The organism is Streptomyces rhizosphaerihabitans (assembly GCF_025399795.1).
In the GTDB taxonomy this organism is placed as follows: Bacteria; Actinomycetota; Actinomycetes; order Streptomycetales; family Streptomycetaceae; genus Streptomyces; species Streptomyces rhizosphaerihabitans.
Genome location: NZ_JAODTZ010000006.1, coordinates 113755 through 170015 on the forward strand (window position 1 = coordinate 113755; position 56261 = coordinate 170015).

Here is a 56261-nt window from a genome sequence, read left to right on the forward strand (position 1 = left end):
GCGATCTTGTACGCCCCGTCCTCGGCACCGGAGGTGATACGGCCGCCGACGGCCAGGAAGCCGTAAGGGTTCGCCCGGGCCGTGGACGGCGCGAAGACCATCCCCTCGGGCTTGAAGGAGACGTCCCGGTCGAGGGTGTGGAAGTGGCAGCGTTCGAAGACGGCGGTGGCCCGGCCGAAGACGAAGTCGACATCGCCCTCGATGTAGCAGTCGCGATAGCGGTGACGGTCGAAGGCGGCCAGGTCCGTCGTGTCCGCGAACAGCGTGTCCTGGTGCGCGAGCAGCCGCACCCGCGCGAAGGACGAGCGGTCGCCGGTGACGTAGGCCGCGACCGCCTGCGTGCCGGTGATCTCCGGATGGTCCGCCCGCAGCCAGTCGTTGGCGATCGTGAGTCCGCGGACGGTCAGTCCGGGAGCCACCGAGGTGAACGTGGCGGAACCAGCGGTCCCGTAGGTGCCGGAGCCGTCCGGTTTCGGCGTGCCGTTCGCCCGGTCGAAGACGATGACCGTGTCGCGCGGGTCGCGGGTGGCGCCGCCCAGCGTCAACTCCCGCTTGTCGGCGGGGATGCAGACCACTTCGCGGTATGTCCCCGGGTGGACGACGATCGTCTGCCCGGGGCCGTCCACCGCGTCCACGGCGGCCTGGACCGAGTCACCGGGACGCACGTGCAGAACACGGCGGCCATGGGCGGCGGCCGTGTCGGCGCCGAGGGCCACGGCCACTCCGGCCACTCCGGCCACTCCGGCGAGGAGGGTGCGCCTGCGCATCTCAGCACCCCCTCCCCGGCGTCCAGTCGCCGAGGTACGCCTCACGGGTCGCCGACCGGGCTTCCTCGTCGGTGAGCTGGGGCCGGTTCTCCGGGACGGTGATCACCGCGCCGGGGCCCGTGTTGCGGTACTCGGCGAAGCGCTGGCTCTGCCACGGATAGGCGGCGGACATGTTCGTATAGGGCGCGACCGCGTCGATTCCGCTGTCCAGGCGGGTGTCGCGCACGGTCAGCATGGGCCGGGCGGTGAGGTCCGAGCCGGGCACCCAGGGGCGGGCCAGCTTGTAGTACGCGTCCGGCGCCGCGCTGCTGATCCGGCTGCGGGTGACCAGGTATCCGCGCGGGTCGGCGACGGCCGTGGACGGCGCGAAGACGAAGCCGTACGGGGCGGCGGCCAGGTCCGTGCGGTTCAGGGTGCGGAAGTGGCAGTACTCGAAGACCGCCGTGGCCCGCCCGAAGACGAAGTCCACGTCTCCCTCGACGTAGCAGTCCCGGTAGTACTGCCGGGCGAAGGTGCCGAGGGCGAACGAGTCGGCGTACAGCGTGTCCTGGTGGCCGAGGAACCGGCACCGGTGGAACGCCGAGCGGTCGCCCTGGACCTTGATGGCCACGGCCTGGGTGCTGGTGATCCCGGGATGGTCGGCGCGCAGCCAGTCGTTGGCGAAGGTGACCGAGCGGGCCGTGAAACCGTCGGTACGCACGGTGGTCGTCGCGGACCCGGTGGTGCCGTAGGTGCCCGAACCATCGGGCTTGGGCGTGCCGTTGGCGTTGTCGTACACGACGACGACCTCGCGCGGGTCGTCGGAGGCGCCGATCCAGGTCATCTCGGACCCCGCAGCGCCGGGCAGGCCGGTCGCGGGGTCGACCGCTCCGACCGAGACCGTCTCGCGGTACACGCCGGGCGCGATGACCAGGGTGTATCCGGCGCCGGTCGCGGCGGTCGCGGCGGCCTGCACCGTGGTGTGGTCGCCGAGGCCGCCGGGGTGGACGTACAGCGTCTTCGCGTCGAGCCGCGCGGACGGCGAACCATGGCGTCCGAAGGGCGGATGCCCGGTGGGCGGGCGCCCGGTGGCACGGGCGGGGGCCGCGAGCCCGAGCGCCAGTGCGGCTCCGGTGCTCGCGGCGACGAACGCCCTTCTGCTGACGGGGTGTCCGGCCATGGTCAGCAGATCTTTCCGGCGCCCGCGCGGTGGTCGACGATGCCGGGAACGGCCCTCGGCGGGTCGATCTCCGTCCGCAAGGCCGGTGTCCATCCGGCGCCGGACTGGAGCGTCTCGGCGGGGATCTCCGCGTTGTGCACGGCGATCAGATCGGTCAGCCGGCCGTTGACGTAGTTGTCGGCGGCGGTCAGCGGCGCCTCCTTCCACTTCTTGAGGACCAGGGCGGCGCTGACCGAGTCCGGCAGAGTGAACGCGTTGTGTTCGGCGACGAGTTGGGACTCCATCCCGATGCCGTAGCTGTAGCTGTAGCTGTACGTGGAGTCGGCCACGAAGTGGTTGTTGTAGGAGTCCACTTGTCCGAAGCGCACGCGCGGGGCGCGCTCGACGAGACCGGTGAACAGGTTGTGGTGGAGGGTGACCTTCAGGTGGCCGCGGTCCACGGCGGCGGTGGACGCGCTGTCGCTGTTGCCGATCAGGATGGTCTTGTCGTGGTCGGCGAAGACGTTCCAGGAGGCGGTCACGTAGTCGGCGCCCTTGACGATGTCCAGTTCGCCGTCGTGCTGTTCGTAGATCCGGCCGTAGTACGTGGGCAGCGAACTGTCCGGGTGGTCGCCGTCGGTGAACGTGTTGTGGTCGAGCCAGACGTGCGTGGCTCCGTAGATGACCGCGCTGTCGTACTCGGAGTTCCAGTTGCCGGTGTCGCCGTCGGTGGGGTCCCACTGCGGGAAGCAGTCGAGGGGGCTCTCGAAGGAGAGGTTCCGGACGATGACGTTGTCGACGTCCTTGATCTGGAGGCTGGCGCCCTTGAAGCCCGCGTTCCGGCCGATGCCGACGATGGTGGTGTCGGCGGGGACGTACGCCTTGATGGCGGTGTCCTGGTTGGCGGCGGAGGCGGCGCGCAGATCCTCCTGCTCGCCGCTGACCACCTGGTCGTAGCCCCACACGGCGGGGTCGTAGTCGGCCAGGTACCGGGCGAAGTCGTAGCCGGGCGCCGCGAAGGAGTCGCAGCCCTCGGCGTTGGCGTCGATCGTGCCCCTGACCTTGATGATCTTCGGTGCGGTGCCACCTGCGGCGAGCGCGGCCTTGAACTCCGCCCAGGTCGTGACAGTGCTGACCTGCGCGGCTCCGGCGGCCGAACCGCCGGTGGTGCCGGTCCCCGCGGACGCCCAGCCGTCGTTCGCGGCGAGCGTCTGCCGGCCGAGCTCGCGGGGCCCGGCCTCGGCGGTGGTGCCGGTGACGGCGAGCACGAGGGCGGTGCAGCCGATCAGCACGCCCGCTCTCCGCGCGGCGGTCGCGCTCCATGCGGTGGTCACGCCCCAGGCTGTGGCATGCGCATGCCATTTCTGTGTGTTCATTGTGCGGCTCTCGCTTTCCTTCGACTCAAGGACTCAGGGGTTCAAGGACTCAGGGGGCCAGGTACTCAAGGCTTCAGGTACTCAGGGCTTCAGGCGGTGGGCCAGGTGATCCAGGACTCGGGTATCTCCGCGTCGAGGCGGCGTACGTCCCGGGGCATGAGCACCCGGCGGTGCAGCAGCCCGGCCGCGACGAGACGGGCCACGGCGATGGCACCGGGCGGGTTGAAGTGCGTGTTGTCCTGTTCGGTCGCGGTCCAGTTGAAGTACTTCTTCGTCTCCTCGACGCCGAGCCGCTGCCACAGGGCGATCGAGCGGGCCTGGATGTCGAGGAGCGCCACGTGCTCGTCCGCGGCGAGCGCGCGCATCGACGCCGGGTAGTCGCCGTGCGTCGGCACGGCGTTGCCGTCCGCGTCGAACTTTCTGCGCTCCACCGGGGTGGCGAGCACCGGCCGGGCGCCCCGGTCCCGCGCGCCCGCGATGTACTGCCGCAGACAGTCCTGGAACGTCGTCCACGGCTCGGTGTAGCGCGTCGGGTCGGCGGTCTTCTCGTCGTTGTGCCCGAACTGGACGAGCAGGAGGTCGCCGGGCCGGATCACGTCGAGGATCGCGCCGAGGCGCCCCTCGTCGATGAAGCTCTTCGAACTACGGCCGTTCACCGCATGGTTGGCGACCGCGACGTTCTCGTGGAGGAAGAACGGGAGGGCCATGCCCCACCCGGTCTCGGGTGCGGCGTCGGCGTACTTCTGGGCCGCGGTGGAGTCGCCGGCGATATAGAGGGTGCGCGGCCGGCGGTGCGGGCCGGCGGACGCGGGGCCCGCCGCGGCGACGGCGAGGGGTAAGGCGGCCACGGCCGCCGAGGTGACCTGTCTGCGCGTGAGGGACACGAGCGTGTGCCTTTCGACAGAGGTTTCAACGGAGGTTCAACGGAGGTTTCGACGCGGGCTTCGACAGGGGTGCGTGGCCGCGCCGTGGCCGGCCACGGCGCGGCCACGGCGCGCACCGGACTAGTGGTGGGCCTTCCAGTCCGCCTGCGCCTTGTTCAGCTGGTCGGCGAGCGTGTCCAGGAAGTCCTTCGCGCTCATCTTGCCGAGCAGCACCTTCTGGAAGTTCGGCTCGTTGTCGGCCTTGGAGATGGTGTTCCAGTCGGGCAGGTAGTACGGCATCTGCACGATCTTGGTGCCGGTTCCGTTCAGCGCCTCGGCGGCGAGCTCGGTCGGCTCGGCCTGCTGGATCCACGCGTCCTTGGCGGCGTCGGTGTTCGCCGGTACCTGGCCCGCGGACTCGTTGAACTTGGAGTTCTCCGCGGCCGAGACGGCGAACTCGATGAACTTCCAGGCGGCCGCTTTGTTCTTGCCGGACTTGAACAGGCTCAGCCCGTCCACCGGGTTGGAGATCTGTACGCGCGTGCCGTCGTCCTGCGTGGGGTTCGGGATGCCACGGAACTTGCCGGTGCCGAGCGCCTTCAGGTGGTCCTGGTAGGAGCCGAGGTTGTGGCTCAGCATGCCGATGCTGCCGCTGTCCCACTGCGCGACCATCTTGGTGAAGTCGTTGTTGACGTCGGCGGACGGGGTGGCCTTCTTGTACAGGGCGACGTACTTCGCCAGGGCCGCCACGTTCTTCGGGTCGTTGACGGTGGTCCTGTCGCCGTTCCAGAACGAGGTGATGCCGCTCTGGCCGTACGTCGCGTCCAGCGCCGGGGCGATGGAGCCCTCGCCGCCGCGGATGGTGAAGCCGAACTTGTTCTTGCCCTTGTCGGTGAGCTTCGCGGCGGCGTCGTAGAACTTCGACCAGGAGGTCGGCGCGTCCAGGCCCGCCGCCTTGAACAGGTCGGTGCGGTACCAGAGCGTGCCGTTGTTGGCGGAGGTCGGCACCTGGTACAGCGTGTCCCCGCCGCCCGCGGCCCGGCTGACGTCGAGCAGGTTCTGGCTCAGCCTGCCCTGCAGCGAGCTCTTCTCGATCCGGCTGTCCAGCGACTCCAGGGCTCCCTGGACGGCGACCTCGGCGAGCATCGCGGTGCCCACGCCGCCGACGTCGGGCAGGCCGCCGCCCTGGATGGCGGTGTCGTACTTGGACTGGGCACTGGCCGCCGGAATACCGACGTACTTGACCTTGATGTCCGGGTACTTCTTCTCGAAGTCGGCGATGATCTGCTTCCAGATGTCGGTGCGGACACCGCCGTTGTTGTCCCAGAAGGTGATCTCGCCCTTGCCGGAACCCTCGGTGCCCTTGTCCCCCGCGCTGCCGCTGCCGTTGTCACCACAGGCGGTGACGGTCAGCGCGAGCACGGAACCGAGGGCGACGGCCACGGCCGCGCGCCTGCCGCCACGCATGCCGGTCTTCGGTGAACCGGAGTTCAGCGGGCCGGACTTCGGCGCACCGGTCCCGAGTGGGCTGTACTTGAGTGGGCTTCTCTTCATCGCTCGGCTCTCTTCTTCTGGATCCAACGGGGTGGTGGGGTCGGTGAGGTGCCCTCGGAGATCGGCAACCGGCTGCTTCCGGAAGGGACGCGCCCTTCCTCCCTCGTCCGGTAAGCGCTTGCTAAGGGGGTGCGTCATTGCGGCTCCCAACGGGCGGACGTACGACGGGCAGTGACCCTCAGGGGGTCGCGGCGACACGAAAACGGGTGAACGAGGCGGCGCCGGCGTGACCCCCGCCGGGCGGCGCGAGCGCGAACAGGCCGAGCAGGGCGCCGACCCAGCGCCAGGGCGTGGCGGCGAAGACCTGCCCCGAGGGCTGCCGGCCGCCACCGACGTCGTAGGAGAAGCGGCAGCGGGCCCCCGCGCCGATCTCGATCCACACCCGGGCCCGTCCGTCGGGCGCGAGCCGCGCGGGTGCGGCGTCGCGCTCGCCCTCGCACTGCCCCGAACGTGCGGCGGGTGCCTCCCCGGCGACCCGCTCGGCGAACCGGTGTACGAGCCGCACCGACCCGTCCGGCTCACGCTGGAGCCCGATCCAGCCGAACGCGTCCCCGAGCACCACGAGCCCGGCCCGCGCCCCGGGCTCCTCGCTGTCGAGGCACAGGTCGACCTGGACGGTGGCGGCCGCACCCGGCATCCGCTGGGTGAGGACATGGGGCAGTCTGCGCAGGTCGTGCGCGTTCGCCGTACGGACACAGCTCAGCCGGAGTCCGTCGCCGGAGTGCTGGGTGGCCCAGCCGTCCTGGGGGTTGGCGGTCCACTGCCACTGGCGCCCGAAGCGGCCGCCGGGGAAGTCGTCGTCGGTGGCGGGCGCGGACGGCGGCTGGGCCGGCAGCCGAGGCTTCCGGTGTACGGCGACGGGGGCACCCCGGTCTCCGAGCACCGGCCAGCCGTCCGCGGCCCAGCGCATCGGCTGGAGGTGGACCACCCGCCCGTAGGGACCGCGCTGCTGGAAGTGCGCGAACCAGTCCTCGCCCGCCGCCGTGCGCACCCAGCCGCCCTGGTGCGGGCCGTTGACCCGGGTGTTCCCCTGTTCCAGCACCACCCGCTCCTCGTAGGGCCCGAAGAAGCCGCGTGAGCGGAAGGCGCCCTGCCAACCGGTCTCGACTCCCCCGGCGGGCGCGAAGATCCAGAACCAGCCGTCGTGCCGGTAGGCCTTGGGGCCTTCGAGGGTGAACCAACCGGGAATCAGGTCGGCGTCGACGATCACCTTCCCCTCGTCGAGCAGCCCGGTGCCGTCGGGGCGCATCCGGTGTCCGGTGAGCCGGTTCTTCACTCCCGAACGGGACTTGGCCCAGGCGTGCACGAGATACGCCTCGCCGCTCTCCTCGTCCCACAAGGGGCAGGGATCGATGAGCCCCTTGCCCTCCTTCACCAGTTGCGGCCGGGTCCAAGGGCCCCTGATCTGAGGGGCGTTGACCTGGAAGATGCCGTGGTCGGGGTCGCCCCAGAAGATCCAGAAACGGTCGTCGTGGTGGCGCAGCGAGGGCGCCCACACACCGCCGTCGGGCCGGGGAGTCCTGAACTCGCGGGCGGGTTCCAGGCGTTGGAGAGCGTGTCCGACGAGCGTCCAGTTGACCAGGTCCCGGGAGTGCAGCAGGGGCAGACCGGGGGCGCGGCCGAAGCTGGAGGCGGTGAGGTAGAAGTCGTCGCCGACGCGCAGCAGATCGGGGTCGGACCAGTCGGCGTCGAGGACGGGGTTGCGGTAGGTGCCGTCACCCAGGTCGGCGGAGGGCAGGGCCATCAGGGGCTCACCGCCTTGCGGACCAGCGCGGCGGCCCCGCTCCGGTCGAGGGTGCCGTCGGCGACGACGGTGACGACCCGGCGTACGAGCGTGCCGCCCGCCTCGACGGTGAGCCGCTTCTCGTGGGCGAGGGAGGAACCGACGCCCGGGTACTGGGCGGTGCGGACGAACCACGGGTCGCGGCGCGTCGCATCGGTCGCCCCGGCGAGGACGAGCGTCCAGCCGTCGCCGGCGAGGGCGAGCCAGTCGGCGGTGCGTGCGTGGACCGCCTCCTCGCCCTCGGCGTCGGCGGTGAACACGCGCGGGGCGTCCGGTTCCTTGCGGGCGCGCCAGAAGAAGCCGCCGTACGCCGCGCCCGGCCGTCCGTTGGTGGCCGGGCTGCCGAGGGAGAGCCCGTGCGCGGTGACGTTCGTGAGCGAGAAGGTGAAGTCCAGCGCCCAGGCGGAGTCGGTGAGTCCGGCAGCCGCGACCGTACGGCGTTCGCGCAGGAGTTCGATGCCTGCGGCCATCCAGCGCAGCTCCTCCACGAAGCCGTCCGGGTCGCGCAGCTGGAAGGCGGTGTGCCGCTGGGCGCCGTGGTTGTCGAGCTCGGTCGGCCCCTGGTCGCGGACGTAGGTGCGACCGCCCCAGAAGTTGTACCCCTCGACGTCGGGTACGGCTACACCGACGCCGAGGTGGTGTGCGTGGTCGGCCGGACTGAGCTCGGTGACGGCCGTGCCGGCCAGGGTGGTGACGGGGTGCAGATACGGGCGCGGGGAGAGCCGGGCCGGCAGTGCGGGACGGGTGACGTAGCGGCCGACGGGACGGCCGCCGATCCGCAGGACCAGCGAGTCGTTGTTCACGCGGTGCTCACCTCTTTCGGGAGCGCCCAGGAGGCGCCCAGCTCGGAGTAGAGGGCGAGGGTGTCGGCGGCCGCCGCGACGAATCCGTCGATGCCGCGCACCACGCGGCGCCGTTCGCCGGGAAGCTGTTCCCAGGCGTCCGGGGGCAGCGCGATCGGGTCGGGTGCCTGCCGGATCGCTTCGACGACTTTCATGAAGGCGCCCGTCGACTCGGGCGGGACCAGCAGTTCGTCGCCGCCGCTCAGATGCTCGACGAGGTTCTCCAGCAGGTCCGTACGGCCGTACTCGATCTCCTCGGGGCCGCGCCCGGACCGCTGCACGAGGACGCGGTCCTGCTTGTACCAGAAGGTGATCCGGCCGCCGGTGCCGTGCACCAGGACATACGGTTCGCCGGGGTGTTCGGCGCAGAGTGTCGCGGCGACCGTGATCCGGCCCCCGGTGGTCGTGACCCGCACGCACGAGGTGTCGTCGGACTCGATGTCGTTGGCGCGCAGCAGCTCGGTCCGGATGCCGGTGACGTCCTCGCCGCGGGTCGAACCGGCCAGCGCGAGTGCCGTGGCGACGATGTGGGCCAGCGGGTTCGTCAGGACGCCGTCGACCACGTCCACGCCGTTCAGCCGGCGCTTTCCCGCCCAGGGCGCGCGCCGGTAGTACGCCTCGTCGCGCGCCCAGGCGCCTGCCCCGCCGATGCCGGTCACCCGGCCGAGCGCGCCCTCGGTGATGAGTTTCCTGACGGCGGGCACGGCGTGCGAGCCGAGCGACTGGAAGCCGATCTGGCAGACCACTCCGGCCGCCGCGACCCCGTCGGCCATCCTCCGGAACTCGGCGTAGGAGGGCGCGGGCGGCTTCTCCAGGAGCAGGTGGACGCCCTTGCGCGCGGCGGTCAGCGCGAGGTCGGTGTGGGTGGGGATGGGGGTGCAGATCACCGCGACGGCGGCGCCGGTCGAGTCGAGGAGGGCCCCGAAGTCGGCGGACTGCTCGACATGCCGCCCGCCCAGCTCCTCCTCGGTGAGCGGGGTCAGCTCGCAGACCCCGACGAGGCGCACGAGGCCCTTGTCCTGGAGACGGCGGATGTTGTCCAGGTGCCAGCGGCCGTGGCCCCGGGCGCCCGCGAGGACGACGGGCAGCGGGAGTGCGGGGGCCGTCGTGTTCGCCGGGGCGGCGGGCGCGGTCCGCGGACCGGTGTGCGCCGAATCTCCGGCCGGCGCGGTCCGCGGGCCGTCCGCGCGGCGGGCGCCGCCCTGCTGCGAGATGGTGGTCATCCCTTCACCGCCCCGGCGCTGAATCCGGTGATCAGCCATTTCTGGATGAAGGCGAAGACGACGACCACGGGAACGGCGGCGATGATGCCGCCCGCGGCGAGCGCGCCCAGGTCGACGCTGTCCGAGCTCATCAGGGTGTTGAGGCCGACCGGGATGGTCTGCTTGCTCTGGTCGCTGAGGAACATCAGGGCGAACAGGAAATGGTTCCAGGCGTGTACGAAGGCGAAGGAGCCGACGGCGATCAACCCGGGCCGCAGCAGCGGAAGGACGACGATCCGGAAGGCGTCGAAGCGGTTGCAGCCGTCGACCCAGGCGGCCTCTTCGAGGGAGTACGGCACGTTCCTGATGAACCCGCTGATCAGGATCATCGACAGCGGCAGCTGGAAGACCGTCTCGGCGATGATGACGCTGGCCAGCGAGTTGATCATCCGGAGCTCGGCGAAGATCTGGAAGAGCGGGACCAGGAGCAGCGCGCCCGGCACGAACTGCGAGCAGAGCAGCGCCAGCATGAAGCCGCGCTTGATCCTGAAGTCGAAGCGGGCGAGCGCGTAGCCGCCGGCGAGCGCGACGAGCGTGGTCATCACCAGGGTGGCGACGGCGATGAGGACGCTGTTCTGGAAGTAGATCCCGAAACTGCGTTCGGTCCAGACCTTGTCGAAGTGTTCGAGGGTCATGGGCCAGGGCACGAGCGAGGTCGACCCGGCCGGGCGCAGCGCGAAGAGCAGGATCCAGTAGAAGGGGATCAGGGTGAAGAGCAGGTAGATGCCGAGGGGGAGGTAGATGTGCCATCGCGGGACCTCGTCCCAGGCACGGTGCTTCTTCCGTTCGCGGGGGCGGGGTACCTCGACGGGCGGGGCGGGTGCGGCCGGGGCGATCGTCCCGGCGTCCTTGGTGATCACTTGTCCCCGCCTCCGAACTTGCTCAGCCGCAGATAGACGATCGAGCAGAACAGCAGAATCACGAACGCGACCGTGGTGAGGGCCGACGCGTAGCCGAAGTTGTGGGCGTCGACACTGGTGTTGGCGATGTAGAGCGGGAGGGTCGTCGTCTCGCCCGCGGGTCCGCCGCCGGTCAGGGTGTAGAGCAGGTCGACGTTGTTGAACTCCCACACCGCGCGCAGCAGCGTGGAGAGGATGATCGCGTCCTTGAGGTGCGGCAGCGTGATGTGCAGGAACTGCCGGACACGGCTCGCTCCGTCGACCTCGGCGGCCTCGTACAGGTCCTTGGAGACGGACTGGAGGTCGGCGAGGATCAGGATCGCGAAGAAGGGGACCCCGCGCCACAGGTCGGCGACCACGGCAGCCGAGAAGACGGTGGAGGTGTCCGACAGCCAGCTCGTCCCGTACGAGCCGATGCCGGCGTCGGCGAGGTAACGGGTGATGCCCGTCTGGGAGTTGTAGAGCAGCACCCAGATGGCCGAGGTCAGCACCCCGGAGACGGCCCACGGCGAGAAGACCAGTGCGCGCCCGAACGCCCGCCCGGCGAAGGTCTGGTTGACGATCAGCGCGAGCGCCAGGCCGAACAGGAGCTGGAGGCCCACCTCGACGACGACCCACTTCGCGCTGAAGGTCAGCGTGTCCCAGAACTGGGGGTCCTGGGTGAAAGCGTGCGTGAAGTTGCCGACGCCCGCGTAGCCGTTGCGCCACGGTTTGGTGGGGTTGTAGTTCTGCAGGCTGTAGTAGAAGACGCTGATGACGGGGTAGGCGATGAAGCCCAGCATCAGCAGCGCCGCGGGGGCGATCAGCAGATACGGAAGCCTGCGCGGGGTCGCGGAAGCACGGCGCCGCCGGGGTGGCGCGGGCGGTTTCGCCACGGCTGCGGCTTGGGCCATGACTGTTCTCCGTTCGCAGTGGGGCAAGTACAACGGGTACAGGAAGCGCTTGCTACGACCACATGGGTCGAGCACTTCCACATGCGGGTGCGGGGGCCTCAGCCCGCGTACGGGTCCGGCACCTGGCCCGGCCGGGCCAGGAACGCGAAGTCGCACCCGGTGTCGGCCTGGGTGATCTGCTCGTTGTAGAGCGCGCCGTAGCCGCGCTCGTACCGGACGGGCGGCGGAGTCCAGTCGGCCCGCCTGCGCTCCAGCTCCGTGTCGTCCACGTTGAGCTGGAGTGACCGTGCCTCGACGTCGAGGGTGATCGTGTCCCCGCTCCGCACGAGGGCGAGCGGGCCGCCGACGTACGACTCGGGCGCCACGTGCAGCACGCAGGCGCCGTAACTGGTGCCGCTCATCCGGGCGTCGGAGATCCGCACCATGTCCCGGACGCCCCGCTTCAGCAGGTGGTCGGGGATGGGCAGCATCCCGTACTCGGGCATTCCCGGGCCGCCCTTGGGACCGGAGCCCCGCAGCACGAGAACGCTGTCCGCGGTGATACCGAGCGAGGGGTCGTTGATGGTCCGCTGCATGGTGCGGTAGTCGTCGAAGACGACTGCGGGACCGGTGTGCTTGAGCAGGTGCGGCTCGGCGGCGATGTGCTTGATGACGGCGCCGTCGGGGCAGAGGTTGCCGCGCAGGACGGCCACTCCGCCCTCGGCCGCGACCGGGTTCTGCCGGGTGCGGATGACGTCGTCGTTGTGCACCCGGGCGTTCGCCAACTGCTCGCGCAGGGTGTCGTGGGACACGGTGGGCCGGTCCAGGTGCAGCAGATCGGTGATCCGCGACAGGAACCCGGGCAGACCGCCGGCGAAGTGGAAGTCCTCCATGAGGTACGTCCGTCCACCGGGCCGGACGTTGGCGAGAACCGGCACGGTCCGGGCGATCCGGTCGAAGTCGTCGAGCGTGAGGGTGACACCGGCGCGTCCGGCCATGGCGATCAGATGGATCACGGCGTTCGTCGAACCGCCGAGACCGAGCACGGTCGTCACCGCGTCCGTGAAGGCCTCCGCGGTGAGGATGTCGGACAACGTCCGGTCCTTGTGGACGAGTTCGACGATCCTGAGCCCCGCCGCGGCGGCCATCCGGTCGTGTCCGGAGTCGACGGCGGGGATGCTCGACGCGCCGGGCACGGTGACGCCGAGCGCCTCGGCGGCGGCCGTGAGCGTGGACGCCGTGCCCATCGTCATGCAGTGCCCCGGCGACCGGGCCAGCCCGCTCTCCAGCTCGGTCAGCTCGCAGTCCCCGATGAGACCTGCGCGCTTGTCGTCCCAGTACTTCCACATGTCGGTACCGGAGCCGAGGACCTCGTTGCGCCAGTGGCCAGGGAGCATCGGCCCGGCGGGCACGAAGACGGTCGGCAGATCGACCGAGGCGGCCCCCATCAGCAGCGCGGGCGTGGTCTTGTCGCAGCCGCCCATCAGCACGGCCCCGTCCACCGGATACGACCGCAGCAGTTCCTCGGTCTCCATCGCGAGCAGATTGCGGTAGAGCATCGGGGTCGGCTTCTGGAAGGTCTCGCTCAGCGTGGACACCGGGAATTCGAGCGGGAAACCGCCGGCCTGCCACACGCCCCGCTTCACGGCCTGGGCGCGGTCGCGCAGGTGCACATGGCACGGGTTGATGTCGGACCAGGTGTTCAGGATCGCGATGACCGGTTTGCCCAGGTGCTCCTCGGGGAGGTAGCCGAGCTGCCGGGTTCTGGCCCGGTGGCTGAACGAACGCAGCCCGTCGGTGCCGTACCACTGATGGCTTCTGAGGTCCTCGGGCCGTTTCACAGGGACCATCCGGCGGCTATGGCGGCGACCTCGGAACGCTCGCCCGCGGGCAGCGGCCTGCTCGGCGGGCGGACGTCACGGCGGCACAGGCCGAGCGAGGACAGGGCCTCCTTGACCACGGTGACGTTGTTCGCGGAGGCGTTGGCGGCGCGCAGTTCCTCGAAACGGCGGATCTGCTCCCAGACCTTCATCGCGGCCGGGTAGTCGCCGGACCGGAGCGCTTCGATCATGTTCAGCGAGACGGCCGGGGCGACGTTCACCAGGCCCGAGGTGAAGCCGGTGGCGCCGGCCGAGAAGTACGAGGGAGCGTACGGCTCGGCGAGTCCGGCCACCCACACGAACCGTTCGAGCCCGGCGTCGCGTGCGAAGGACGCGAAGCGCGCCGCGTCGGGCACGGCGTACTTCACACCGATGACGTTCGGACAGGCGTCCGCGAGTTCCGCGAGCCGCGCACCCGCGAGCACCGGATTGCGGATGTACGGCACGACGCCCAGCTCCGGCACGGCCTCCGCGATGGCCCGGTGGTAGTCGACCCAGCCGCTCTCCGAGACATAGGGATGTACGGGCTGATGGACCATCACCATCGGTGCGCCGAGGGCACGGGCGTGCCGGGCGGAGGCGACGGCGGTCGGCACGTCGTGTCCGACGCCGACGAGGACGACCGCGCGGTCGCCGGCCTCCTCGACGGTCAACTCGGTGACGGTCCGGCGCTCTTCGGGAGTGAGGGCGTAGAACTCGCCGGTGTTGCCGTTGGGGGTGAGGGTGCGGACGCCGCCGTCGATCAGCCGGCGCAGCAGGGCCCGGTGGGCGTCCCGGTCGATCGTGCCGTCCTCGGCGAACGGGGTCACCGGGATCGCCACGACCTCGGCGAGTGCCGCCCGCTGGGTCTCGAACGTCGCTGTCATTCCTGTCCGTCCTCTTCCTGGCCCTGGGGGAAGGCCCGTTGCACGAACGACGCGATATGCGCGTGCAGCGCTCCGGCCGCGCCGTCGGCGTCACCGTCGAGGGCGAGCCGCAGGATCTCCCGATGCTCGCTCGCCTCCCGTTCCCAGGAGGGATCGGACGCCCAGGCGACCGCCGAGACGAGGGCCGCCTGGTCGCGCACCTCGTCGAGCATCCGGCCGAGCAGCGGATTGCCGCAGGGGACGTACAGGGCGCGGTGGAACTCCCGGTTGGCCAGGGACCGTTCGGCGGTGTCGGCGGCGTCGTCGGCTCGGGTGAGCGCTTCACGGGCGGCGTCGAGGGAGGCTCCGCGGCGCACCACCCGTCGCAGCGCCTCGGGTTCGAGGAGCAGCCGTACGTCGTACACCTCGCGCGCCATGTCCGCGTCCACCATGCGTACCGTGACGCCCTTGTACTGGTTCATCACGACGAGCCCGGTACCGGCCAGGGTCTTGAGCGCCTCGCGCACGGGGGTCTTGGACACCCCGAACTGTGCGGCGAGGTCGGTCTCGACCAGGGCCTGTCCCGGGGTCAACTGCCCGGTGAGGATGCGGTGTTTGATCCCTTCCAGCACGAACTGCGTGCGGGACGGGATCGGGGTGGGCACAGAGGTCATGCGCGCCTCTCCGGTCTCACGGCTCGGATCACGGGATCCGGGCATCGACCGTGGACATCGATCCCGGATCTCGCATATCGCGTCTCATATATGACGTACGAAGTACGACGCGTTGAAGGTAGGAGCGCGACCGTGTTTCGTCAACGCTTCCGGCAAAGGAAGTTGATGTGACGCGCGGGGTGCGAAGCACCGGACGACCTGGGTCCCGCCCTCGGGGGGAGACACGTCGAGCGTTCGCTTTCGCGATGCCGGTCGAGGTCGGTCCGGCAAGGGCACGGGCAGGTGCCGACGGCGCGTTCGGCAAGGACCTGGCAGGGCAGAACGGGGGCGTACGGGCCCCGGAGCGCAAGATCGGGCTGCCCGCACACACGCTCGGGCTGCCCTCGTACGCGACGGGCAGCCCGTAGAGCCTCGGTTTCCGGGTCGCACACCTGGCGCCGGATCCGTGTGCTTCCGTGATTCAGCAAAGGCGGATCACGGCTCTTTGCTTTCTGCTCCCCCCTACGGCTTCCAGCCTGGGTCGCGGCCGCTGAGGCCGATCACGCGGTCGAAGAGCGGTGCGTCGTCGGGTACCGGGACGGCGGGCCCGAAGATGCCCCCGCCCCGGGTCGGGTCCTCGGCCACGGCACCGAGGAACCCGTACGACGCCTGCAGGGCGGCGGCATCGGGCGCGTACTCCTGGCCGGTGGCCCGCGCGAGGTCCCAGCCGTGCACCACCAGTTCGTCGGCGGCGACGGCCGCCGCGACCGCACCCGGCAGCGGCACTCCGCCCGCCCGGGTCATGCCGGTCCAGGCGGCCGGGTCCCGCCAGGCGTCGGCGAGTTCGTCGAGCGCCTTCGGCAGGGTCTCGCGCCAGCCGAGCCCGATGTCGGGCAGGGCGGAGTCCGGGCTCGTGTCGGTCGTCGCGCCCAGGTCCTTGCGCGCGGCGTCGCGGAAGGCGACGGACAGTCCGGCCAGGTGCCCCAGGATGTTGCGCACCGCGTAGTCCGGACACGGGGTCGCCCCGTCGAGCCGATCGTCCGTGACCGCGTCCGCGAGACGCGCCACGATCAGGGCCTGCGGCCCCAGGTCGAAAGTCTGGCCGGTCATCCGATTCTCCTCAGAACTCATGTCCACTTCAGGGGGAAGCCTGTGGGGGCACGCCCGTCGGGGCACGCCCATGGGATAGACCCCGTCCGCACACGAAATTCATCGGTTCCCCGCCCCCGGGCCCCCGCACCAGGACAGCCGGACGGCCCGACGCCGGACGACCCGATGCCGGACGGCCCGCTCCTCCGTATGCAGCAGCGGCGGAGGCGAGTCGATCACCCGGGGCCGAAGCTGGGCGTGCCCCGGCCCCCGCCCGACTCGGGAGAACTCCATGCCACTGCCTCGCCGCCCCCGACTGCGTCCGTCCCTCGGCGCCCTGCTGGCCGCCGCCTGTCTGACCGGTGTCGTGTCCGCACCGGCCGACGCCGGCTCCGGCTCCACGGACCGCGACCACGACCGCGCGCTGCAGAAGCAGCTCGAGGAGCTCGTGCGCAGCCCCGGCGGCCCACCCGGTGCCATCGCCGTCCTGCGCCGCGAGGGCGAGTCCCGCATCGTGCGCGCCGGAGTCGCCGACATCGACAGCGGCCGTCCGATCGAACCGAACGACCACACGCGGATCGCCAGTACGGCGAAGGCGTTCAGCGGTGCCGTGGCGCTGGGCCTGGTGGACCGGGGCACGCTCTCCCTCGGCGACACCATCGGCCGTCGGCTGCCGTCCCTGCCGCGGAAGTGGCACGCCGTGACGCTGCGCCAGTTGCTGAACCACACGAGCGGGCTGCCGGACTACACCCGGAGTCCCGAGTTCCTGGAGATCCTCACCGCCGACCCCCGTCACCACTTCGACTCGCGCCGGCTGCTCGACTACGTGGCCGGCGAGCCCCTGCTGTTCCGGCCGGGATCGCAGTACAAGTATTCGAACTCCGACAACATCGCGGTCGCGTTGATGGCCGAGGCGGCGACCGGCAAGCGCTACGAGCAGTTGCTGCGCGAGCTCGTGTACCGGCCGCTCCACCTGCGCGACACGAGCCTCCCGCAGGGCTACGAGATGCCCGAGCCGTACATGCACGGCTACGACGTCCAGCCGCCGAACCCCCCGGAGGACATCAGCGAGGTGCTCAGCGCGTCGGGCGTGTGGGCGTCGGGCGGGATCATCTCGACTCCGGCGGACCTGACCCGCTTCATCCGCGGCTACGCGGGCGGCGCCCTGATCTCCGAGGCCACCCTGCGCGAGCAGCGCCGCTGGATCGACGGGGCCTCGGAGCCGGCGGGACCCGGCGAGAACAAGGCGGGAGCGGCGATCTTCCGCTACTCCACCCGCTGCGGAGTGGTCCTCGGCCACACGGGCAACTTCCCGGGCTACACACAGCTGATCGCCGCCACACCCGACGGCCGGCGGTCCCTGACCGTCTCGCTCACCACCCAGGTGAACGAGGCGACCAAGCCGGAACTGCTGAAGGAGCTGCGCAAGGTCGAGGAGAACTTCGTCTGCGCGCTGCTGAAGAACTGAGGGACCCCGGGGTGAGGAGGCGCCACCGTCCGTGCGGCGAGCGGCTGAGCCGTCGTCCGCCGACGGGCCTCGGCAGTGCCCGTGTCTAAGGCAGTTGCCCGATCCTCTCGATCCCGCCTTAGAACCATGATCACCTGCCATGGCATGGACAGTGATGAGGGTTCTGGGCGATCGCAACGCCGGTCTGTATCTGACCGGAGTGGTCGTCTCCGGTTTCGGGACGTCGGCGATGTGGCTGGCCTCGGGCATCTGGGTCAAGGATCTGACGGGCTCGAACGGTCTGGCGGCGCTCTGCGCCCTCGCCCTCTGGGCCCCCACGCTGATCGGCCCCGTCCTGGGCACCCTCGCCGACCGGACCCGCCGCCGCCCCCTGCTCATCGGGACGAATCTGGTCCTGGCCGCGCTCCTGCCCGTCCTGTTCACCGTGGACGGGCAGGGCCGCCTGTGGATCCTGTTCGCGGTGCTCCTGGTCTACGGCACGGCGGGGGTGATCGAGGACGCAGCCGAGACCGCGCTGCTGGCCGGCGCGATCGACGAGCGTCTCCTCGGCGACCTCAACGGCCTGCGCATGACGGCCAACGAGGGCATGAAACTGGTGGCCCCGCTCGCCGGGGCAGGTCTCTACGCCGCGTACGGCGGCGCGCGGGTGGCGCTCCTGGACGCGGTGACCTTCGTGCTGGCGGCGGGGGTGTACGCGCTGCTGAGAGTCCGCGAGACCACGCCGGTCCGGACGTCCGCCGGGAGCCTGCGCACCCGCACCGCGGAAGGCGTACGCCACCTCCGGCAAAACCCCCGACTCCGGGTCCTGGTCCTGGCCGGCGGTACGACCATGCTCTTCGGGGGGATCAACGGCGCGACGGTCTACGCCGTGGCCGAGGGGCTGGGCCGGTCCCCCACGTACGTCGGCGTCCTGTACGTCGCCCAGGGCGCCGGGTCGGTCGGCGTCGGGCTGGTGTCCGGGACGCTGCTGCGGCGGCTGGGCGAACGGCGCTTCGCCGCCTGCGGCATCGCGCTGACCGCCGTCGCGGTCGCCCTCCGGGCGGTTCCCCTCGATCCGGTGGCCCTGGTCTCCAGCACGGCCGTGGGGGCCGGGCTGCCCTGCGTGCTCATCGCCACGTACACCGTGGTCCAGCGCGAGACCCCGGCCGACCTGCTGGGCCGCACCTCCGCCACCGTGAACACGCTGCTGTACGCCCCGAACGCCGTCGGGCTGGCCCTCGGGGCGGGGCTCGTCGAACTGGTCGACTACCGGGTCCTGCTGCCCGCGCTGGGCCTGATCCGGCTGGTGACCCTGAGCCCTCTTCTGCGGACCGCCCCCGCGCCGGTGGTGGACTGACGAGGCGCTGGACCGTCGCGCCCGAGGGGCTGGACCGTCGCGCCCGCTGGGCTGGACTACAGCCCCGCCAACACCCCCCGTACCGCCTCCAGATCGGCGTCCGAGGCCAGCCCCGCGTGATACAGCCGCAGTTCCGTCGCGCCCAGCTCGACCGCGCGCGCCGCGTCCGCCGCCAGGGTGTCCGGCCGGCCTCCCATCCCGGACACCACGGTGAAGTTGGCGGCCAGGACCCGCCCCTTCGCACCCGTCCGCACCGCCTCCGCGAACGGGGTCAGCGGCCCGGCGCCCGCGGTGCACGGCACGACCACCCCGTCGGCCACGGACAGGATGTGCCGGGGGTCGACCCCGGCGTTGGCACCGCAATGGAAGGAGACGGGGTCGGCGTGCAGCAGCACCTGGAACCCCGCCGGTGCGGCGGAGCGGACGGCCGAGACCGTGTCCTCCTGGAGCGAGCGGGCCACCCCGTCGCGCCATCGGCGGGTGGCCGCGGCGGTCTCCGCCCCGAGCAGCTTCTCGACACCGGCCCAGTCCCCGTCGGACGGCGCTCCCCGCCACACCGGCTCCAGAGCGCCGCGCACGAAGGACGCCAACTCCTCGGCGTCGAGGCCCTGTCGGTCGTATCCGTCCGCGCACGTGGCACAGAAGCAGAGCGACATCAGGTACTGCCCGGCGTCCCCGAGCGCCACCCCGCCGATCTTGTCGTGGGCGTGCAGATGGGCGAGCCCGTACCAGCCGAGCGACTCCAGTTCCGTACCGGTCGCGCCGGGCCTGACCGCGGCCTCCACCGCGAGGTCGGCCAGGTAGGCGCGCGTGGCGGGCTGGGCCACGCAAGGGGCCCAGGGGTAGCGGTCCCCGTAGGCGTTGACGACGGAGGTCGCCGGATGTTCCTCGCCCATACGGGAGTTGTGCGCGAGCACGACCCAGGTGTGGACGTCGAGCCCGGCCTCGGCGAGCGCGGCGGCGGCCTCGCCGTACGCGTCGCCGGGCGCCCAGTCGCCCGCCGGGTACGGGCGAAGGGCACGCCCCCGCCACCGGGCCTCGTCCACCGGGTGGAGCACGGCGGCGTGCGAGGCCGTGACGATCCGGTGCCGGGGGTGGCGGGGCGTCGCCGCGCGCGTGGAGTGGTAGGCGGAGGCGAGCGTCACCTGGCGGACGCCGAGGCCGGCGGTCCTGGCGGCGGCCTCCGGGTCCCCGTTGACGTCCCAGGGGTACAGGAACGCGGACGTTCTCACATGTCCTCCTCAAGGAGCGCGTACCCGCGGTCGATCAGCTGCGCGAGCTGCTTGACATGGTCCTCGGCCGGTTCGTTCAGCGGTGGCCGCACCTCGCCGACGTCCAGTCCGCGCAGCCGGACGCCCGCCTTGACGAGGGCGACCGCGTAGCCGCGTCCCTGCGCGCGCAGGTCGACGAAGGGCCGGTAGAAGCCGTCCAGCAGCCGGTTCACCGTCGTGTCGTCCCCGGTGTTCAGCGCCCGGTGGAAGGCCAGCGCGATCTCGGGGGCGAAGCAGAAGACCGCCGAGGAGTAGAGCGTGATCCCCAGCCCCCGGTAGGCGAGTCCGGTCAGTTCGGCCGTCGGCAGGCCGTTGAAGTAGAGGAAGTCGCCGGGTACCTCGCTGCGTACGGCGCTGACGATCCGCTGCATCAGGTCCAGGTCGCCGAGGCCGTCCTTGAAGCCGATGATCCCCTCGGTGCGGGCGAGTTCGACCACGCTCCGGGGGGTGAAGACGGCGTTGTCGCGCTGGTAGACGATGACGTCCAGGGAGGTGGCCGCGGCGATCTCCCGGTAGTGCCGCAGCAGGCCCTCCTGTCCGGCCGTCACGAGATACGGCGGCATGGCGAGCAGCCCGTCGGCCCCGGCGGCCTCCGCGAGGCGCGCATAGCGCACCGCGAGGGCGGTCCCGTATCCGGCGCCCGCGACCACCGGCACCCGTCCCGCGGCCGCCTCCACGGCCGCCCCTACGCACGCCTCGAACTCCTCGGGCACGAGCGCGTGGAACTCGCCGGTGCCGCAGCAGGCGAAGACCGCCGCGGCTCCGGCCTCGACGCCGCGCCGCACATGCTCCCGGTAGACGTCGAGATCGACGGTGCCGTCGGGACCGTACGCGGTGACAGGGAAGAAGAGCGGCCCGCTGGGGATGCTCAGCCGAGCGGCAAGAGGGGCTGACGTCACGGACTCTCCCTTAAAAGGTGCCCACCGAGTGCACGTTTCTGATCCATGTCCATATCTCTGAACGCGCCCACGCTAAGCCGCCACCTCGGGGCCGGTCAAGCACACAAACCCGCAACACGAAGGCGGATTTCCCCCCTCCGCGCGACACTTGACGCAGCACGTCAGCCATCCTTAGCGTGTCCATGGATGTGAATGTCATACACGAATACGGCCGCCTGGCAGAGCCGCCGCCGACCGTCCGGCGGAGCCTCCGCCCTGACATGCCGGCCCGCACCGAGGAGACCCCCGTATGCCCGCTCCCCGCACCGTTCTGCTCACCGGCGCCGCCGGCGGACTCGGCACCCTGATGCGCGGGCTGCTGCCGGAGTACGGCTACGAGCTGCGCCTGCTCGACGTGCTGCCCGTCGAGGGCGAGCCGGACGCGATCACCGCGGACCTCGCCGACCGGGCGGCGCTGCGCGAGGCCGTGCGGGGCGTCGACGCGATCATCCACCTCGCGGGCATCTCCCTGGAAGCCTCCTTCGACAAGATCCTCAAGGCCAACATCGAGGGGACGTACAACCTGTACGAGGCGGCGCGCGAGGAGGGAGTACGCCGTGTCGTCTTCGCCTCCTCCAACCACGCGGTGGGCTTCACCCCGCGCCCGCGGGGTGACGACCCCCTGATCCCCGTCGACACCCCGCGCCGCCCGGACACCTTCTACGGCCTCTCCAAGTCGTTCGGCGAGGACCTGGCGCAGTTCTACTGGGACAAGCACGGCCTGGAGACCGTCTCGGTGCGCATCGGGTCCTGCTTCGCGGAGCCCACCAGCGTGCGCATGCTCTCGGTGTGGATGAGCCCCGAGGACGGCGCCCGCCTCTTCCACGCGGCTCTGACCGCGAAGGACGTGGGGCACACGGTCGTCTACGGCTCGTCCGCCAACACCCGTCTGTGGTGGGACCTTTCGACCGCCCGCGCCCTCGGCTACGAACCGCGTGACGACTCCGAGCCGTACGCCGAGAAGATCGTCGCCGAACAGGGCGACCTCGACCCCGGAAACCCTGACCACGCCCACCTGGGCGGCCACTTCACGACACACCCGCCGATCTGGCCGTACTGACGCGGCGGACGGAAGGGAAACGGCGGGCGGGCACCGAACGGGCCCGCCCGCTCCCGCGTTCGGGCACGGACCCTGCCCGATCCCACCTCCTCACCCGCTCCGCCCCAGGTCCGCCGCGGGCGGCCACGGCACCGAACGGGCCCAGCCGGGCAGCATCGGGCCCGCAACAGGCCTGGTCAGTGGCCGACACCCGCTGTAGAACTTCCCTCAAGGGCTCCACCGGGCCCGAACGGGCAGTGCGCGACGGAGCGCGAGGGAGCGGGTGACGGCCATGACTGCGATGACGGCGGAAGAACGGCAGCGCGAGATCGTCCGGACCGCGCGCCGCACGGGCTCGGTCGACGTCACCGAACTCGCCGGCGAACTCGGCGTCGCCAAGGAGACCGTACGGCGCGATCTGCGCACCCTGGAGGACCACGGCCTGGTGCGCCGCACCCACGGCGGCGCCTACCCCGTGGAGAGCGCCGGTTTCGAGACGACGCTCGCCTTCCGCACCACGAGCCATGTGCCCGAGAAGCGCCGGATCGCCGCCGCCGCGGCCGAGTTGACCGGGGACGCCGAGACGGTCTTCATCGACGAGGGGTTCACTCCGCAGCTCATCGCCGAAGCGCTGCCCAGGGACCGGCCGTTGACCGTGGTCACCGCCTCGCTCGCCGCTGCCGGGGCGCTCGCCGGGTCCGGCAACACGAGCGTCCTGCTGCTCGGCGGCCGGGTCCGTCCCGGGACGCTCGCGACCGTCGACCACTGGACGACGAAGATGCTCGCCGGCTTCGTCATCGACCTCGCGTTCATCGGCGCCAACGGCATCTCCCGCGAACACGGCCTCACCACCCCCGACCCGGCGGTCAGCGAGGTCAAGGCCCAGGCGATCAGGGCCTCCCGGCGCACGGTCTTCGCCGGAGTGCACACCAAGTTCGGGGCCGTCAGCTTCTGCCGGTTCGCCGGCATCGGCGCCCTGGAGGCGATCGTCACGAGCACGCTGCTCCCGGCGTCCGAGGCACACCGCTACTCGCTGCAGGGCCCGCAGGTCATCCGCGTCTGACACCCCTCGCAACCACGACAACCCGACCCACCACCTCCCCGCCTCCCCACCGCATGTGACGGCCCGACTCACCCACTCCGAGGCACCCTCACGCCTCACTCCTCCCCTTATCTCCCCATTCCTCCAGGAGTGATCCATGCGAATCCCGAGCCGACGGAGGCCGCGCGCGCTGCTCGCCGCGGCCGCCGCAGGGACGCTGCTCTCCCCGCTCCTCTCCGGCTGCTGGACCGGAGCGGGCGGGTCGGGCTCCGGCGGGAACTCCATCAACGTCCTGATGGTCAACAACCCGCAGATGGTCGAGCTGCAGAAACTCACCAAGGCCCACTTCACCCGAGAGACCGGCATCAAGGTGAACTTCACCGTCCTGCCGGAGAACGACGTCCGCGACAAGATCAGCCAGGACTTCGCCAACCAGGCGGGCCAGTACGACGTCGCCACGCTGTCCAACTACGAGATACCGATCTACGCCCGCAACGGCTGGCTGCACGAGATGGACTCCTACGTCCGCCACGACAGCGCCTACGACGAGCAGGACATCCTCAAGCCCATGCGGCAGTCGCTGACCGCCGCCGACGGAAAGCTCTACGGCCAGCCGTTCTACGGCGAGTCGTCCTTCCTGATGTACCGCAAGGACGTGTTCGCCGCGAAGGGCCTGAGGATGCCCGCGCATCCCACCTGGGAGCAGGTGGGCAGGCTGGCCGCCGCGGCCGACGGCGCCGAGTCCGGCATGAAGGGCATCTGCCTGCGCGGCCTGCCCGGCTGGGGCGAGCTCATGGCTCCGCTCACCACCGTGGTGAACACCTTCGGCGGCACCTGGTTCGACAAGGACTGGAAGGCGCGCCTGGACTCCCCCGAGTTCAAGAAGGCCACCGACTTCTACGTGGACCTCGTACGCGAGCACGGCGAGTCCGGCGCGGCCCAGTCCGGCTTCGCCGAGTGCCTCAACAACATGACCCAGGGCAAGACGGCCATGTGGTACGACGCCACCTCCGCCGCCGGCCTGCTGGAGGCCAAGGACTCCCCGGTCCGGGGCAAGCTCGGGTACGTGCCCGCACCGGTCGAGAAGACCGAGTCCTCCGGCTGGCTCTACACCTGGGCCTGGGGCCTCCAGAAGGCCTCGCACAACTCCGACAAGGCCTGGAAGTTCATCTCCTGGGCCTCCGGCAAGCAGTACGAGCAACTGGTCGGGGACACCGCCGGCTGGTCCGACGTACCGGCGGGCAAACGCGCCTCGACGTACACCAACGCCGCCTACCGCAAGGAGGCCGCGGCCTTCCAGGACATGACCCGCGAGGCCATCGAGGGCGCCCGGCCACGAGACCCCGGCGTCCAGCCGCGCCCCGCGCCCGGCATCCAGTTCGTCGGCATCCCCGAGTTCACCGACCTCGACACCAAGGTCTCGCAGGAGATCAGCGCGGCCATCGCCGGACGCCAGTCCGTCGACGCGGCCCTGAGCAAGTCCCAGAAACTCGCCGAGAAGATCTCCAAGGAGTACCGGGGACGATGACCGCCACGACAACGGCCCGCGTGGCCGCTCCTCCCGTACACACCCTTCGGCGACCGTCCGCCCGGCTGCGCGCCTGGGCCACCCGCGGCCCGCTGCTCCCGGCCCTGATCTTCATGATCGTGGTGACCCAACTGCCCTTCGTGGCCACGCTGGTGATCTCATTCTTCGACTGGAACGCCCTCTACCCGAAGGCCCGCCGCTTCACCGGCCTCGGCAACTACTTGGACGTCCTGACCGACGCCGATCTGCGTCACTCCGTCTGGACGACGATCCTGCTGACCGTCACCGTGGTCCTCGTCAGCCTGGTCCTCGGCCTGGTTCTGGCCCTGCTCCTGGACCGGAGGTTCCGGGGGCGCGGCATCGTCCGCACTCTGCTGATCGCACCGTTCCTGGTGGTCCCGGTCGCCGCCGCCCTCCTCTGGAAGCATGTGCTCTACAACCCTGAATACGGCCTGCTCAATGGGCTGTTGCACTATGTGGGCGGACCCCAGCCCGACTGGATCTCCACCACCCCGCTGCTCGCGGTCGAGGCATCCCTCGTCTGGCAGTGGACGCCGTTCATGATGCTGATCCTGCTCGCCGGCCTGCAGAGCCGCGACCACCAGCAGATCGAGGCGGCCCGGGTGGACGGCGCGAACGACTGGCAGGTCTTCCGCCACCTCACCCTCCCCCACCTGCGCCGCTATCTCGAACTGGGAGCCCTGCTGGGCTCGATCTACATCGTCCAGAACTTCGACGCCGTCTTCACCCTCACGTCCGGGGGCCTCGGCACAGCGAACCTGCCCTACACCGTCTACCAGAGCTTCTACCAGGCCCACGAGAACGGCCTCGCCTCCGCAGCGGGCGTCCTGGTGGTCATCGGCTCGATCGTCATCGCGACCTTCGCACTGCGCGTGGTGTCGTCCCTGTTCCGCGAGGAGGGGTCCCGCTGATGAGCGCCACCGCGACACACGTCCGCCCCCGCCGCACCAGGGGAACCGGCCTGGGCCTGGCGGCCTGGGTGCTAGGCATCGTGTTCTTCCTGCCCATCGCCTGGATGGCCCTGACGTCCTTCCACTCCGAGCCGGACGCGGCGAAGAACCCGCCGTCCTTCGGCGCGGCCCTGACCCTCGACGGCTACCGGGAGTTCTTCGGCACGGGCGGCGGCGCGAGCCCCTGGCCCGCGATCGTCAACTCCACCGTGGCGTCGGTCGTGTCCACCCTGTGCGTCCTGCTCCTTGCCCTCCCGGCCGCGTACGCGCTCTCCGTCCGCCCGGTGAGGAAGTGGACGGACGTCCTGTTCTTCTTCCTGTCGACCAAGATGCTGCCGGTGGTGGCCGGCCTCCTGCCGATCTACCTCTTCGCCAAGAACACCGGCATGCTCGACAACATCTGGCTGCTGGTCATCCTCTACACCTCCATGAACCTGCCGATCGCGGTGTGGATGATGCAGTCGTTCCTCGCCGAGGTCCCCGTCGCGGTGATCGAGGCCGCGCAGATCGACGGCGCCCGGCTCCCGACGGTCCTCACGCGTGTGGTGGCCCCCATCGCCCTCCCCGGCATCGCGGCAACAGCGCTGATCTGCTTCATCTTCAGCTGGAACGAACTGCTCTTCGCCCGGGTGCTCACGGGCGTGGTCGCGGAGACCGCCCCCGTCTTCCTGACCGGATTCATCACCAGCCAGGGCCTGTTCCTGGCGAAGGTGTGCGCCGCGTCGCTCGTCGTCTCCCTGCCGGTGCTCGCCGCGGGGTTCGCCGCCCAGGACAAGCTGGTCCAGGGCCTGTCGTTGGGAGCCGTGAAATGAAGGCCGCAGTCATCGAGTCCGTGGGCCGAGCCGTCGTGGCCGAGGTCCCGGACCCGACGCCGGGCCCCCGCGAGGTCGTGGTCGAGGTCGCAGCCTGCGGCCTGTGCGGCACCGATCTGCACATCCTCCAGGGCGAGTTCGCGCCCGAGCTGCCGATCGTGCCGGGTCACGAGTTCGCCGGCGAGGTGGTCGGCGTGGGCACCCGGGTCACGGAGCTCGCGGTCGGCGACCGGGTGGCCGTCGACCCGTCCCTGTACTGCTACGAGTGCCGCTACTGCCGTACGGGCCACAACAACCTCTGCGAACGGTGGGCCGCGATCGGCGTGACCACCGCGGGCGGCGCCGCCCAGTACGCGACCGCACCCGTCGCCAACTGCGTGAAGCTCCCCGAGCACGTCAGCACCGAGGACGCGGCCCTGGTCGAGCCGCTCTCCTGCGCCGTCCGCGGCTACGACGTCCTGCGGTCCCGGCTCGGTGCCCACGTCCTGATCTACGGCTCCGGCACGATGGGCCTGATGATGCTGGAGCTCGCCAAGCGCACCGGCGCGGCGAGCGTGGACGTCGTCGACGTGAACCCCGAGCGGCTGGCCACCGCCCGGCTGCTCGGCGTCTCCGGGGCGGCGGCGAACCCCGACGAACTGGACCGCCCGCGAGGCTGGGACGTGGTCGTCGACGCGACGGGCAACGCGGCGGCGATCCAGGACGGCCTGGACCGGGTGGCGAAGGCGGGCACCTTCCTCCAGTTCGGCGTGGCCGACTACGCGACCCGGGTCACCATCGACCCGTACCGCGTCTACAACCAGGAGATCACCATCACCGGCTCGATGGCCGTCCTCCACAGCTTCGAGCGCGCGGCGGAACTCTTCGCGGCGGGCGTCCTCGATCCGTCGGTCTTCATCAGCGACCGCCTCCCCCTGACGAGCTACCCGCAGGCACTGGAACAGTTCGCGGCGGGCGTGGGACGCAAGATCGTCGTCGTGCCGAAGTAGTGACCCAGGACGTGGCACACGGGCGTCGCCTTCACCCGCGACCCGGCCACCGGCGCCCGGGGGAAACCGCGTGGCCGAAACCCTCGGACAGTGTCTTCGCGGACCGAAGCACGAGAAGCCGAGGCGCGTGAACCGAGGCGCGTGAACCGAAGCCGGTGCCCGGGTCGGTCGCCGACCCGGGCACGCGGTTCACGCCGCTACTCCACGGACCGGAACATCCATGCCTGACGAGCCTCGCCGACGTTGAGCGGGCGCAGGGCGAGGCGGGGCGGGAAGATCCGCAGCAGGCTGAGGTCGAGAGCCAGCTCATAGCCGTCGACGGGGCCTCCGGGGACGACGATGTGGAACGTGTTCGGCATCGCGCCCGGGTAGAGCACCCATTCGCGCGGATCGGGGAACCCGGCGATCGGCTTGTTCGCCTCCGGATCGGCGTCGAAGGACAGATACGTCCCGCTCTCGATATTGCGCATCGTGCAGTTGCCGTTACTGAGGTTCTCCAGCTGCCATTCCTGCTCGCCGGGGCTGCCGGTGGGCGGCAGCAGCACGACAGGCGTCTTGGGCTCCGACGCCCCTCCCTCCATGGTGAGCATCTGCTCGCCGGGACGGGTGATCACGCAGGTTCCGTTCGGTACGGGGGTCAAGGCCGACTCCACTTCTGACGTGCGGGCCCGCGAGGGACACCGCTGATCGTTCAAATCGACGAATCCTTTCCCCGCCGACAGGCGACCAAGATCGGCAACGCCCCGCGTCACTCTTCAGAGGGACAGCGAATTCAGCCCGGTGTTCGACCGACTCACCGAAGGAGTCATGCGGGACCACGCGAGCGTCTCGGTGACGGGCGAAGGAGGATATGGCACCGCAACTCACCCTTGGGTAAGGGAACGGTAAAGCGCCTCCGCTCGTTACCCCAGGCATGACAGCTATGACCCCCGGCTCGAACATCCCTCTCCCCGTCTCCCGCGTGACGGTGGACGTCACCGCCCCGGTGCGGCTCGACGTGTCGAGCCTGCTGCTCACCGCCGACGGCAAGGTGCGCTCCGACGCCGACTTCATCTTCTACAACCAGCCCACCGGCCCCGGCGTGACCTACCGCTCGGGCGGCGGCACGGCGCCCGACGCGATCACGGTCGACACGACCGCGGTCCCCCCGGGCATCGAGAAGATCGTCGTCACGGCGAGTCCCGACGCGGCGGGCCAGTCGTTCCAGGGCATCGAACCCACCGCGACGATCCGCAACGCGGACGACAACACGGTCCTGGCCACTTTCACCCCGCCCCAGCTGGGCACGGAGACGGCCCTGGTGATCGTCGAGGTCTACCTCCGCAACGGCGCCTGGAAGGCCCGCGCGGTCGGCCAGGGCTATGCGAACGGACTGGCCGGCATCGCCACCGACTTCGGCGTGAGCGTCGAGGAACCCGCCCCGGCCGCCCGGCCCGCCCCCGTGGCACAGCCGCCGCAGCCCCCGGTGACACCCCCGGCCCCGGCCATGGACCCCCGCTTCACCGCCCCGCCGGCCCCGGCCGCTCCCCCGGCTCCCCCCGCGGCCCCGGCCCCCACCGGCAAGATCAACCTCGACAAGGGCCGGGTCAGCCTCCAGAAGAACCAGACGGTCTCCCTGGTCAAGGGCGGCAGCCCGTTCCTCTCCAAGGTCCAGATGGGCCTCGGCTGGGAGCCCGCGTTCCGCGGCAAGGACATCGACCTGGACGCCTCGGTCATCGCGTACGGCCCGCAGCGCAACCACATCGACAGCTGCTACTTCGGCAAGCTCTCCATCGTGAACGGCGCGATCAAGCACGCCGGCGACAACCTCACGGGTGAGGGCGGCGGAGACGACGAGGTGATCACCGTCGACCTCGGCCACCTCCCCCCGGAGGTCACCGGCCTCGTCTTCACGGTCAACTCCTTCTCCGGCCAGAAGTTCACCGAGGTGGCCAAGGCCTACTGCCGCCTCCTGGACGCCGCCACCGGCGAGGAACTCGTCCGCTTCGACCTCACCAACGCCGAGGCCCAGACGGGCGTCATGATGGCCAAACTGATCAAGCAGTTCTCCGGCGAATGGGAAATGACGGCGATGGGCGACTTCGTCAAGTCCCGCACGGTCCGAGGCATGGTGAAACCGGCGGCCCAGTCCCTCTAGGACGCCGGCGACCGGCGCACGGGAGCGCGCGAGGGCGCGCAAGAGGCATACGGCGGTGGGGACTTGAGGTCATCACCGCCGTGCTTCATGTCCGGTGACATCCCGCACCGTTCCCCCTCCGCGGAACCCGCCTTTGTCCTAGTCTGCTCAGTCCGGGCACCCGGCGGCGGGGCACACCGAGGTGACCGCCGTCCGCACACATCCGACGGGGGGTAGATGGATCCCGCTGCCATTGGCGCTCGGCTCGCGTCGAGCGTGGTCGCGCCGCTGATCAAGAAGCTGTTCGTGGCCGAGGGTCCCGGAGCGGGGCTGGTCGACAAGCCCGTGAGCATCTCCGGCCTGGTTTCGTTCACGGGCGAGAAGCGCGTTCTGTCCGACCTCGACCTGCACAAGATAGCCAAGGAGCTGGTCAGCCGGGCCGCTCAGTCGACGGGCGTGGAGGAACGCCTCCCGTCGTACGAACTGGCCGCCGTGGCCCACTCTGTCGCCGACACCCTGCGCGCCATGGACAGCATCGACATGGACGACGTGCAGGCCGTCCAGCTCGGCCACATGGCCCTGGCGCAGCATCTGCGGGCGCAGAGCCCGTCCGCCACCCTCGGGCTGTCGAGCGACGCGGTCCATCTCTACGTGAGCGTGCTCGACACCGCCTGCCTGCACATCGTGCACTTCTTCACCCAGCGGTCGACCTTCGTCGCCCGCACGCTGGTGGAGCAGAGTCACCGGATCGAGGAGCTGTCGAAGAGGATCGACGGGCTGATCGCGCGGACGCCGTCGCCCGCCGACGCCCCGTTCGAGGAGCGCTACGCCCGCTACATCGCCTCCAAGCACGGCAAGCTGACGATCTTCGGGCTCGATCTGTCCGAGTCCCCTGGCACCTGGCCGCTCGACGCCGCGTATCTGAGTCTGGACGCGGTGGGTGACGCGACGAACCCCATGCTCCTCCCCGCCGACCAGGTGCTGGCGGGGCGCAATCGCGTGCTGCTGCGCGGGGTGGCCGGTTCCGGGAAGACCACGCTGGTGCAGTGGCTGGCGGTGTCCACCGCGCAGAAGGCGCTCGACGAGCGGCTGCTGTACTTGTACGGCCTCATTCCGTTCGTCCTTCCGCTGCGCACCCTGACGCGGGGCGGCGCCAAGCTCCCCACCCCCGACGAGTTCCTGTCCGAGGTGGGCTGTCCGATCGCCGCCCTTCAGCCGACGGGCTGGTTCGACCGGGTGCTGCGGTCGGGACGCGGGCTCATGCTGGTCGACGGCATCGACGAGATCCCGGAGAACGAGCGCGAGGAGGCGCGCCGCTGGCTGCGGGATCTGGTCGACTCCTATCCGCGCAACCGGTGGCTGGTCACCTCACGGCCGTCCGCCGTACGGGAGGACTGGCTGGTCGGCGACGACTTCGCGGAGCTCGACCTGGCCCCGATGAGCCGGGACAACGTGGCCGAGTTCGTCCGGCGATGGCACAAGGCCGCCGGTATCGGCGACCAGTACGCGCAGGATCTGCTGCGGGCGATACGTGCCAAGCAGGATCTGGGGCGGCTGGCCACCAACCCTCTGATGTGCGCGCTGATCTGCGCACTCCATCAGGACCGCCGCGGCCATCTCCCCGACGGCCGCAAGGAGATCTACGACGCCGCTCTCTCCATGCTGCTGTCCCGGCGCGACCGCGAGCGCGGCATCTACAAGCCGGGCACGATCCGCATCGGCGAGGCCCATCACGTCCAGCTGATCCAGAAGCTCGCGTACTGGATGATCCGCAACGGCCGTTCGGAGATGGACCGGGCCGACGCGGTCGACCTCCTGGCCCATGCCCTTCCGGCGATGCCGCGTATCGCCGAGCAGGGCACCGCAGAGGAGATCTACCGCCATCTGCTGGTCCGCAGCGGCCTGTTGCGCGAACCGACCAAGGGCTCCATGGATTTCATCCACCGCACCTTCCAGGACTACCTGGGTGCCAAGGCGGCGGTGGAGGGTCTCGACTTCGACTTCCTCATCGCGCACGCCCACCTCGACCAGTGGGAGGACGTCATCCGGATGTCCGTCGCCCATGCGCGGACGACGGAACGTACGCGGCTGCTCACCGGGCTCATCGAGCGCGGCGACTGCTCGGAGATGGAGAGCCGTCGGCTCCATCTCCTGGCGGCCGCCTGCCTCGAGCACGCGACGGAGCTGGACCCCGGCGTCAGAACCGAGGTCGAGCGGCGGGCCGCGGCCCTGATTCCGCCCCAGTCGGCGGAGCAGGCCCGGGCGCTGGCCGATGTCGGCCCGGTCGTCCTGGATCTGCTTCCCGGACCGGAGGGTCTCCCGAAGGACGAGGCCTATTTCACCGTGCTGACCGCGACGCGCATCGCGACCGACGCGGCGATTCCGGTGCTGGCCGCGTACCGGGAGGTGGCCGACATCCGGGTGCGGGCCGAACTGGCCCGGGTCTGGAGCCGGTTCGACTGCGACCGCTACGCCGAGGAGGTCGTCGCGCACCTGGCCGACGCCTATCTGTACTTTCCGGTCTCCAACCCCGAGGAGCTGCGGGTGCTGCGCGGCTTCGGCGGCCGGTCCTTCATCAAGATCTCGGGTCCGTTCACCCCGGAGGAGTTCCGCAGCGCGTGTGACCGGGACAGCCTCTGCCACCTCTGGGTGGAGGCCGACCTCGACTGCACCTGGGAGTGGCTGAGCGCCTTCCCCTATCTCAGGACCGTCTTCTTCGAGACACCGGAGACCCGCGTGGAGACGGTTCCGCCTTCCGTAGAGGTCCTCCGGGAGCCCCTCAGCCCGCCCCCGGACCGGCCGGAAAAAGCCACGGACAGTGCCACGGACCTCTTGGGCGAGCTGTCGCCGTAGAGCCCGTCGCCGCCGCCGTAGAGCCCGTCGCCGCCTTCCCGCCTAAGGGCTGTCCCGTAATCCCCGGTGGATCAGCGCGCGGCGTCAGATGCTGGGGGCCCCTCCCACGCCTTTCGGGCTGTGGGGGAGCATCGCAAGGCGGAGGGTCGTCCTCATACTGGGCGTATTCGGGCGATCCGACAACGCGGCGTGGGGGTCCCCCCTGCTCGAAGAGCTTGGGGGAGTGCCGTAGCTGTCGTCGTGCGCCCGCCGGGGATTACGGGACAGCCCTTAGGGGCTGCCGTTCTTGTCGGACCCGGCACGCACAAGGGCGCGGCCCGCACCGAAGTACGGGCCGCGCCCACTTCACGTCCCAGGGGGCCTCAGCCCTCGGGCCCGGGGGACCTCGCTCCCCTTGAGCTCGGGCCTCACTCATCCCTCAGCCCGGGGGTCTCAGCCAACCCTCAAACCCAAGGGCCCCACGCGTCCCTCAGACCCACGGCCAATCCGCGTCCCGCGCTGACTCCAGAAGAGGCACCAACCGGAAAGCAGCGTCCGAGAGCCCGCCGAACGTGTGGCGGTTTCCCTTCCCCGAGGGGCCGTGGCCCGCGCGGTAGCCGGCGAGGTTCCAGGTGTAGACCGGTACGTGCGCCGGGACCTGCTCGGTCGGGTCCCCGTAGTGGCTGTACGTGGCCTGCTCGTCGGTGACGATCAGGACCCTGTCGTGCTTCTTGTAGTGCTCACGGACCGCCTCGCTCGTGTTGGTGCCGCCCAGGTCGCCGAACCGGCCGATGACCTTGAGCACCGACTCGCCCTTGCTGAACTCCACCCGCTTGCTGGTGGTGCCGAACTCGACGAGATCCGCGTCCGCCGCCCGCAGCGCGAGCGCCGTGCCGAAGATCGCCGCCGCGTCGGCCCGGTTGAGCTCGGAGCGCTCCGACAGCCGCGAGTAGAACATCGAGCCCGAACGGTCCACGAGCACCAGGGTCCGGCCGGGCAGCGCGGGCACGTTGGCCAGCGAGTGGCCGAGCGCCTGCTCCAGCGGGTACGACCAGCGCAGCGACGGCGCGTGCTGGTAGGCCGCGAGGTAGCGGAACGGGAACTGCCGCGAACGCGCGACCTCCGCCGGGTCGCTGATCTTCGCGGCGACCTGGGCCGCCACCTCGTCGCTGACGCCCGCCTCGTCGAAGTTGCGCAGGTTGCGGACGAGTGCCATCGCGCCCATGGACGGAATGACGGCCTCCCAGGCCGCCTTGTCCATCGGTCCCTGCAGCCAGCCGGCCAGCGCCTCCCAGGTCATGCCCGCGTCCGCCAGGCGCTGCGCGCCGTGCGCGCCGGTCACGACCTTGCGCCGCTTGGCGGGCCGCAGCGCCATGAGGTCGCGGTGGGCGACGAGCACGGGCAGCGACTTGGGGACCACTGCCGTGTCCGGGTTGTGGCGCCGGTCCAGCGCGTACTGGAACAGTTCGCCCTGCCACGACTTGGCGGGGTCCGGCGCCGCGTGCACGAGGTTGAGGATGTCGCCGAAGCGGTAGCCCTTGGACGCGGTGTCGTACTTCAGCAGCGACCTGCCGCTGTAGAGACGTCGTACCGCGTCGGCGATGCCCCGCTTGACGGGCTTGGGCACGTTGCGGTCGTACTGGGAGGTCCAGTAGGCGAGCAGTTCGCCCGGCTCGTCCGGACGGCGCAGCACGGAGGCGATGACCTGCCGGTTGGCGGGTCCGTCGGTGGCGCCCGCGTCGAGGCGTGCCTTCACGTACTCGGCGGCACCCACCAGCGAGGCCGTGCGCAGGTTTCCCTCGCCGCGCAGCCAGCCGAGCAGGGCGGCGGTCCAGGACGGGTCGGAAACGGCGAGCTCGCGCACGAGCGCGGCGAACCGGTCGTCGCGGTCCGCGCCGGTCTCGTAGAAGGTCTGCTGCGAGACGAAGTTGGCGATCGCCAGCAGGAAGAGCTCGGAGCGCGCGTCGCGCTCCTGGCCGCGGCCGCCCTGGTGCGTCCGCAGCACACGGCCGGTGGACGTCACGCGAGAGGTCGGCTGGGCCTTCGCCGTCTTGTTGTTGAAGCGTGCCATGGTGAATTCCCCCGAATTCGTTCTACGACGGTGAAGTCGTGTTTCGGAGGGAGGCACAGCAAATGGAGGGTGCCCGAGGTCAGAAGTCGTCGACGGGCTTGCGCAGATGCTCTACCGATTGAGCTACACCGACCCGAAGTCGATGACGGGATTTGAACCCGCAACCCTCTGATCCCAAATGAAGTATCCGTCGCCTGCGCACCGGGCACCCACCATGAGCTGCGCCTCCCGAGATCAATTGGGCTGCGGCGTGGATTCTTTGAAAGAGAAGTAGCCGCGGCCCGCGCACCGGGAGGTGCATGAAGTTGTGGTGTCCAGAGTTCAGATTCGGCGGAACCGACGTAGGCGCTCTGACCCCTGAGCTACACCGGCGCGTTGTACCGGTGGCGGGACTCGAACCCGCGGCCGCCCCATTATCAGTGGAAGTAGGTCCTGCCTTCGCACCTGGACATGCATCACTTTAGGAGGGCGGCCGCGCGTCGGGCGAGCGAATTAATTTCGATGGGACCGGCGGGAGTTCAGCCGCGCTTCTGGCGCTTCCAGGGGCCGGTGATGGCGAGCATGATGCCCGGTTCCTGGATGTTGGCGAAGAGGGTCCGACCGTCGGGCGAGAACGTGACGCCGGTGAACTCGCTGTAGGCCGGCGCCTCGGCGGTGCCGATGTTGAGCTCATTGCGGGCGATCGGGTACGTGCGGCCGCTCTCGGTGGCACCGAAGAGGTGCTGGATTCCCTCGCCGTCCTCGGCGATGACGAGGCCGCCGTACGGGGAGACGGTGATGTTGTCGGGGCCGTCGAAGGCGCCGTCGGCGGACGGGTTCGGGTTCACGCCGATGAGGACCTTCAGCGTCAGGGTGCGGCGCTTGGGGTCGTAGAACCATACGGCTCCGTCGTGCGCCTGGCCGGGGCTTTCGGTGCGGGCGTAGGAGGAGACGATGTAGATGCCGCCGTCGCCCCACCACATGCCTTCGAGCTTGCGGGCGCGGGTGACCTGGCCGTCGGTGAACTGCTTGCGGACGGAGACGGTCCTGGCGTCGCGGTCCTGGACGTCGACCCAGTCCACGCCGTACACCGTGCCGGTCTTCGTGGCGCGGGAGAGGTCGTCGACGAACTTGCCGCCGGAGTCGAAGCACTTGAAGGCCTGGAGCGCTCCGGCGTCGTCGGCGAGGGTGGCGAGCCGGCCGTGGCCGTGCTCGAAGCCCTGCGGAGGCGTCCAGCGGTACAGCAGGCCGTTGGGGCCCGAGGCGTCCTCGGTGAGGTAGAGGCGGCCGCGCCTGGGATCGACGACGACGGCCTCGTGCGCGTAACGGCCCAGTGCCTTGACGGGCTTGGGGTTCCTGTTGCGGCGGCGGTCCTGGGGGTCGACCTCGAAGACGTAGCCGTGGTCCTTGGTCATGCCGTTCTGGCCGGCCTTGTCCTCGGTCTCCTCGCAGGTGAGCCAGGTACCCCAAGGGGTGTTGCCACCCGCGCAGTTGGTGGAGGTGCCCGCGATGCCGACCCACTCGGCGACCTTGTCGTGGCGCACCTCGACGACCGTGCAGCCGCCGGACGCGGCCGGGTCGTAGACCAGGCCCTCGGTGAGCGGCACGGGATACGTCCAGCCGGAGCGGGGGCCCTTGAGCTCGTGGTTGTTGACGAGGAGGGTGGCGCCGCGCGGGCCGTCGAAGGTGGAGGTGCCGTCGTGGTTGGACGGCGTGAACTCACCCGAGTCCAGCTTGGTGCGGCCGCTGTGGGTGATGACGCGGTAGGAGAACCCGGCGGGCAGCGAGAGGAGGCCCTTCGGGTCGGTGACGAGCGGACCGTAGCCGACGCCGCGGTGCCGGGCCTCCGCCGAGTCCTCGGCCGCGCCGTCGGTGTCCGTCTCCGTGGCGGCGAGCGCGTTGGGGGCGGTGGCGAGGGCGCCTACGCTGCCGACCAGGACCACGCCTGCACCGGTGATCGCGGACTGCCTGGCGAAGTCCCTGCGAGTGAGTGACATGTGATGTCTCCTGTGACGGTGGACTCGGACTGTCGTACGGGGCGGGGGGGCGACCTCGGTTCGCGGCCACACCGTCCCGCCCCCGCTTGAACGCGAGTTGAACGCGCGCCGACTTCGGAGGTCCCGCTTGCGTGAATCCACCCGACCGGCGCAGCGGAACGCGCGGCTCCGCGGAACAGTCCGCCCGCTCCCCGTGTCCGAGCCACCTCACCGGCCCGCGCCCGCTCACCCGCCCTGCTGCGACCGGGCCTTGAACGCCGCCTTACGGGCTTCCTTGGCTACCTTCTTGTCGGGGTGCAGACGGCCCATGGCCTCCAGGACGTCCGGGGCGGCGGGGTGCTCGACCCTCCAGGCCGTGTCGAAGAAGCCGCTGTGCTGCTGGGCCAGGCCCTCGACCAGGGCCTGGAGTTCGTCGGAGTTCCCCTCGGCGGCGAGCTGCGCCGCCACCGTGTCGATGGTGAGCCAGAAGACCATCGCCTCGGAGGGCGGGGGCACGTCGGGCGCGCCGTGCTCGGAGAGCCAGACCCGGGCGAGACCGCCCAGCTCGGCGTCGTCGAGCACCTCGCGCAGCGCGGGCTCGGCCTCCGTGCCGACCAGCGCGAGAGCCTGCTGGCAGTGCAGGCGGCGCAGCGGGGCGCCCGTGTCGGCGCCGCGCGCCGCGGAGAGCAACTCCTGTGCGGCGGGCAGCGGTTCACGCCGGGCGAGCCACTGTTCGATCTCGGCCTGCGCGGCCGTCGGAGGGAATCCGGCCGTACCGTCCAGCAGCGTGTCCGCGCCCTTGTCCGTGAGCTCACCCACCGCGGGGGCCGAGAAGCCCGCCTCGATCAGCCGGGCGCGCAGTCCGTACAGGCCGAGCGGTGTCAGGCGTACCACCCCGTAACGCGACACGTCCATGTCGTCGGCGGTGGCCGGCTCCTCGGCGGCGTCCGCCATCAGGGTCTCGTCGACCGGCTGGAAGTCGACGAGACCGATGGGCTCCAGCAGCCGGAACTGGTCGTCGAGCCGCATCATGGCGTTCGAGACCTGTTCCAGGACGTCGTTGGTGGGCTCCCCCATGTCGTCGGGCAGGATCATCGAGGCGGCGAGCACGGGCAGCGGCACCGGCACCCCGCCGAGCGCGTCCTCCCCGACGGTCAGCAGGTACAGGTTGCCGAGCACCCCGTCGAGGAACTCGGACTCCGCCTCCGGGTCCCAGTCCAGGGAGGAGAGGTCGATCCCGCCTTCCTCGTCCATGGCGCCGACGAGATCGCCGAGGTCGGGCACGCTCGCGTCGGCGAGCACGGTGTCGAGGGCGCCGAGCCAGACGCCGAGGACGTCCTGCGGGGCGCCGGAGGTGAGCAGGGCGAAGTCCTCGCCCGCGGTGACGGTGCCCTCGTCCTCGTCCACGGTCTCGACGAGCCCGGTGTCGACGGCCACCCGCCAGGCCTCGCCGGCGAGGGCTGCCGCTTCGTCGCCGGACAGGCCGAGGACGCCGGCCGCCTCGGGAAGCTGTTCCTCGACGAGTTCGCCCCCCGCGCCCACTCGGGTGCCGGGGCCTGCCCAGCGGGCCAGCCGCGCGGCGCGGGAGAGCAGCGGCGCGGCGAGCGCGTCCCGCGCCAGCTGCGCCTCGGAGTGCAGCCGCACGGGCGGCAGGGAAGAGCTGTCTGACATCGGCTGAGTTCTCCTCCGAACAACCACGACGAGCAGGGCAAGCGGTTCAGGCGGGGCTTTCGCCCGGAGCCGCGCCGGACGGTGGCGGGCACCGTCGGCCGCGGCGGGCACCGGACCCGCCGGGCGCCGACGGACTCGGGAGTCCGAAGGCGGCCCGGGAGATCCGTGCCAACTGCTCAGCCTAGACGGATTTCCACCCATGCCGCCCGGTTCATGTCTCCGACAGGTCTCGTACACCGCCGAAACCTTGACAACTCCCCTCGCTACACACGAGATTGACGCGCGTAGAAGTTCAACGGCCTTGTGGCCCACCCTCTTCTACGCGCGTCACCGGCCCGCACGCAGGTCGCGCTCCCCCCACCAGTCCACCCTCGTCCCGGCGCTCACGAACGTCCCCGGAGGGATTCCCTTGCCGAGCAAGAGAACCGCGCGCATCGGCGCGCTGACCGTCGCCGCGGTCTGTTCCACCGTCTCCGCCGTGGTGCTCACCACCCCGGCCCAGGCGGACACCGTCCACATCCACGACATCCAGGGCACCACCCGGACTTCCCCTCTCGCGGGCACGAAGGTCACGGACGTGGCCGGCATCGTCACCGGTGTCCGGACCTACGGTTCGTCCAAGGGCTTCTGGCTCCAGGACCCCACCCCGGATGCCGACCCCGCCACCAGTGAGGGCGTCTTCGTCTTCACCAGTTCCGCCCCCAAGGCCGCCGTCGGCGACTCGGTCACCGTGACGGGCACGGTCTCGGAGTACGTCCCGGGCGGCGCCTCCAGCGGCAACCAGTCGGTCACGGAGATCACCAAGCCGACGGTCACCGTCGTCTCCAGCGGCAACGCCGTCCCGGCCGCGACGGTCGTCGACGCGAAGTCCGTGCCGGCCGTCTACGCCCCCGCGGGCGACACCGCCGCGAGCGGTTCCGTCAACGCCCTCACCCTGGAGCCGGCGAAGTACGCCCTGGACTACTACGAGTCCCTCGAGGGCATGAACGTCCAGGTCGCCGACACCCGTGTGGTCACCGCCACCGACCCGTACACCGAGCTGTGGGTCACGGTTAAGCCGCACGAGCACGCCACCCACCGGGGCGGCACCTTGTACGGCTCGTACACCTCGCAGAACACGGGCCGGATACAGATCCAGTCGCTCGGCGCGACCGCCGACTTCCCGACCGCGAACGTCGGCGACAAGCTCACCGGCACCACCGCGGGTCCGCTCGACTACAACCAGTTCGGCGGCTACACACTCGTCGCCAACCAGCTGGGTACCCTGCAGAAGGGCGGCCTGGAGCGCGAGACGACGCGCAAGCAGTCGCGCGGCGAGCTGGCGGTGGCGACGTACAACGTCGAGAACCTGGACCCGGGCGACGCCACGTTCGACGCCCACGCGTCCGCGATCGTGAACAACCTGAACTCGCCCGACATCGTGTCCCTGGAGGAGATCCAGGACAACAACGGCGCGACGGACGACGGCACGGTCGCCGCCGACCGGACGGTGAACAAGCTGATCGACGCGATCGTCGCGGCGGGCGGCCCGAAGTACGACTGGCGCTCCATCGACCCCGTCAACGACCAGGACGGCGGCGAGCCCGGCGGCAACATCCGCCAGGTCTTCCTCTTCAACCCCGAGCGGGTCTCGTTCACCGACCGCGCGGGCGGCGACTCGACGACCGCCGTCGGTGTCACGAAGGTGCACGGCAAGACGCAGCTCACCGCGTCCCCCGGCCGCGTCGACCCGGCCAACACGGCCTGGAACAGCAGCCGCAAGCCGCTCGCGGGCGAGTTCGTCTTCCGCGGCCACACGGTCTTCGTGATCGCCAACCACCTCAACTCCAAGGGTGGCGACCAGGGGCTGACCGCGCAGTACCAGCCCCCGGCGCGCAGCTCGGAGGTCCAGCGGCACGCCCAGGCGACCGCGGTGAACGGCTTCGTCGACGAGATCCTGAAGACGCAGAAGAACGCCGACGTCATCGCGCTCGGCGACATCAACGACTTCGAGTTCTCCGACACGGCCAAGATCCTGGAGGGCGACGGCGAGCTCTGGTCGGCGATCAAGTCGCTGCCGAAGAGCGAGCGTTACACGTACGACTACCAGGGCAACGCCCAGGTCCTCGACCAGATCCTGGTCAGCCCTTCGATCCGCCGGGGCTGCGACCTGCAGTACGACAGCGTGCACATCAACTCGGAGTTCTCCGACCAGATCAGCGACCACGACCCGCAGGTGCTGCGGTTCCGTCCGTAGCAGCTGATCGCTGGTCGCTCAGGTACACGAGAGCCCGGCCCTTTCGTCCGGGGGGCCGGGCTCTTCGCCTGCGCGGCGGCCCCCCACCGGGCCGGGCTCTCTGCGCTCGCGGAGACTCCCGTGGCACCGGGCTCGTGTGGCCCCGCGCGCCGGTCAGCCGGTGAAGACCCCGTCGAGCCAGCCCTTCCAGGCCCTCTCGTTGACCTTGGCATCGGCGTCGGGCGCGAAGTCGTGGACGCTGATGCCCACCGGCGCGCCCCAGCGGCCGCGCCCGAAGACGCGGATGAGCGCGTTGTCGGTGCGCAGCCCGATGAAGTACGGGTTGCGGTAGTCGACCACGGCGTCGAAGGCCTCGCCACCGGGCCCCTCGGCCCGGATCCGCCCGCCCTCGGCGGTGCCGTCCGCAAGGCCGAGCGCCCGTCCGACGGCGGCGAGGGCGTCGGCGGCGGTGGACGCGTCGGGTCCCTGGAAGGTCGTGAAGGCGACCGGGCGGCCCGCGAAGTGGGTCACGTACTCACGCAGGGTGTGCAGATAGAAGTCGGTGTGCTTGTCGGCGCCGTCGTACTGGTTGTCCCAGTCGTCGGTGAAGATGCCGCTGTGCACGTACTGCACCCAGGAGCGACGGCCGTCGTCGCGGGCCTCGATGGTGTGGTCGATCTGGTTGAGGCTCTGCGTCGGGAACGGCACGTCCTCGCTGCGCACTGTCAGCCGGTGCGGCGGGTCCCAGGCGGTGATGGTGCTGCCGAAGGGGCCGGCGCCGCCCTCGCGGGGCTCGTACTCCATGGGCCACAGCCAGCCGCCGCTGCCGCTGGTGATCGCGTCCCACATCCGGCCGGGCGGCACGTCGACCTCGTACTCGCGGACGATCTCGAATTCCTCGGACATGATGAAAACTCCTTGATGATCAGTGGGCGGCTTCGCGGCCCGCGCGGGGTTCCACGGCTTCGGTTTCCGCCGCAGCACCGGCTTCGGCACCGGCTTCCGCTGCGACTTCCGCGTCGGCTTCCGCTGCGGATTCGGTCTGTGCCACGGCGTGGGTTCCGGCTGCGGCTCCGGTTTCCGCCACGGCTTCGGTTCCGGCCGCGGCCTCGGGCCTGACCGTGGGATGGACGGCGACGACGATCCGGTGCGGGCGCCCGTCCTCCGCGTCCCCGTCGTGGTACTTGCGGATGAGCGCACCGACCCCGGCCGTCAGCTCCTCGATGAACGCGGCCCGGTCGGCGGCCGACGCGAAGGTCACCTCGCCGTCGAGCGCGTACGTCGCCAGTCGCTTACGGGCCTTGGCGGCGCCGGTGACGAGCGAGCCGACGTCCCGGACGAGCCGGGCGCCGAGCGCGAGCAGCCAGCGGGCGGACAACTGGTCCCGGAAGCGGTCCGGATCGGGCTGTACGGCGGCCAGCGCGAGCGGCGAGATGACGTACGACGCCGCGGTCGCGCGCATCAGCCGTTCGGTGACATTGCCCTTGCGGCGCTCGCCCGCCAGCTCGACGAGGCCGTGCCGCTCCAGCGTCTTGAGGTGGTAGTTCACCTTCTGCCGGGGCAGGCCGACCTTGCCGGCCAGCATGGCGGCCGACGCGGGTCCGGCGGCCAGCTCGGCCAGCAGCCGGGCCCTTACGGGGTCCAGCGACACGACGGCGGCCTCGGCGTCCTCGATCACGGTCACGTCCAACATGTCTCCACCGTCCCACCGAAAACTTTTTTTGTCCAGACGGTTCTAGTCGTCGGTGAGTCGCACTGACTTGCGGGACCGACTCGCGGGACGGGGTGCCCGGACGCCGCGGGTGCCGGGACGCCCGGGGTTCCAGGGAGGCCGGTGCTCCAGCGAGGCCGGGTGTTCCGTGCGACCGGGGTTCCGTGCGACCGGGATGCCCGGGCGGGCTTCAGCGGCGCGATCCGGGCAACACGGCGGTCATGGACGAGAAGCGACCGGAATCGAAGCAGCGAGCTCTTCCGGACACGGGCGCGGGCAGGGGCGCCGGCACGGGGACGGGCACCGGCACCGACACGGACACCGGCACGGACACGGGCACGGCGGGGCCCGCCGGGAAGGGCGGTCCTGTCGAACTGCCCGTGCGAGCATGGGCGGCTGTGGTGTGGCGCACGGCGAAGGAGTTCCGGGACGACGAACTCGCCGACCGGGCAGCAGCGTTGACCTACTACGGCGTGCTGTCGCTGTTCCCCGCACTGCTGGTGGTGGTGTCCCTGCTGGGTGTCATGGGGCAACGCGTGACGGACAGACTCCTCGACAACGTAGGCCGTCTGGCGCCGGGCCCGGCACGCGAGATCCTGCGTGACGCGGTGGCGCAACTGGGCGACAGCGGCGGTACGGGCGGGGTGCTGGCGATCGTCGGACTGCTCACGGCGCTGTGGTCCGCGTCCGGGTACGTCGGCGCGTTCATCCGGGCGTCCAACGCCGTGTACGACCTGCCGGAGGGCCGTCCGGTCTGGAAGGTCACACCGTTGAGGCTGGTGCTCACGGTCGCACTGATGCTGCTTCTCACCGGGAGCGCGATCATCGTGGTGCTCACCGGGCCGCTGGCCGAACGGGCGGGCACCGCGATCGGGCTCGGCGACGCGGCGATCACGGCGTGGTCGATCGCCAAGTGGCCCGTCCTGCTGGTGTTCGTGGAGCTGATGATCGCGCTGCTGTACTGGGCGGCTCCCAACGTCTCCGGCCGCGGCTTCCGTTGGTTCAGTCCGGGCAGCGTCGTCGCCACCCTGATCTGGCTGACCGCGTCCGCGGGATTCGCCGTCTACGCCGCCGGCTACGGCTCGTACAACAAGACGTACGGCACGCTCGCGGGCGCCATCATCTTCCTCGTGTGGCTCTGGCTCACGAACCTGGCCATCCTCCTGGGCCTGGAGTTCGACGCGGAGCTCGCCCGCCAGCGTGCCATCACCCACGGCCGGCTCCCGACCGAGGAGCCCTACGTCGAACCCCGTGACACCCGCAAGTGGCCCCCACGGCTGCGGGCGCTGCGCGCGGCCCGGGAGAAGGTGGACACCGGGATCGTGCCGATGCGCAAGAGTGCTGAGCGAGACACCGCCGAGCGGGTGTGACGTCAGGGCTGGAGTGTCAGGACCGGGACGTCAGGGCGACGTGGCACAGGGCTGGGGCGTAGGAGCCGGGGCGTCGGAACTGAGGCGTCGGGGCTGAGGCGTCGGGGCGAAGTGCCAGGACTTGGCGTCAGGCCGGCGGGAGGGCGGCCCACGATGCGGCGGCGGGCCGGTGTCCGGTCCGCCGCCGCATCATTCCCCTCCAGCTCCGCTGACGGGCCTCAACGGTGCCGTCGATGACCGCTGTACCGCCGTCGGAGCAGGCGAGCGGCGAGCAGCGCAGCGGCCCCGGGTACGGAGTCCGGTCCGGACAACCGTGAGAACCGTGGCCTCCCGGACCGCCGCGAGAGTCGCGACAGCCGAGGCACACGGGAGCCGCAGCACACCGTGCCCTTCTCGCTCACGGAGGCTCTGGTACCCGGACCGGCCGCCGCTATCCCTGCGATCCCCGATCGCGCAGGCGGGCCAACTGGCTCTGGAACCAGTCGAGTCGGGCTTGCAGGAGCGCCGCCTCGGCGACCAGTTCGGACACCCCGAGGCCGGTGGTGGCGACGACGGGGCCACCGGCGGCCCGGACACGTAGCCCCTCCCCGGCCAGCCGCGCGAAAGAGGCGAGCGAGAGCGCCGTACGACCCCGTACGCAACCCGCGCAGGCGGCCGTCAGGGCGCGCCAGCCCGGACGCCCCCAGCCCGCGTCGGCCAGCGAGGCGGCCACGGCACCGCAGCCGCAGGGGCCGACGGTGGCACCGCGCACCCGCTGACGGGCGTACCGGAAGCCGCGTTCGAAGCGGATGTAGGCGCCGAGGACGGAGACTTCGAGGAGGACGGCCGCCCGGTGCTCCGCGGTGCACAGCATCGCCTCGGCGGCGGAGGAGTCGAGTACACAGTGGAAGCCGCAGTCACAGCGGCGGTGCGGCGCGCGGTGCCGCCGTCCGTAGACACAGCGGGCCTCGTCCAGCACTCCGTACGGCAGCGCGCCGCCCAGCGATACGCCGGTGAACCCGGCCCTGGTGCCGTCCTGGGACAGCACCGGGTGGGCGATCTTGTATCCGGTCGGCGGCTCCGTCGGGCGTTCCTCGGGGAGCCGCAGCCTCATCGTCCGGCCGGAACCTCTTCGGGCACTGACGCCTCCGACTCCTCGATGATCTCGGGGAGTTCGAAGGTGTCCTTGCGTGCGTGGGCCTCTTCCTCCGCGACTCCGGTGGCGAGTGCCTTGCCGAGCCTCATGACGCCTCCCATGACCTGCGGTCGGTGACCTTCCGGTCCATGGTGACCCATGAAGGGCGGAACGGTACATAGGGCCTCGGGCCGAGGGCCCGGCAGCACATCTCAGCAGTGCTTATCGATATGCCGTAGAAGATTTAAGTGGAGCTGTACGGTCATCGCGCCGAGACTGCTCGTATGACGAACTCCGACCGGTCTCCGGCATCCTTCGGCCGGGCGCTCTGCGCGATGATCACACCGTTCACCGAGGCGGGCGCGCTCGACCTCGACGGCGCCGGGCGCCTCGCCGACCGCCTGGTGCGCAAGGGCTGCGACGGCCTGGTGCTGAACGGCACCACGGGCGAATCGCCGACCACCTCGGACGCGGAGAAGTCCGCGCTGGTACGCGCGGTCCGCGAGGCGGTCGGCGACCGGGCCCGCCTGGTCACGGGCGTCGGCTCGTCCGACACCCGGCACACGGTCGAACTCGCTCTGGCGGCCGGGGAGGCGGGCGCGGACGGCGTGCTCGTCGTCACCCCGTACTACTCGAAGCCGCCGCAGGACGCGCTGGAGGCACACTTCACCGAGGTCGCGGACGCGTCCGAACTGCCGCTCATGCTCTACGACATCCCCGGCCGCACCGGCACCCGCATCGAACCCGACACGATGATCCGGCTCGCCGCGCACCCCCGGATCGTGGCCGTGAAGGACTGCGCGTACGACCTCCTCGGTACGCAAAAGGTGCTGGCCCGGACGGAGTTGGCGTACTACGCGGGCTGCGACGAGCACGTGCTCGCCCTGTACGCGGTGGGCGGCGCCGGGTACGTCAGCACGGTGGCGAACGTCGCGCCGGGCCTGATGCGGGCCGTACTCGACGCGTTCGACGGCGGCGACACGGCGGGGGCGGCCCGGCTGATGCGGCGGGCCCTGCCGCTGATCGAGGCGACGACGGGGGCCGGACTGCCCGGCACGGTCACCGCGAAGGCGCTGCTGACCGTGCTCGGGCTGCCGGCGGGCCCGGTCAGGGCACCGCTGCGGTCCGCCGGCCGGGAGACGGCCGACGGGCTGCGGGCGGTGCTCGCCGAGGTCACGGACGAGTTCGCCGTGGTCTAGCGAGCAGCGGGCGAGGGAGGCTCAGCGCTCGGCGAAGACGGGCTCCCAGCGCCCTGCCGAGCCGTCGGTGCCCCGGAGGAAGCCGCTGAGCGGCACCTCCTTGTCGCTGCCGATGGTGACCAGCACCAGCCGATTGTGGAACTCGTTCTTGTCGCCCTCGCCGATGTCCCAGGCGATCAGGGATTTGTCGTCGGCCCAGGCGAGCAGTATCTGGCCGCGGACCTCGGCCAGGTGCTTGCCGGTACGCGGGTCGAGGATCCACGAGGAGGTGTGCCACTTCTTGCCCGCGAACTCCCCGGCGAGCCGGGTGCCGTCGGGCGACAGGCCGGCCGTGACGGTGTTGTACCGCTCCCCGTCGGGCACGCCCACCTCTCGGCCGGACGCGTCGTAGAAGCGAACGGTGGGCGCGCCCGACTGCCTGCCCGTGACGGTCCTCCCGTCGCGGCAGAACTCGAAGTCCTGGCGAAGGTTGATCTCGTTGCCCTGGTTGTCCCGTTGCACCCCCACCGCGGCCCAGGGGCCCTTCCCCGACGCCACGTCGAAGACGTAGAAGCCGGTGCGGGAGGACTTCACCGGCACGGGGATGCCCTCGGCGCCCGTTCTGGTCACGATGTCGGGATTCTCTTCGTACGTCGTCGCGACGAGTTTCGTGCCGTTGCGCGAGAACTCCAGCCCGCCCACCGGCTGGTCGACCGGGATCCACCGCTCGACCTCGCCGCTCGCGATGTCGAGCAGGCCGATCCGGCGCACGGGCAGGTGCTGCTCCAGTACGGCGGCGGTCCGCAGGCCGGGGGCCACCGCGACCCACGACCACCGGGTGTCCTTCTCGTAGCGGCCGGACTTCGGGTCGAGCAGCCAGTAGGTGCGCGTCCTGAGGCCCTTGTGGGCGGTCCGCCAGTCAGTCTTCTGGGTGTAGTACGCGGCCATCGCCGTATTCCCGGCCGCGATCAGCGAGCGCACCGGCGACTGCGCCGGGTGCGCGGCCGTCGGAGCCTTCGGCTTGGGGTCCACCCTTCCCAGGGGCCGTACGTCGTGCCCGCCGGACTCCAGCCGCGGCACTCCGACCGCGGCGGTGACCACCGCGGCGACGGCGACCGCGACGGACGCGATGCGCCGGGTCCGGCGGCGCCTGCGCACGGTCAGGACCCGGTCGGCGAGGCCGGGGGCGGGTGGCGGCTGTTCGGCGGCCTGCTCGCGCAGCGCCTCGCTCATCAGTTCCTCGATGTTCACGGCCGTACCTCCACGGGCGAGTAGTCACGGGACGACGACCGCTCACCGGCTGCGGGGGCGAGCGCGGCGAGTTCGGGCGCGAGGGCGCGCAGCCGGGCCAGGGAGCGGTGGGCGGTGGACCGCACGGTGCCCACGGAGCAGCCCAGCAGCCGGGCCACGTCGGCCTCCGGCAGGTCCTCGAAGTAGCGCAGCACCAGGACGGTGCGCTGGCGTGCGGTGAGCCGGGACAGTGCCTCGCGCATCACCAGGCGCAGGTCGGTGGCGGCCGCCGTGTCGGTGCCCGGCGGGCCGGTCTCGGGCGGATGGGCGACGCTGACCTCGCGTCGCCGCCACTTCAGTCGCCAGCGGCTGACCTGCTGACGGTAGAGCACCTGCCGTACGTACGCCTCGGGTTCGTCGATGCGGTGCCAGCGACCGGCGACCTTGGCCAGGGCGCCCTGCAACAGGTCCTCCCCCGCGTGCCGGTCACCACCGCTGAGCAGCACGGCGGTCCTCAGCAGGGCTGCGGACCTGCCGGCCACGAACTGTCTGAAGCTTTCGAGCCCTTCGGCATCCATCGTCACCTTCTCTTTTTCGACGGGCCTCGTGTCCCGCCCCTGTACCTGCTGTGACGCGTGCGGCCGCCCGGCGCTATGCCTGCACCGCGGAAAAACTCCGCGGTTCTCGCGGATGCCGCTGCCGTACGGTGATCAGGTGCGCAACGCGAACCGGGCAAGGCCGGCGGACTCCTCCTTGCCGCTGCTGTTCCTCGACGTCGACGGCCCGCTCAATCCGTACGCGGCCCAGAAGGAGCGTCGGCCCGAGGGGTACACGACGATCCGGGTGGCGCTGGAGCCCGGGCGGCCGCTGCGCGTCTGGCTCCACCCCGACCACGGCCGCGCCCTCCTCGGCCTCGGCTACGACCTGTGCTGGGCCACCACGTGGATGGACGCGGCCAACCGCTGGATCGCCCCCGTGATCGGCCTACCCGAACTCCCCTACGTCGACTTCACGGGCGCTCTGTTCGCCGAGCGCCCCGACGGCGTCCACTGGAAGACGGAACGCATCGTGGCCTACGCCGAGGGCCGCCCCTTCGCCTGGGTGGACGACGAACAGGGTCCGGCCGACGAGGCGTTCGTCACCGCCCACCATCCCGCCCCCGCACTTCTCCAGCACGTGAACCCCCGACTCGGCCTGCGCGAGCCCGACTTCGAGGCCCTGACGACTTTCGCCACGAGCCTGGACACATAGCGAGCGCCCTACCCCGACAGCGCAGGTGGCACGAACCGCGGGCGCGGCCACCTTCGCGGCTCACTCGATCAACCGCCTTAGGATTTCGGCATGACGAGCACACTCCGTCTGGAGGAGATCACTCCGGACAACGTCGACGCCGCCATCAGCGTGCGGGTCCGTCCGGAACAGGAACACTTGGTCGCGCCGGTCGTGAAGTCGCTGGCCGAGGCGTATGTCCATCCCCGAACAGCCTGGCCCCGTCTCATCCTTGACGACGGCAGACCTGTCGGCTTCCTCATGGCCTTCCTCGGCATCGACTGGCTGGGCGACGGATCGGGCACGGACATCCGTTCCGGGCTCTGGCGTCTCAACATCGCAGCCGGTGCGCAGGGGCGGGGTTACGGCCGCTTCGCGGTCGAGTCCGTGGCTGCCGAGATCCGCCGTCGCGGCGGCACCCGGCTGACGACCACTTGGCATCCGGGGAAGGACGGTCCGGAGGATTTCTACTTGGGGCTCGGCTTCCGTCCGACCGGCGAGACGAGTGGGAGTCAGACAGTCGGTGAGCTGGACTTGACCTAACCTCTGCCCGGTGCCTCCGGAGCGCTCCTGAAGAGGCGCTCACGCACGAGCGCCCTCCCGGTCGGCCCTGGGGCCGTGGAAGGGCGCCCGCTGTCGACCAACGTCGACAACCTGACGTCAACTGCCGGTGAAACAGCAGCAGTTCAGCCGCAATGATCGAGCAGGCGGTCGCGAATCACCGCCGCTGATGGTCAGTTGTGGCTGTGCAGGACCTCGTTCAGGCCGCCCCACACCGCGTTGTTCGGGCGGGCCTCGACGGTTCCGGTGACCGAGTTGCGGCGGAAGAGGATGTTCGAAGCCCCGGACAGCTCGCGGGCCTTGACGATGTCGCCGTCGGGCATCGTCACGCGCGTACCGGCGGTGACGTACAGCCCGGCCTCGACCACGCACTCGTCGCCGAGGGCGATGCCGACGCCCGCCTCCGCGCCGACGAGGCAGCGCTCGCCGATGGTGATACGGACGTTGCCGCCGCCCGAGAGGGTGCCCATGGTGGACGCGCCGCCGCCGATGTCCGAACCGTTGCCGACGACGACACCGGCGGAGATGCGGCCCTCGACCATGGAGGTGCCGAGCGTGCCCGCGTTGAAGTTCACGAAGCCCTCGTGCATGACGGTCGTGCCCTCGGCGAGGTGCGCGCCGAGGCGGACCCGGTCGGCGTCGGCGATGCGGACGCCCTTGGGCGCGACATAGTCCGTCATGCGCGGGAACTTGTCGATGGAGGTCACCTGGAGGTGCAGGCCGGCGGCGCGCGCGTTCAGCCGGACCTTCTCGATGTCGTCGACGGCGACCGGGCCGAGCGAGGTCCAGGCGACGTTGGCGAGCAGGCCGAACACGCCGTCCAGGTTCTGGCCGTGCGGCTTCACCAGGCGGTGTGAGAGGAGGTGCAGACGCAGGTACGCGTCGTGCGCGTCGAGCGGCTTGTCGTCCAGCGACGCGATGACCGTACGGACCGCGACCACCTCGACGCCCCGGCGGGCGTCCGGGCCGATGGCCTGCGCGGCTCCTTCGCCGAGCAGTTCCACGGCCCGCTCGGCGGACAGCCGCTCGGTGCCGGCCGGGCCGGGCTCGGCGGAGAGTTCGGGCGCGGGGAACCAGGTGTCGAGAACAGTGCCGTCCGCGGTGAGGGTGGCGAGCCCGGCGGCGACGGCGCCGGTGGTACGAGAAGCAGTCGTGTCGGTCATGAGTGCAACCTAACTTGGCGGGGGCCGCGCGGGCGAACCGGTGCGCGGGGCGTCTCGTCCACCGGGCGTCCGGTCACCGTCCCGGGCCGTCTCCGGCCGCATGGGGCACGCCTGGGGCACGTCTGACCATTCCACCGGGCCCGCGACGTCTGGCACCGCACTCCCCCAAGCTCTTCGAGCAGGGGGACCCCCACGCCGCGGTCTCCGGCACACCCGAGTACGCCCGGTACGAAGGCGACCCTCCGCCTTGCGATGCACAGCAGCGGACACCACGGTCCGATCCGACCCGCATGGCCGGACAGGCCCTAGCCGTGCGGCAGGACCCGCGCCAACACCTCCCGGGCGTACTCCTCGTCGTACGACGTCCCCGTCAGCAGTACCTGGAGACAGATCCCGTCCAGCAGGGCGACGAGTGCCCGCGCGGTGACCGGATCCGTGCGGCGGGTCAGTGGTTCGACGATGCCGTCGATCCACTCGGCGGCGACCGGGCGCAGGGCGGGTCTGCGGAGGGCGGCGAGATAGAGCTCGTACTCCAGCTCCACGCCCGTACGGTCGCCGGCGAGCCATTCGCCGATCAGTCCGGCGAGTTCGGCGGCCAGGTCGGCGCGAGTGTCCTCCAGGGTGCCGCGTGCGGCGAGCACCTTGGCGAAGCTCTCGTTCGCCTGGCGCAGGGCGGCGACCATGAGTTCGTCGAGGGTCTTGAAGTGGTACGTGGTGGAGCCGAGCGGCACATCGGCCTCGGCGGCGACGGAGCGATGGCTGAGCCCGGCGATGCCCTTGGCGCCGACGACGCGGATCGCCGCGTCGATGATCCGCTGCCGCCGCTCGGGGTCGTACCGGCGCGCCATCACGGGCCGCCGTCCGCCGTGCCGGGCGCGGTACCAACCACCGCGCCGGGCGCGGTGACGTACACCCCGTCGGGCGCGGTCATCAGTGCGCCCCGCCCAGGTTCAGCAGCACGACCCCACCGATGATCAGCACGATCCCGGCGGCCTTGGCGACCGTGAGTCCCTCGCCGAGGAACAGCGTGCCGATCGCCGCGATGGCGGCGGTGCCGACACCGGCCCAGATCGCGTACGCCGTGCCGACCGACACCGTCTTCAGGGTCTGCGCGAGCAGCGCGAAGGCGACGACATAGCCGAGGACGGTCAGCAGCGACGGCCACAGCCTGCTGAAACCCTCCGTGTACTTCATCGCGGTGGTCGCGCCGACCTCCGCCGCGATGGCTCCCGCGAGCAGTACGTATCCCATGCGTACGACTGTACACATGGAGCGTCAGAGATGCGTACGGGTGTACGCATCGATGCGCACGCCCGTAGGCAAGGCGATCCCACTTATCCCATGGGCACCCTGCGCCCCAACGGATATCGTTCGCGATCACAGGGGGGCCGGAGTCGCACAGACTCCCGAGAACGATGGAGCGCGAGGGACATGCCGGACAGTTCTGGGTGGGGACCGTCAGGGCCGTCGGGACCGTCAGGGGGTACCCCGGGCGGCCCGTGGGGACCCTACGGGGGTGCTCCCGGTGGACCGTCGGGGCCGTACGGGGGTGCCCCGGGCGGCTGGGGCTGGATGCCACCGCCACCGCCCAGACCAGGTGTGATCCCGCTGGCCCCGCTCGGCGTGGACCACATCCTCGGTGGCGCCTTCGCCACGATGCGCCGCTACGCGAAGCCGCTGTTCGGGCTCACCTTCGTGGGCGTCGCGGTGCTGGCGGCCCTGACCCTGGGCCTCGAATACCTCGCCTATCTCTCGACGAAGACTCAGCTGCACCGTATGACCGAGGCGCCCCGGTCCATCGGCTGGACCGATCTGCGCGCCGTCCTGATCGCGTTCGGCGCAGCGTGGGCCATGGGCGCGGTGGTCTCGCTGGTGGCGAGTTCCTTCATCCAGGCCTCGTCCGCGGCGACCCTGCACGACGCCGTGCTCGGGCGCCGGGCCCCCGTCGGCGCCGTCTGGAAGCGCGCATGGTCGCGCACCCCGTCCGTGCTCGGGGTGACGCTGCTGCTGGGCCTGGTCGTGGCGATACCGATGATTCTCCTCATCATGCTGTTCGCGCTGATGCTGGCCGCGACCGCGAGCGGCGATCCGTTCATGTCGTTCGGTCTCTTCCTCCTGCTCCTGCTGATCGTGGTTCCGCTGATGATCTGGCTGTTCGTCCGGTTCAGCTTCGCCCCTGCCGCCGCCGTCCTGGAGGGGGCGTCCCCGGTGACGGCGATGCGCCGGTCGGCGCGACTGGTCCGCGGCACGTGGTGGCGCACGTTCGGCATCTTGCTGCTGGGCGGCCTGATCACGTTCATCGTCTCCATCGTGGTCGATATGCCGTTCAGGTTCGCGACGCCGGCCCCGCAGCCGTACGACCTGTCGACGCAGGGACCCGCGAGCGTGACGGAGATCTACGCGCAGATGCTGCCCGACCTGGGGCGCTCCCTGGTGCTCTCGACGATCGCGGGCATCTTCGTCCAGCTCTTCTCCCTGGTGTTCATGCCGCTGGTGAGCAGCCTCCTGTACATCGACCAGCGCATCCGCAGAGAGGGCCTGGCGGACGTACTGATGCGAGCTGCCGCCGTCACGGAGCCGCCCGGAGGACCTGACACGCCCGAGGGGCCTGCCACACCCGGCGGACCGGAGGCACCCGGCTCAGTCCACTAGCGAGCTCTTCGGCCGCAGCACACAGAACTCGTTGCCCTCCGGATCGGCGAGGACGGCCCAGCTGACGTCCTCGCCCTGCCCCACGTCGGCCCGGCGGGCCCCGAGGGCGAGGATCCGCTCGACCTCGGCGGCCTGGTCGTCCGGCGTGAGATCGATGTGGAGCCGGTTCTTGACGGTCTTGCGCTCGGCGACCGGCACGAAGCAGAGTCCGGGCAGCGCGTGCACGTCGGAGCCGATGACGATCTCGTCCTCGGCCTCGAACAGCACGCGCCAGTCGAGGACTTGACACCAGAAGCGGGCCAGCGCGGGCAGGTCGTGGGCGTCGATGACGAGGTGGTAGAGGGAGACAGCCATGAACGGCAGTCTCCCCCTGCGCCGGGAGGTCCGCCACCGCCACCGGGCACACCTGTCGGCGACCCCCTCCGGAACGGGGCTTCACCCAAGCACTCCCGGACCGCTCCGGAACCGCTCCCCGGACAGCCTCCGGATTTCCCCCCGGAGCATTCCCGGACCGGAGACAAGCGGAGGTCGGCGACAACGACAGGTCGCGCAGAATCGGACATGCCGCAGGCTGCCGCGATCCGCTGACGCCCATCAGCCGGCGCCGAGCACGGACCGCGCCCAGGACGTCGCAGGAACCCGGGACACCCGGTCCGGCACCCCGGCATCCCGCGCCGCCACCGGCGCTCACCACACCGTCATCACCGCCCGGCACCCGGCACCCGGTGTCTGGCGGCGCCCAACTCCCGTACCTCTGTCAGCGATTGCCCGAAAACACTGCGATCAATTCCCGGTATCACTGCGGGAAAGGCCTGCTCAGAAGTCACCAGTTCCACTACTGTTTCACCAGCCGCACACCGGGTCTCCATGACCGCCCGCTCCGTGTGCCGCACCCTCCACCCCTCGCTTCGCCCCCTCGCGCGCTCGCCCTCCCCTGCTTAGGAACGCGTATGCCAGAAGTGACGCCCGGATCCGGGCCCTACGGGCCCGACGAGCCCACCCTCTCCAGGGAGATCGTGCCCTGGCGCCCCACCCCGCACGGCGCGCCCTACCCGGTGTCGACCGACCTCGTCCCCGTGTCCCCGGCGCCCTGGGAGGCGGTCGGGCCGGGTGACGAGGGCAGGCTGCCCGGCACACGGCGGCTCTGGCTGGCCGGCGGACTCGCGGTGGCCGTGACCATCGCCGTCGTGGCCGTGATGTCCGTACAGGCGAACCGTTCTGACGATCCATCACGGAATCTGGCGGACAACAGGACCACGGCCGACACGTCGAACCCCTTCCTTCTCGGCGCCCCCGCCGGAACGACCACGGCCCCGGCGGGCAAGAACGCCCTGGCCTCGCCGGGGACTTCACGCTCGGCCTCACCGGATTCCGCGTCAGCCGATTCCGCGTCGCGCGGTTCCGTGTCGCCCGGGCCGTCGGACCAGGGTTCCGGCAGCCGGCCCGTCCCCGGGAACTCGACGCCCGCCGCGTCCGGCACCGCTTCCGCGCCCCGGCAGGCCTCTTCGTGGAAGTCGGTCCAGTCGGTCAACTACCCCGACCGCTTCTGGCACCTGAGCGACGGTCAGGTCCGGCTCGACCCGGTGGGTTCGGGCAGCTCGGCCGCGACCCGGCGGGCCGCCAGTTTCAAGGTGGTCCGAGGACTGGCGAAGTCCTCCTGCTACTCCTTCGCCACCGCCGACGGCTCCTACCTGCGCCACCGCGACTTCCTGCTGCGCGCCGACCGCGACGACGGCTCCGCCCTCTTCCGGAAGGACGCCACCTTCTGCCCCCGCGCGTCCTCCTACTCCGGCGCCGTCATGCTGGAGGCGGTCAACTACCCGGGCCGCTTCCTGCGCCACCGCAACTTCCAGCTCCGCCTGGGGCGGCACGAACGCGGCAGGCTCTACCGGGCGGACTCGGCGTTCCGCCTGGTGCGGGGCTGGGCCTGAGACCCGCGCGTCCCCGAGGAAACGCGATGGGGCGGCACCCGAAGGTGCCGCCCCATGCGAGGTACCGAAGCGTCAAGGCCCCGAAGCGCCGGGGCACTTCAGTACCGAGGCACCGAGTCCCGACGTACCGCAGTCTCGGCGTACCCGCGTACCCGCGTACCGGCGGGCCGAAGACTCAGACGTTGAAGCCGAGCGCGCGAAGCTGCTCGCGACCGTCGTCCGTGATCTTGTCCGGGCCCCACGGCGGCATCCAGACCCAGTTGATGCGCAGCTCGTTGACAAGGCCGTCCGTGGCGGACTTGGCCTGGTCCTCGATGACATCGGTGAGCGGACAGGCCGCGGACGTCAGGGTCATGTCGATCGTCGCGATGTTCGCGTCGTCGATGTGAACGCCGTAGATGAGGCCGAGGTTGACGACGTCGATGCCCAGCTCGGGGTCGACGACGTCGTAGAGCGCCTCGCGGACCTCTTCCTCGGAGGCCGGCTTCGTCGTCAGGCTCCCGCCCGACGCCACAGCGGTCTCGCCGGACGCCACAGCGGTCTCGCTCGCCGCCACGACGGAATCCTCCGACGTCACAGCGGTCTCGTCCGATGTCACAGTGTTCTCGCTCATGCCGTCTTCCTCTCGGCGCTCTCGCCCAGAGCCTGGGCCGTCGCGTCCTTCCACGCCATCCAGCTGAGGAGGGCGCACTTGACCCGGGCCGGGTACTTGGAGACACCGGCGAACGCGACCGCGTCCTCCAGCACCTCCTCCATCGCGTCGTCGGGCTCGATCCGGCCCTTGGACTGCATCAGCTCCAGGAAGGTCTCCTGGATCTTCTGCGCGTCGGACACGTCCTTGCCGACCAGGAGGTCATTCAGTACGGAGGCCGAGGCCTGGCTGATCGAGCAGCCCTGGCCCTCGTACGAGATGTCCTCGATCCGCTCTCCGTCGTACTTCACGCGCAGGGTGATCTCGTCACCGCACGTGGGATTGACGTGGTGCACCTCGGCGTCGCCGTCCCGGAGACCGCGCCCGTGCGGGTGCTTGTAGTGGTCCAGGATGACTTCCTGGTACATCGAATCCAGCTTCACGTTCCCAGCCAGCCCCTCAGCCGAAGAAGTTCCGTACGTGCTCCAGGCCGTCGATCAGAGCGTCGATCTCGGACGGCGTGGAGTACAGATAGAACGACGCCCGCGTGGTCGCAGGAATTCCGTACCGCAGGCAGACCGGACGGGCGCAGTGGTGACCGACCCGGACCGCGATGCCCTGCTCGTCGAGAACCTGGCCCACGTCGTGCGGGTGGATGTCGCCCAGCGTGAACGAGATCGCGGCGCCGCGGTCCTCGGCCGTGGTGGGGCCGATGATCCGGAGGTCGGGGACCTCCGCGAGCCGCTTCACCGCGTACTCGGTGAGCGCGTGCTCGTGGGCGAGGATCTTGTCCATGCCGATCGCGGAGAGATAGTCGATCGCCGCGCCCAGACCGACCGCCTGCGCGATCGGCGGGGTGCCCGCCTCGAACTTGTGCGGGGCCGGGGCGTACGTCGACGAGTGCATCGACACGGTCTCGATCATCTCGCCGCCGCCGAGGAACGGCGGAAGGTCCTCCAGGAGTTCCTGGCGGCCCCAGAGGATGCCGATGCCGGTCGGGCCGCACATCTTGTGGCCGGTGAAGGCCACGAAGTCGGCCTGGAGGGCCTGGACGTCGAGCGGCATGTGCGGCGCGGCCTGCGACGCGTCGATCAGCACCAGGGCGCCGACCTCCTGGGCGCGGCGCACTATCGCCTCGACCGGGTTCACGGTGCCCAGGATGTTCGACACCAGCACGAAGGAGACGATCTTCGTCTTCTCGGTGATGATCTCGTCGATGTTCGACAGGTCGAGACGGCCGTCGTCGGTGAGGCCGAACCACTTCAGCTTCGCGCCGGTGCGCTGCGACAGCAGCTGCCACGGAACGATGTTGGAGTGGTGCTCCATCTCCGTGATGACGATCTCGGTCTCGTGGTCGACGCGGTAGGGCTCGTC

51 protein-coding genes (2 of these 51 only partly in view) are annotated in these 56261 nt (G+C 70.7%); 18 read left to right on the forward strand and 33 right to left on the reverse strand.

Features of this window, described 5'->3' with window-relative positions:
• From N4G66_RS08180 to N4G66_RS08240, 13 genes are all read right to left on the reverse strand, one after another.
• Positions 1–767: the 5' portion of a pectinesterase family protein gene (locus N4G66_RS08180; protein ID WP_261703310.1), read on the reverse strand. 262 nt of this gene lie to the left of the window's left edge; 767 of the gene's 1029 nt are visible here — the first part of the coding sequence; its start codon is at positions 765–767; its stop codon lies off the left edge, out of view.
• Between the two features lies 1 nt (position 768).
• Positions 769–1926, reverse strand: a complete 1158-nt coding sequence (locus tag N4G66_RS08185) for a pectinesterase family protein (protein WP_261703311.1) — start codon at positions 1924–1926, stop codon at positions 769–771.
• 2 nt (positions 1927–1928) lie between these two features.
• The gene (locus tag N4G66_RS08190; RefSeq protein WP_261703312.1) at positions 1929–3281 is read right to left on the reverse strand and encodes a pectate lyase family protein; all 1353 of its coding nucleotides are present in this window, start codon (positions 3279–3281) and stop codon (positions 1929–1931) included.
• 89 nt (positions 3282–3370) lie between these two features.
• Positions 3371–4165, reverse strand: a complete 795-nt coding sequence (locus N4G66_RS08195) for a rhamnogalacturonan acetylesterase (protein ID WP_261703313.1) — start codon at positions 4163–4165, stop codon at positions 3371–3373.
• 120 nt (positions 4166–4285) lie between these two features.
• A complete protein-coding gene (locus N4G66_RS08200; protein WP_261703455.1) occupies positions 4286–5611 on the reverse strand; it encodes an ABC transporter substrate-binding protein in 1326 nt (441 codons plus the stop codon).
• Between the two features lie 265 nt (positions 5612–5876).
• Entirely contained in the window at positions 5877–7442 is a 1566-nt protein-coding gene (locus N4G66_RS08205; protein WP_261703314.1) for a glycoside hydrolase family 43 protein, read from the reverse strand.
• Positions 7442–8284 carry a DUF6807 domain-containing protein gene (locus N4G66_RS08210; RefSeq protein ID WP_261703315.1) on the reverse strand — a complete coding sequence of 281 codons (843 nt, stop codon included), beginning with the start codon at positions 8282–8284 and terminating at the stop codon, positions 7442–7444. Before N4G66_RS08210 ends, N4G66_RS08205 begins: the two co-directional genes overlap by 1 nt.
• Positions 8281–9546, reverse strand: a complete 1266-nt coding sequence (locus N4G66_RS08215; RefSeq protein ID WP_261703316.1) for a Gfo/Idh/MocA family protein — start codon at positions 9544–9546, stop codon at positions 8281–8283. The genes N4G66_RS08210 and N4G66_RS08215 overlap by 4 nt, the downstream gene beginning before the upstream one ends.
• Positions 9543–10445, reverse strand: a complete 903-nt coding sequence (locus tag N4G66_RS08220; protein WP_261703317.1) for a carbohydrate ABC transporter permease — start codon at positions 10443–10445, stop codon at positions 9543–9545. Before N4G66_RS08220 ends, N4G66_RS08215 begins: the two co-directional genes overlap by 4 nt.
• Positions 10442–11377 carry a carbohydrate ABC transporter permease gene (locus tag N4G66_RS08225; protein WP_261703318.1) on the reverse strand — a complete coding sequence of 312 codons (936 nt, stop codon included), beginning with the start codon at positions 11375–11377 and terminating at the stop codon, positions 10442–10444. The genes N4G66_RS08220 and N4G66_RS08225 overlap by 4 nt, the downstream gene beginning before the upstream one ends.
• 98 nt (positions 11378–11475) lie before the next feature.
• Entirely contained in the window at positions 11476–13206 is a 1731-nt protein-coding gene (gene araD, locus N4G66_RS08230; RefSeq protein WP_261703319.1) for an L-arabinonate dehydratase, read from the reverse strand.
• Complete coding sequence (locus N4G66_RS08235; RefSeq protein WP_261703320.1) at positions 13194–14102, reverse strand: dihydrodipicolinate synthase family protein; 909 nt, start codon at positions 14100–14102, stop codon at positions 13194–13196. The genes araD and N4G66_RS08235 overlap by 13 nt, the downstream gene beginning before the upstream one ends.
• Entirely contained in the window at positions 14099–14755 is a 657-nt protein-coding gene (locus N4G66_RS08240) for a GntR family transcriptional regulator (protein ID WP_261703321.1), read from the reverse strand. Before N4G66_RS08240 ends, N4G66_RS08235 begins: the two co-directional genes overlap by 4 nt.
• A 245-nt stretch (positions 14756–15000) precedes the next feature.
• Here N4G66_RS08240 and N4G66_RS08245 point away from each other — a divergent pair, with 245 nt between their 5' ends.
• Entirely contained in the window at positions 15001–15162 is a 162-nt protein-coding gene (locus N4G66_RS08245; protein ID WP_261703322.1) for a hypothetical protein, read from the forward strand.
• A gap of 94 nt (positions 15163–15256) precedes the next feature.
• Here the strand turns inward: N4G66_RS08245 and N4G66_RS08250 are convergent, their stop codons facing one another.
• On the reverse strand, positions 15257–15844 hold the full coding sequence (locus N4G66_RS08250; RefSeq protein WP_261703323.1) for a TIGR03086 family metal-binding protein: 588 nt from the start codon (positions 15842–15844) through the stop codon (positions 15257–15259).
• Positions 15845–16115: 271 nt separating this feature from the next.
• Here N4G66_RS08250 and N4G66_RS08255 point away from each other — a divergent pair, with 271 nt between their 5' ends.
• Together N4G66_RS08255 and N4G66_RS08260 are read left to right on the forward strand one after the other, a co-directional pair.
• The gene (locus tag N4G66_RS08255) at positions 16116–17291 is read left to right on the forward strand and encodes a serine hydrolase domain-containing protein (RefSeq protein ID WP_261703324.1); all 1176 of its coding nucleotides are present in this window, start codon (positions 16116–16118) and stop codon (positions 17289–17291) included.
• A gap of 139 nt (positions 17292–17430) precedes the next feature.
• Complete coding sequence (locus N4G66_RS08260) at positions 17431–18627, forward strand: MFS transporter (protein ID WP_261703325.1); 1197 nt, start codon at positions 17431–17433, stop codon at positions 18625–18627.
• A gap of 56 nt (positions 18628–18683) precedes the next feature.
• Here N4G66_RS08260 and N4G66_RS08265 read toward each other — a convergent pair whose 3' ends face one another.
• Both N4G66_RS08265 and N4G66_RS08270 read right to left on the reverse strand, forming a co-directional pair.
• Positions 18684–19859 (reverse strand): hypothetical protein, encoded by a 1176-nt coding sequence (locus N4G66_RS08265; RefSeq protein ID WP_261703326.1) that lies wholly within the window; start codon positions 19857–19859, stop codon positions 18684–18686.
• Positions 19856–20797: a 5-dehydro-4-deoxyglucarate dehydratase gene (locus tag N4G66_RS08270; protein WP_261703327.1), complete on the reverse strand. Its 942-nt coding sequence runs from the start codon at positions 20795–20797 to the stop codon at positions 19856–19858. Before N4G66_RS08270 ends, N4G66_RS08265 begins: the two co-directional genes overlap by 4 nt.
• Positions 20798–21086: 289 nt before the next feature.
• On the opposite strand from N4G66_RS08270, the gene N4G66_RS08275 reads away from it, so the two are divergent.
• From N4G66_RS08275 to N4G66_RS08300, 6 genes are all read left to right on the forward strand, one after another.
• The gene (locus N4G66_RS08275) at positions 21087–21896 is read left to right on the forward strand and encodes an NAD-dependent epimerase/dehydratase family protein (RefSeq protein ID WP_261703328.1); all 810 of its coding nucleotides are present in this window, start codon (positions 21087–21089) and stop codon (positions 21894–21896) included.
• 271 nt (positions 21897–22167) lie between these two features.
• Positions 22168–22938 carry a DeoR/GlpR family DNA-binding transcription regulator gene (locus tag N4G66_RS08280; RefSeq protein ID WP_261703329.1) on the forward strand — a complete coding sequence of 257 codons (771 nt, stop codon included), beginning with the start codon at positions 22168–22170 and terminating at the stop codon, positions 22936–22938.
• A 136-nt stretch (positions 22939–23074) separates the two neighbouring features.
• On the forward strand, positions 23075–24445 hold the full coding sequence (locus N4G66_RS08285; protein ID WP_261703330.1) for an ABC transporter substrate-binding protein: 1371 nt from the start codon (positions 23075–23077) through the stop codon (positions 24443–24445).
• Complete coding sequence (locus N4G66_RS08290) at positions 24442–25377, forward strand: carbohydrate ABC transporter permease (protein ID WP_261703331.1); 936 nt, start codon at positions 24442–24444, stop codon at positions 25375–25377. Before N4G66_RS08285 ends, N4G66_RS08290 begins: the two co-directional genes overlap by 4 nt.
• On the forward strand, positions 25377–26228 hold the full coding sequence (locus N4G66_RS08295; RefSeq protein WP_261703332.1) for a carbohydrate ABC transporter permease: 852 nt from the start codon (positions 25377–25379) through the stop codon (positions 26226–26228). The genes N4G66_RS08290 and N4G66_RS08295 overlap by 1 nt, the downstream gene beginning before the upstream one ends.
• Positions 26225–27217 (forward strand): zinc-dependent alcohol dehydrogenase family protein, encoded by a 993-nt coding sequence (locus N4G66_RS08300; protein ID WP_261703333.1) that lies wholly within the window; start codon positions 26225–26227, stop codon positions 27215–27217. The genes N4G66_RS08295 and N4G66_RS08300 overlap by 4 nt, the downstream gene beginning before the upstream one ends.
• 197 nt (positions 27218–27414) lie before the next feature.
• On the opposite strand, the gene N4G66_RS08305 is transcribed toward N4G66_RS08300, so the two are convergent.
• Entirely contained in the window at positions 27415–27858 is a 444-nt protein-coding gene (locus N4G66_RS08305; RefSeq protein ID WP_261703334.1) for a hypothetical protein, read from the reverse strand.
• Between the two features lie 281 nt (positions 27859–28139).
• Here N4G66_RS08305 and N4G66_RS08310 point away from each other — a divergent pair, with 281 nt between their 5' ends.
• Both N4G66_RS08310 and N4G66_RS08315 read left to right on the forward strand, forming a co-directional pair.
• Positions 28140–29354 carry a TerD family protein gene (locus N4G66_RS08310; protein ID WP_261703456.1) on the forward strand — a complete coding sequence of 405 codons (1215 nt, stop codon included), beginning with the start codon at positions 28140–28142 and terminating at the stop codon, positions 29352–29354.
• A gap of 216 nt (positions 29355–29570) precedes the next feature.
• A complete protein-coding gene (locus N4G66_RS08315) occupies positions 29571–32186 on the forward strand; it encodes an NACHT domain-containing protein (protein ID WP_261703335.1) in 2616 nt (871 codons plus the stop codon).
• A 469-nt stretch (positions 32187–32655) separates the two neighbouring features.
• Here N4G66_RS08315 and N4G66_RS08320 read toward each other — a convergent pair whose 3' ends face one another.
• The 3 genes from N4G66_RS08320 to N4G66_RS08330 all read right to left on the reverse strand — a co-directional run bounded on the left by N4G66_RS08320 (position 32656) and on the right by N4G66_RS08330 (position 37862).
• Positions 32656–34236: a TROVE domain-containing protein gene (locus N4G66_RS08320; RefSeq protein WP_261703336.1), complete on the reverse strand. Its 1581-nt coding sequence runs from the start codon at positions 34234–34236 to the stop codon at positions 32656–32658.
• A 518-nt stretch (positions 34237–34754) separates the two neighbouring features.
• Positions 34755–36212 (reverse strand): PhoX family protein, encoded by a 1458-nt coding sequence (locus N4G66_RS08325; RefSeq protein WP_261703337.1) that lies wholly within the window; start codon positions 36210–36212, stop codon positions 34755–34757.
• A 225-nt stretch (positions 36213–36437) separates the two neighbouring features.
• Positions 36438–37862, reverse strand: coding sequence for a hypothetical protein (locus N4G66_RS08330; protein WP_261703338.1), 1425 nt, complete (start codon positions 37860–37862; stop codon positions 36438–36440).
• 409 nt (positions 37863–38271) lie between these two features.
• Here N4G66_RS08330 and N4G66_RS08335 point away from each other — a divergent pair, with 409 nt between their 5' ends.
• Positions 38272–40098 carry an endonuclease/exonuclease/phosphatase family protein gene (locus N4G66_RS08335; protein WP_261703339.1) on the forward strand — a complete coding sequence of 609 codons (1827 nt, stop codon included), beginning with the start codon at positions 38272–38274 and terminating at the stop codon, positions 40096–40098.
• Positions 40099–40251: 153 nt separating this feature from the next.
• Here N4G66_RS08335 and N4G66_RS08340 read toward each other — a convergent pair whose 3' ends face one another.
• Together N4G66_RS08340 and N4G66_RS08345 are read right to left on the reverse strand one after the other, a co-directional pair.
• Positions 40252–40983 (reverse strand): SRPBCC family protein, encoded by a 732-nt coding sequence (locus N4G66_RS08340; RefSeq protein WP_261703340.1) that lies wholly within the window; start codon positions 40981–40983, stop codon positions 40252–40254.
• Between the two features lie 19 nt (positions 40984–41002).
• Positions 41003–41770: an ArsR/SmtB family transcription factor gene (locus N4G66_RS08345; RefSeq protein WP_261703341.1), complete on the reverse strand. Its 768-nt coding sequence runs from the start codon at positions 41768–41770 to the stop codon at positions 41003–41005.
• Positions 41771–42009: 239 nt separating this feature from the next.
• Here N4G66_RS08345 and N4G66_RS08350 point away from each other — a divergent pair, with 239 nt between their 5' ends.
• Positions 42010–43158, forward strand: coding sequence for a YihY/virulence factor BrkB family protein (locus tag N4G66_RS08350; protein ID WP_261703342.1), 1149 nt, complete (start codon positions 42010–42012; stop codon positions 43156–43158).
• Positions 43159–43588: 430 nt separating this feature from the next.
• On the opposite strand, the gene N4G66_RS08355 is transcribed toward N4G66_RS08350, so the two are convergent.
• Together N4G66_RS08355 and N4G66_RS08360 are read right to left on the reverse strand one after the other, a co-directional pair.
• Positions 43589–44251 carry a hypothetical protein gene (locus tag N4G66_RS08355; RefSeq protein ID WP_261703343.1) on the reverse strand — a complete coding sequence of 221 codons (663 nt, stop codon included), beginning with the start codon at positions 44249–44251 and terminating at the stop codon, positions 43589–43591.
• Entirely contained in the window at positions 44248–44382 is a 135-nt protein-coding gene (locus N4G66_RS08360; RefSeq protein ID WP_261703344.1) for a hypothetical protein, read from the reverse strand. The genes N4G66_RS08355 and N4G66_RS08360 overlap by 4 nt, the downstream gene beginning before the upstream one ends.
• 174 nt (positions 44383–44556) lie before the next feature.
• Between N4G66_RS08360 and dapA the strand changes: the two genes are divergently transcribed.
• Positions 44557–45471, forward strand: coding sequence for a 4-hydroxy-tetrahydrodipicolinate synthase (gene dapA / locus N4G66_RS08365; protein ID WP_261703345.1), 915 nt, complete (start codon positions 44557–44559; stop codon positions 45469–45471).
• A 21-nt stretch (positions 45472–45492) separates the two neighbouring features.
• On the opposite strand, the gene N4G66_RS08370 is transcribed toward dapA, so the two are convergent.
• On the reverse strand, positions 45493–46701 hold the full coding sequence (locus N4G66_RS08370; protein WP_261703346.1) for a WD40 repeat domain-containing protein: 1209 nt from the start codon (positions 46699–46701) through the stop codon (positions 45493–45495).
• Positions 46698–47258, reverse strand: a complete 561-nt coding sequence (locus N4G66_RS08375; RefSeq protein ID WP_261703347.1) for a SigE family RNA polymerase sigma factor — start codon at positions 47256–47258, stop codon at positions 46698–46700. Before N4G66_RS08375 ends, N4G66_RS08370 begins: the two co-directional genes overlap by 4 nt.
• A 112-nt stretch (positions 47259–47370) precedes the next feature.
• On the opposite strand from N4G66_RS08375, the gene N4G66_RS08380 reads away from it, so the two are divergent.
• Both N4G66_RS08380 and N4G66_RS08385 read left to right on the forward strand, forming a co-directional pair.
• Positions 47371–47931: a hypothetical protein gene (locus tag N4G66_RS08380; protein ID WP_391858775.1), complete on the forward strand. Its 561-nt coding sequence runs from the start codon at positions 47371–47373 to the stop codon at positions 47929–47931.
• Between the two features lie 90 nt (positions 47932–48021).
• Complete coding sequence (locus N4G66_RS08385) at positions 48022–48492, forward strand: GNAT family N-acetyltransferase (protein WP_261703349.1); 471 nt, start codon at positions 48022–48024, stop codon at positions 48490–48492.
• 191 nt (positions 48493–48683) lie between these two features.
• On the opposite strand, the gene dapD is transcribed toward N4G66_RS08385, so the two are convergent.
• The 3 genes from dapD to N4G66_RS08400 form a co-directional block, all read right to left on the reverse strand.
• Positions 48684–49673, reverse strand: a complete 990-nt coding sequence (dapD, locus tag N4G66_RS08390; RefSeq protein ID WP_261703350.1) for a 2,3,4,5-tetrahydropyridine-2,6-dicarboxylate N-succinyltransferase — start codon at positions 49671–49673, stop codon at positions 48684–48686.
• A gap of 305 nt (positions 49674–49978) precedes the next feature.
• Positions 49979–50521 carry a TetR/AcrR family transcriptional regulator gene (locus tag N4G66_RS08395; protein WP_261703351.1) on the reverse strand — a complete coding sequence of 181 codons (543 nt, stop codon included), beginning with the start codon at positions 50519–50521 and terminating at the stop codon, positions 49979–49981.
• Between the two features lie 82 nt (positions 50522–50603).
• A complete protein-coding gene (locus N4G66_RS08400) occupies positions 50604–50924 on the reverse strand; it encodes a DMT family transporter (RefSeq protein WP_261703352.1) in 321 nt (106 codons plus the stop codon).
• Between the two features lie 348 nt (positions 50925–51272).
• Here N4G66_RS08400 and N4G66_RS08405 point away from each other — a divergent pair, with 348 nt between their 5' ends.
• On the forward strand, positions 51273–52325 hold the full coding sequence (locus tag N4G66_RS08405; protein ID WP_261703353.1) for a DUF7847 domain-containing protein: 1053 nt from the start codon (positions 51273–51275) through the stop codon (positions 52323–52325).
• Here the strand turns inward: N4G66_RS08405 and N4G66_RS08410 are convergent.
• Entirely contained in the window at positions 52314–52679 is a 366-nt protein-coding gene (locus N4G66_RS08410; protein WP_261703354.1) for a VOC family protein, read from the reverse strand. The two genes, N4G66_RS08405 and N4G66_RS08410, sit on opposite strands and share 12 nt — an antisense overlap.
• Before the next feature lie 596 nt (positions 52680–53275).
• Here N4G66_RS08410 and N4G66_RS08415 point away from each other — a divergent pair.
• Complete coding sequence (locus tag N4G66_RS08415; RefSeq protein ID WP_261703355.1) at positions 53276–54256, forward strand: AbfB domain-containing protein; 981 nt, start codon at positions 53276–53278, stop codon at positions 54254–54256.
• A gap of 175 nt (positions 54257–54431) precedes the next feature.
• Here the strand turns inward: N4G66_RS08415 and N4G66_RS08420 are convergent, their stop codons facing one another.
• The 3 genes in view from N4G66_RS08420 to N4G66_RS08430 are tightly spaced (at most 16 nt apart) and all read right to left on the reverse strand, a layout consistent with a single transcriptional unit that may run on beyond the window.
• Entirely contained in the window at positions 54432–54854 is a 423-nt protein-coding gene (locus tag N4G66_RS08420; protein WP_391858778.1) for a metal-sulfur cluster assembly factor, read from the reverse strand.
• A gap of 11 nt (positions 54855–54865) precedes the next feature.
• Positions 54866–55330 (reverse strand): Fe-S cluster assembly sulfur transfer protein SufU, encoded by a 465-nt coding sequence (gene sufU / locus N4G66_RS08425; RefSeq protein WP_151470345.1) that lies wholly within the window; start codon positions 55328–55330, stop codon positions 54866–54868.
• Between the two features lie 16 nt (positions 55331–55346).
• A protein-coding gene (locus N4G66_RS08430) for a cysteine desulfurase (RefSeq protein ID WP_261703356.1) crosses the window boundary here: on the reverse strand, positions 55347–56261 show its 3' portion. 342 nt of this gene lie beyond the right edge of the window; only the last 915 of its 1257 coding nucleotides appear in the window; its start codon lies off the right edge, out of view; the stop codon is at positions 55347–55349.

Bases quoted from the DNA above. Each gene is read 5' to 3' on its own strand.
- N4G66_RS08235 (WP_261703320.1), bottom strand. From the start codon at position 14,102: ATGACAGCGACGTTCGAGACCCAGCGGGCGGCACTCGCCGAGGTCGTG.
- N4G66_RS08350 (WP_261703342.1), top strand. From the start codon at position 42,010: ATGGACGAGAAGCGACCGGAATCGAAGCAGCGAGCTCTTCCGGACACG.
- N4G66_RS08285 (WP_261703330.1), top strand. From the start codon at position 23,075: ATGCGAATCCCGAGCCGACGGAGGCCGCGCGCGCTGCTCGCCGCGGCC.
- N4G66_RS08245 (WP_261703322.1), top strand. From the start codon at position 15,001: ATGCCGGTCGAGGTCGGTCCGGCAAGGGCACGGGCAGGTGCCGACGGC.
- N4G66_RS08275 (WP_261703328.1), top strand. From the start codon at position 21,087: ATGCCCGCTCCCCGCACCGTTCTGCTCACCGGCGCCGCCGGCGGACTC.
- N4G66_RS08295 (WP_261703332.1), top strand. From the start codon at position 25,377: ATGAGCGCCACCGCGACACACGTCCGCCCCCGCCGCACCAGGGGAACC.
- N4G66_RS08400 (WP_261703352.1), bottom strand. From the start codon at position 50,924: ATGGGATACGTACTGCTCGCGGGAGCCATCGCGGCGGAGGTCGGCGCG.
- N4G66_RS08255 (WP_261703324.1), top strand. From the start codon at position 16,116: ATGCCACTGCCTCGCCGCCCCCGACTGCGTCCGTCCCTCGGCGCCCTG.
- N4G66_RS08240 (WP_261703321.1), bottom strand. From the start codon at position 14,755: ATGACCTCTGTGCCCACCCCGATCCCGTCCCGCACGCAGTTCGTGCTG.
- N4G66_RS08385 (WP_261703349.1), top strand. From the start codon at position 48,022: ATGACGAGCACACTCCGTCTGGAGGAGATCACTCCGGACAACGTCGAC.
- araD (WP_261703319.1), bottom strand. From the start codon at position 13,206: ATGGTCCCTGTGAAACGGCCCGAGGACCTCAGAAGCCATCAGTGGTAC.
- N4G66_RS08375 (WP_261703347.1), bottom strand. From the start codon at position 47,258: ATGGATGCCGAAGGGCTCGAAAGCTTCAGACAGTTCGTGGCCGGCAGG.
- N4G66_RS08190 (WP_261703312.1), bottom strand. From the start codon at position 3,281: ATGAACACACAGAAATGGCATGCGCATGCCACAGCCTGGGGCGTGACC.
- dapA (WP_261703345.1), top strand. From the start codon at position 44,557: ATGACGAACTCCGACCGGTCTCCGGCATCCTTCGGCCGGGCGCTCTGC.
- N4G66_RS08345 (WP_261703341.1), bottom strand. From the start codon at position 41,770: ATGTTGGACGTGACCGTGATCGAGGACGCCGAGGCCGCCGTCGTGTCG.
- N4G66_RS08205 (WP_261703314.1), bottom strand. From the start codon at position 7,442: ATGGCCCTGCCCTCCGCCGACCTGGGTGACGGCACCTACCGCAACCCC.
- N4G66_RS08215 (WP_261703316.1), bottom strand. From the start codon at position 9,546: ATGACCACCATCTCGCAGCAGGGCGGCGCCCGCCGCGCGGACGGCCCG.
- N4G66_RS08260 (WP_261703325.1), top strand. From the start codon at position 17,431: ATGGCATGGACAGTGATGAGGGTTCTGGGCGATCGCAACGCCGGTCTG.
- N4G66_RS08395 (WP_261703351.1), bottom strand. From the start codon at position 50,521: ATGGCGCGCCGGTACGACCCCGAGCGGCGGCAGCGGATCATCGACGCG.
- N4G66_RS08380 (WP_391858775.1), top strand. From the start codon at position 47,371: ATGCCGCTGCCGTACGGTGATCAGGTGCGCAACGCGAACCGGGCAAGG.
- N4G66_RS08415 (WP_261703355.1), top strand. From the start codon at position 53,276: ATGCCAGAAGTGACGCCCGGATCCGGGCCCTACGGGCCCGACGAGCCC.
- dapD (WP_261703350.1), bottom strand. From the start codon at position 49,673: ATGACCGACACGACTGCTTCTCGTACCACCGGCGCCGTCGCCGCCGGG.
- N4G66_RS08280 (WP_261703329.1), top strand. From the start codon at position 22,168: ATGACTGCGATGACGGCGGAAGAACGGCAGCGCGAGATCGTCCGGACC.
- N4G66_RS08330 (WP_261703338.1), bottom strand. From the start codon at position 37,862: ATGTCAGACAGCTCTTCCCTGCCGCCCGTGCGGCTGCACTCCGAGGCG.
- N4G66_RS08185 (WP_261703311.1), bottom strand. From the start codon at position 1,926: ATGGCCGGACACCCCGTCAGCAGAAGGGCGTTCGTCGCCGCGAGCACC.
- N4G66_RS08320 (WP_261703336.1), bottom strand. From the start codon at position 34,236: ATGGCACGCTTCAACAACAAGACGGCGAAGGCCCAGCCGACCTCTCGC.
- N4G66_RS08200 (WP_261703455.1), bottom strand. From the start codon at position 5,611: ATGCGTGGCGGCAGGCGCGCGGCCGTGGCCGTCGCCCTCGGTTCCGTG.
- N4G66_RS08225 (WP_261703318.1), bottom strand. From the start codon at position 11,377: ATGGCCCAAGCCGCAGCCGTGGCGAAACCGCCCGCGCCACCCCGGCGG.
- N4G66_RS08325 (WP_261703337.1), bottom strand. From the start codon at position 36,212: ATGTCACTCACTCGCAGGGACTTCGCCAGGCAGTCCGCGATCACCGGT.
- N4G66_RS08410 (WP_261703354.1), bottom strand. From the start codon at position 52,679: ATGGCTGTCTCCCTCTACCACCTCGTCATCGACGCCCACGACCTGCCC.
- N4G66_RS08300 (WP_261703333.1), top strand. From the start codon at position 26,225: ATGAAGGCCGCAGTCATCGAGTCCGTGGGCCGAGCCGTCGTGGCCGAG.
- N4G66_RS08315 (WP_261703335.1), top strand. From the start codon at position 29,571: ATGGATCCCGCTGCCATTGGCGCTCGGCTCGCGTCGAGCGTGGTCGCG.
- N4G66_RS08355 (WP_261703343.1), bottom strand. From the start codon at position 44,251: ATGAGGCTGCGGCTCCCCGAGGAACGCCCGACGGAGCCGCCGACCGGA.
- N4G66_RS08250 (WP_261703323.1), bottom strand. From the start codon at position 15,844: ATGACCGGCCAGACTTTCGACCTGGGGCCGCAGGCCCTGATCGTGGCG.
- N4G66_RS08340 (WP_261703340.1), bottom strand. From the start codon at position 40,983: ATGTCCGAGGAATTCGAGATCGTCCGCGAGTACGAGGTCGACGTGCCG.
- N4G66_RS08360 (WP_261703344.1), bottom strand. From the start codon at position 44,382: ATGAGGCTCGGCAAGGCACTCGCCACCGGAGTCGCGGAGGAAGAGGCC.
- N4G66_RS08310 (WP_261703456.1), top strand. From the start codon at position 28,140: ATGACCCCCGGCTCGAACATCCCTCTCCCCGTCTCCCGCGTGACGGTG.
- N4G66_RS08290 (WP_261703331.1), top strand. From the start codon at position 24,442: ATGACCGCCACGACAACGGCCCGCGTGGCCGCTCCTCCCGTACACACC.